This is a genomic window from Paenibacillus sp. VTT E-133291, assembly GCF_002264395.1.
GTDB lineage: Bacteria > Bacillota > Bacilli > Paenibacillales > Paenibacillaceae > Paenibacillus_AQ > Paenibacillus_AQ nitricinens.
Genome location: NZ_NFVA01000034.1, coordinates 1 through 57671, shown reverse-complemented (window position 1 = coordinate 57671; position 57671 = coordinate 1). Strand labels below are relative to the sequence as shown.

General features: G+C 40.6%; 45 protein-coding genes and 2 pseudogenes (1 of these 47 running past the window's edge). 38 read left to right on the top strand and 9 right to left on the bottom strand.

What is annotated here, in order from left to right:
* Nucleotides 1–2057, top strand: partial view of a DUF4855 domain-containing protein gene (locus CA598_RS15225; RefSeq protein ID WP_143812416.1) — the 3' portion only. It extends 964 nt beyond the left edge of the window; only the last 2057 of its 3021 coding nucleotides appear in the window; its start codon lies beyond the left edge, outside the window; it ends in the stop codon at nt 2055–2057.
* A 303-nt stretch (nt 2058–2360) separates the two neighbouring features.
* Nucleotides 2361–2930 (top strand): SF0329 family protein, encoded by a 570-nt coding sequence (locus CA598_RS15220; protein WP_094877061.1) that lies wholly within the window; start codon nt 2361–2363, stop codon nt 2928–2930.
* A gap of 713 nt (nt 2931–3643) precedes the next feature.
* Here CA598_RS15220 and CA598_RS15215 read toward each other — a convergent pair.
* The 3 genes from CA598_RS15215 to CA598_RS15205 all read right to left on the bottom strand — a co-directional run bounded on the left by CA598_RS15215 (nt 3644) and on the right by CA598_RS15205 (nt 6809).
* The gene (locus CA598_RS15215; protein WP_094877060.1) at nt 3644–4186 is read right to left on the bottom strand and encodes a hypothetical protein; all 543 of its coding nucleotides are present in this window, start codon (nt 4184–4186) and stop codon (nt 3644–3646) included.
* An 856-nt stretch (nt 4187–5042) separates the two neighbouring features.
* On the bottom strand, nt 5043–5858 hold the full coding sequence (locus CA598_RS15210) for an HNH endonuclease signature motif containing protein (RefSeq protein WP_094877059.1): 816 nt from the start codon (nt 5856–5858) through the stop codon (nt 5043–5045).
* A gap of 189 nt (nt 5859–6047) precedes the next feature.
* The gene (locus CA598_RS15205; protein WP_094877058.1) at nt 6048–6809 is read right to left on the bottom strand and encodes a hypothetical protein; all 762 of its coding nucleotides are present in this window, start codon (nt 6807–6809) and stop codon (nt 6048–6050) included.
* A 538-nt stretch (nt 6810–7347) separates the two neighbouring features.
* Between CA598_RS15205 and scfA the strand changes: the two genes are divergently transcribed.
* The 12 genes and pseudogenes from scfA (at nt 7348) to CA598_RS15150 (ending at nt 24376) form a co-directional block, all read left to right on the top strand.
* Nucleotides 7348–7497 carry a six-cysteine ranthipeptide SCIFF gene (gene scfA / locus CA598_RS15200; protein WP_076098734.1) on the top strand — a complete coding sequence of 50 codons (150 nt, stop codon included), beginning with the start codon at nt 7348–7350 and terminating at the stop codon, nt 7495–7497.
* Nucleotides 7498–7619: 122 nt separating this feature from the next.
* Nucleotides 7620–9014, top strand: coding sequence for a thioether cross-link-forming SCIFF peptide maturase (gene scfB / locus CA598_RS15195; RefSeq protein WP_094877057.1), 1395 nt, complete (start codon nt 7620–7622; stop codon nt 9012–9014).
* A 586-nt stretch (nt 9015–9600) separates the two neighbouring features.
* Entirely contained in the window at nt 9601–11166 is a 1566-nt protein-coding gene (locus CA598_RS15190) for a limonene hydroxylase (RefSeq protein WP_094877056.1), read from the top strand.
* Nucleotides 11167–11230: 64 nt separating this feature from the next.
* A pseudogene (locus tag CA598_RS33565) lies at nt 11231–11395 on the top strand (hypothetical protein); the annotation flags it as partial.
* 135 nt (nt 11396–11530) lie between these two features.
* Nucleotides 11531–11860 carry a MazG-like family protein gene (locus CA598_RS15185; RefSeq protein WP_094877055.1) on the top strand — a complete coding sequence of 110 codons (330 nt, stop codon included), beginning with the start codon at nt 11531–11533 and terminating at the stop codon, nt 11858–11860.
* 19 nt (nt 11861–11879) lie between these two features.
* The gene (locus CA598_RS15180; protein WP_094877054.1) at nt 11880–12407 is read left to right on the top strand and encodes a hypothetical protein; all 528 of its coding nucleotides are present in this window, start codon (nt 11880–11882) and stop codon (nt 12405–12407) included.
* Nucleotides 12408–12477: 70 nt separating this feature from the next.
* Complete coding sequence (locus CA598_RS15175) at nt 12478–13845, top strand: hypothetical protein (protein ID WP_094877053.1); 1368 nt, start codon at nt 12478–12480, stop codon at nt 13843–13845.
* Between the two features lie 190 nt (nt 13846–14035).
* Entirely contained in the window at nt 14036–16141 is a 2106-nt protein-coding gene (locus tag CA598_RS32720) for an AAA family ATPase (protein WP_218832601.1), read from the top strand.
* Complete coding sequence (locus CA598_RS15165; protein ID WP_094877052.1) at nt 16128–17171, top strand: 5-methylcytosine restriction system specificity protein McrC; 1044 nt, start codon at nt 16128–16130, stop codon at nt 17169–17171. The genes CA598_RS32720 and CA598_RS15165 overlap by 14 nt, the downstream gene beginning before the upstream one ends.
* Nucleotides 17172–17435: 264 nt before the next feature.
* Entirely contained in the window at nt 17436–20000 is a 2565-nt protein-coding gene (locus CA598_RS15160; RefSeq protein WP_094877051.1) for a type I restriction-modification system subunit M, read from the top strand.
* Nucleotides 19997–21277 carry a restriction endonuclease subunit S gene (locus tag CA598_RS15155; RefSeq protein WP_256990514.1) on the top strand — a complete coding sequence of 427 codons (1281 nt, stop codon included), beginning with the start codon at nt 19997–19999 and terminating at the stop codon, nt 21275–21277. The genes CA598_RS15160 and CA598_RS15155 overlap by 4 nt, the downstream gene beginning before the upstream one ends.
* Nucleotides 21278–21292: 15 nt before the next feature.
* Nucleotides 21293–24376, top strand: a complete 3084-nt coding sequence (locus CA598_RS15150) for a type I restriction endonuclease subunit R, EcoR124 family (RefSeq protein WP_094877050.1) — start codon at nt 21293–21295, stop codon at nt 24374–24376.
* Between the two features lie 91 nt (nt 24377–24467).
* Here the strand turns inward: CA598_RS15150 and CA598_RS15145 are convergent, their stop codons facing one another.
* The gene (locus CA598_RS15145; RefSeq protein ID WP_094877049.1) at nt 24468–24716 is read right to left on the bottom strand and encodes a helix-turn-helix domain-containing protein; all 249 of its coding nucleotides are present in this window, start codon (nt 24714–24716) and stop codon (nt 24468–24470) included.
* A 152-nt stretch (nt 24717–24868) separates the two neighbouring features.
* On the opposite strand from CA598_RS15145, the gene CA598_RS15140 reads away from it, so the two are divergent.
* From CA598_RS15140 to CA598_RS15085, 12 genes are all read left to right on the top strand, one after another.
* Nucleotides 24869–25366: a hypothetical protein gene (locus CA598_RS15140; protein WP_094877048.1), complete on the top strand. Its 498-nt coding sequence runs from the start codon at nt 24869–24871 to the stop codon at nt 25364–25366.
* A 140-nt stretch (nt 25367–25506) separates the two neighbouring features.
* Entirely contained in the window at nt 25507–26193 is a 687-nt protein-coding gene (locus tag CA598_RS15135) for a nuclease-related domain-containing protein (RefSeq protein WP_094877047.1), read from the top strand.
* Nucleotides 26194–26198: 5 nt separating this feature from the next.
* Nucleotides 26199–26522, top strand: coding sequence for a nucleoside triphosphate pyrophosphohydrolase (locus CA598_RS15130; RefSeq protein WP_094877046.1), 324 nt, complete (start codon nt 26199–26201; stop codon nt 26520–26522).
* Between the two features lie 50 nt (nt 26523–26572).
* Nucleotides 26573–28828 carry an McrB family protein gene (locus CA598_RS15125; protein ID WP_094877045.1) on the top strand — a complete coding sequence of 752 codons (2256 nt, stop codon included), beginning with the start codon at nt 26573–26575 and terminating at the stop codon, nt 28826–28828.
* A complete protein-coding gene (locus tag CA598_RS15120) occupies nt 28800–31214 on the top strand; it encodes a restriction endonuclease-like protein (RefSeq protein ID WP_094877044.1) in 2415 nt (804 codons plus the stop codon). The genes CA598_RS15125 and CA598_RS15120 overlap by 29 nt, the downstream gene beginning before the upstream one ends.
* A gap of 557 nt (nt 31215–31771) precedes the next feature.
* Complete coding sequence (locus CA598_RS15115; RefSeq protein ID WP_094877043.1) at nt 31772–32350, top strand: sigma-70 family RNA polymerase sigma factor; 579 nt, start codon at nt 31772–31774, stop codon at nt 32348–32350.
* Entirely contained in the window at nt 32343–33194 is an 852-nt protein-coding gene (locus tag CA598_RS15110; RefSeq protein WP_179283676.1) for a hypothetical protein, read from the top strand. The genes CA598_RS15115 and CA598_RS15110 overlap by 8 nt, the downstream gene beginning before the upstream one ends.
* Nucleotides 33195–33415: 221 nt before the next feature.
* A complete protein-coding gene (locus tag CA598_RS15105; RefSeq protein ID WP_094877042.1) occupies nt 33416–34528 on the top strand; it encodes a helix-turn-helix domain-containing protein in 1113 nt (370 codons plus the stop codon).
* 112 nt (nt 34529–34640) lie between these two features.
* On the top strand, nt 34641–35657 hold the full coding sequence (locus CA598_RS15100; RefSeq protein ID WP_094877041.1) for an ABC transporter substrate-binding protein: 1017 nt from the start codon (nt 34641–34643) through the stop codon (nt 35655–35657).
* On the top strand, nt 35654–36475 hold the full coding sequence (locus CA598_RS15095; RefSeq protein ID WP_094877040.1) for an alpha/beta hydrolase: 822 nt from the start codon (nt 35654–35656) through the stop codon (nt 36473–36475). Before CA598_RS15100 ends, CA598_RS15095 begins: the two co-directional genes overlap by 4 nt.
* Nucleotides 36476–36543: 68 nt before the next feature.
* Nucleotides 36544–37590, top strand: coding sequence for a FecCD family ABC transporter permease (locus CA598_RS15090; protein ID WP_094877039.1), 1047 nt, complete (start codon nt 36544–36546; stop codon nt 37588–37590).
* Complete coding sequence (locus CA598_RS15085; protein WP_179283675.1) at nt 37590–38576, top strand: FecCD family ABC transporter permease; 987 nt, start codon at nt 37590–37592, stop codon at nt 38574–38576. The genes CA598_RS15090 and CA598_RS15085 overlap by 1 nt, the downstream gene beginning before the upstream one ends.
* Nucleotides 38577–38655: 79 nt before the next feature.
* On the opposite strand, the gene CA598_RS15080 is transcribed toward CA598_RS15085, so the two are convergent.
* Together CA598_RS15080 and CA598_RS15075 are read right to left on the bottom strand one after the other, a co-directional pair.
* Nucleotides 38656–39195, bottom strand: a complete 540-nt coding sequence (locus CA598_RS15080) for a PadR family transcriptional regulator (protein WP_094877037.1) — start codon at nt 39193–39195, stop codon at nt 38656–38658.
* 46 nt (nt 39196–39241) lie between these two features.
* Nucleotides 39242–40429: a YhgE/Pip domain-containing protein gene (locus CA598_RS15075; protein WP_094877036.1), complete on the bottom strand. Its 1188-nt coding sequence runs from the start codon at nt 40427–40429 to the stop codon at nt 39242–39244.
* A gap of 169 nt (nt 40430–40598) precedes the next feature.
* On the opposite strand from CA598_RS15075, the gene CA598_RS15070 reads away from it, so the two are divergent.
* Nucleotides 40599–41720 (top strand): NAD(P)/FAD-dependent oxidoreductase, encoded by a 1122-nt coding sequence (locus CA598_RS15070; RefSeq protein ID WP_094877035.1) that lies wholly within the window; start codon nt 40599–40601, stop codon nt 41718–41720.
* Nucleotides 41721–41837: 117 nt separating this feature from the next.
* Entirely contained in the window at nt 41838–43004 is a 1167-nt protein-coding gene (locus CA598_RS15065; protein WP_094877034.1) for a DUF4317 domain-containing protein, read from the top strand.
* A 248-nt stretch (nt 43005–43252) separates the two neighbouring features.
* Here the strand turns inward: CA598_RS15065 and CA598_RS32960 are convergent, their stop codons facing one another.
* Complete coding sequence (locus CA598_RS32960) at nt 43253–43378, bottom strand: NAD(P)H-dependent oxidoreductase (RefSeq protein ID WP_256990513.1); 126 nt, start codon at nt 43376–43378, stop codon at nt 43253–43255.
* A gap of 281 nt (nt 43379–43659) precedes the next feature.
* Complete coding sequence (locus tag CA598_RS15055) at nt 43660–44601, bottom strand: AraC family transcriptional regulator (RefSeq protein WP_094877033.1); 942 nt, start codon at nt 44599–44601, stop codon at nt 43660–43662.
* A gap of 455 nt (nt 44602–45056) precedes the next feature.
* Between CA598_RS15055 and CA598_RS15050 the strand changes: the two genes are divergently transcribed.
* The 10 genes from CA598_RS15050 to yaaA all read left to right on the top strand — a co-directional run bounded on the left by CA598_RS15050 (nt 45057) and on the right by yaaA (nt 57349).
* Complete coding sequence (locus tag CA598_RS15050; protein ID WP_094877032.1) at nt 45057–46076, top strand: glycoside hydrolase family 88/105 protein; 1020 nt, start codon at nt 45057–45059, stop codon at nt 46074–46076.
* A gap of 12 nt (nt 46077–46088) precedes the next feature.
* A complete protein-coding gene (gnpA, locus tag CA598_RS15045) occupies nt 46089–48251 on the top strand; it encodes a 1,3-beta-galactosyl-N-acetylhexosamine phosphorylase (RefSeq protein ID WP_094877031.1) in 2163 nt (720 codons plus the stop codon).
* A gap of 244 nt (nt 48252–48495) precedes the next feature.
* Nucleotides 48496–50106: a Na/Pi cotransporter family protein gene (locus CA598_RS15040; RefSeq protein WP_094877030.1), complete on the top strand. Its 1611-nt coding sequence runs from the start codon at nt 48496–48498 to the stop codon at nt 50104–50106.
* Nucleotides 50107–50246: 140 nt separating this feature from the next.
* Nucleotides 50247–50546 carry a hypothetical protein gene (locus tag CA598_RS15035; RefSeq protein ID WP_094877029.1) on the top strand — a complete coding sequence of 100 codons (300 nt, stop codon included), beginning with the start codon at nt 50247–50249 and terminating at the stop codon, nt 50544–50546.
* A gap of 235 nt (nt 50547–50781) precedes the next feature.
* Nucleotides 50782–51510, top strand: coding sequence for a LytR/AlgR family response regulator transcription factor (locus CA598_RS15030; RefSeq protein WP_094877028.1), 729 nt, complete (start codon nt 50782–50784; stop codon nt 51508–51510).
* On the top strand, nt 51507–52784 hold the full coding sequence (locus CA598_RS15025; RefSeq protein WP_094877027.1) for a sensor histidine kinase: 1278 nt from the start codon (nt 51507–51509) through the stop codon (nt 52782–52784). The genes CA598_RS15030 and CA598_RS15025 overlap by 4 nt, the downstream gene beginning before the upstream one ends.
* Nucleotides 52785–53571: 787 nt before the next feature.
* Nucleotides 53572–54444, top strand: coding sequence for an aminoglycoside phosphotransferase family protein (locus tag CA598_RS15015; RefSeq protein WP_094877025.1), 873 nt, complete (start codon nt 53572–53574; stop codon nt 54442–54444).
* Between the two features lie 191 nt (nt 54445–54635).
* Nucleotides 54636–56192: a glycosyltransferase family 39 protein gene (locus CA598_RS15005; protein ID WP_094877023.1), complete on the top strand. Its 1557-nt coding sequence runs from the start codon at nt 54636–54638 to the stop codon at nt 56190–56192.
* 32 nt (nt 56193–56224) lie between these two features.
* Nucleotides 56225–56494 carry a hypothetical protein gene (locus CA598_RS15000; protein ID WP_094877022.1) on the top strand — a complete coding sequence of 90 codons (270 nt, stop codon included), beginning with the start codon at nt 56225–56227 and terminating at the stop codon, nt 56492–56494.
* A gap of 102 nt (nt 56495–56596) precedes the next feature.
* On the top strand, nt 56597–57349 hold the full coding sequence (gene yaaA / locus CA598_RS14995; protein ID WP_094877021.1) for a peroxide stress protein YaaA: 753 nt from the start codon (nt 56597–56599) through the stop codon (nt 57347–57349).
* 48 nt (nt 57350–57397) lie between these two features.
* Here yaaA and CA598_RS14990 read toward each other — a convergent pair.
* Nucleotides 57398–57671 (bottom strand): annotated as a pseudogene (locus CA598_RS14990) (transposase); the annotation flags it as partial.

Below are 57671 nucleotides of genomic sequence, written 5' to 3'. Positions count from 1 at the left end.
TCGGCGGGCGGGCTTATCTGGAAGATTGGAAATGGTATCTGGATAAAACCTTTGCGGCAGGCGGCGATATGGATGCGTTAAACGCAGCGGCTAAGGAAGTATCCGATGCGCTGAACGAGTCTGGCGTAAAGGAAAAGGTTGTCCTCATGATTCCGGATCCAGGTGAATCGATCACTAATTTCGGAGCTGTTGAACAAGGTGGAGAATCGCTGAGCTTCAATGATTCCGTTGGCAAAGAGAAAGCCCTTGCGAACCGTGAAAAAGCAGTTCAATGGTGGCTGCAGCAAGTCAAATCGAGATGGGAAGCAAGAGGTTACGCTAACCTCGAGCTTGTAGGTATGTACTGGTTCGAAGAGCAAATCAGCACAAGCCAATCCGGACCGGATCTGATCCGTTCGGTGAGCAGCACCCTGCATGACATGCAAATTAGCGGCAAGGACCTGAAGTTCTTCTGGATTCCGCATTTCTTCGCTTATAAAGCGTTCATGTGGAAGGATGTCGGCTTCGATGCGGTAACGATCCAACCGAACTACTTCTTCGAGCCGACGGATATCGAGCGCTTGGAGGATTCTGCGAATCTGGCGAAGCAGTATGGCATGTCCAATGAACTCGAGTTCGATGATCGGATGCTGACGGACGGCGTGTTCCGCGAGCGGTATATCGATTACTTGAACAGTGGTGCGAAGACAGGGCTCATGAAGGATGGCTTCAAATCGTATTATCAAGGCAACAATGCAGTCTATAACACCGCGGTAAGTAAAGATCCAGCGACACGCGTTCTTTACGACTGGCTGTATCAATTTGTTAAAGGAACGTATCAGGTCAACGAGGCTCCGCCTTCCGAGGTAGACGTGCAGATGAACGGCAAGCCGTTCCAGAGCGGGATGAAGCTGCCCGATTCAGAATCCGTATCCTTTACATGGAAGCTTAGAACGGATGATGGTCTGACGAAAGTGACGGCGACGTATGACGGCAAGCCTTATACAGCGGGTACCGTTATTCCGCTTGCAGGCAAGCTTGGCAAGCATGAGCTTAACATTACCGTTACCGCGGGGCGTATGGTGACAAAGTCATATGTTATCGAAGCAATGACGAATGCATCTGGCATGAAAGCGCTAGTCGACCGCTTCGAAACAGCGAAGCAATTTACGAATTCTGCAACGGTGCGTTCTTTGAACAATTATTTGGAAATGATGAAGCGCTATGAAGAGAAAGATGCAGCGCAAGTCACCAAGTATCTCCAAGGCTTTAATGCAAAGCTGGATGAATTCAAGAAGGCGGGTACGATAAAAGATGAGGCGTACAATACGCTGAAGGAAAGCGTCTATTACCTAATAGGCAATTTGGCGCAGAATAAAACGGTAGAAGCTTCGTCGATCGAAGGCAATAATTCGAATTATGCACCGGCTAAAGCCGTCGATGGATTCCCTGCTTCAAGATGGGCGAGCGAATACGTGGACAATACTTGGTTCCTGGTCGATCTCGATGAAGTGAAGGAAATGGATACGGTTCGAATCGATTGGGAATATGCTCGTGCCGATAAATACAAACTTCTTGTGTCGAACGATAAGCAGAACTGGATCAATGTCATGCCAAATGACGGAATTATTACCGCGCATGATGGCAAAGAAACGATTCAGTTCAACCCGGTCAAGGCAAGATACATGAAGTTACAAGGCATAAAAAGAGCAACCGATTACGGATATTCCATCTACGAGTTTGGTGTCTATAACCTCTCGGGCGCTGTAGACGTGAAAAGCATTGAGGGCATACAAGTAAAGGTTGACGAGGAAGCGAAAAAAGTAACGATTGATGGATTGCTGATGAATGGCGTCCTTACAAATGTGAAGTTGATGGTGCTTGATCCGAAAGGCAAGGTTCAACTCGAAGATGAGACGAAGAGTACAGTCGCGGGAAGCTTCCAATTCACATTCAAACTTACGGGTAATTTAAAGGGAACCCATGAGGCGTATCTATCGACTGGCTATATGAGCGAGCCTGTAAAAGTGACCTTTGAATACTCAAAAGAAAACCCGGGTAAAGGTCACGATAAGTAATGGATAAATAATTCATCCAAGCAGCAATACACCCGCGCTGAAACTTTCTGTACCGGTTATCGAATGATCTGTCCGAGTAAGACTAATAACCGAAGTAAACACGGTTGAGGCGTAACATAACAAGCCGATTAGGTGCCAGACCACGGGGTCTATACCTAATCGGCTTGTTTCTATGTAGACGTGACAAATAGAGGATTAGATTATATCAAGATATTATTCAGGTTTTAGTGGGATTGTATTATGTATTGTATAATAGAACGACTGCCTGAGCAGGTATTTATAACATAAAACATAGGAGGATACATGTCCTGGAGCAAATTGAAGCAACAACTGGAGAGTTTTCTCTGTCCTGCGTTATACGGCAGGGTTGAATATCGCGCAAGCAGCTACCGTTATTTACCTGATAAATCAGGGGATTGTTATATTTCGGTAGATAAAAAGAACGTACTTAATATGAATGATAGAAATAGCTCAATTAGATGGTATCAGACGGAGCAGGAGATTAAGAATGATTCAGATCTTCTAATTCCTATCAACCATGAAGACATTGAAGCGGTTAGAAAAGATAGTAAGGGGATCATCCCGGAGGATCGTCTAATAGTCATTGCAAGAAGCAGAAAAATATCAGAAGTTGCAAAGGAGCTTTTGTCAGCACAGGCAGCATTAAGTAAATCGAATTTTATTGTTATAGCTACTAAGTATTTATCTATTTCCATAGAGGAGAGCTTAGAAAGCGATGATATCTTATTGAATATTCTAGCTTTAGTGGACAGACGAGTTGGGAAAAAGCGAATTTTAAACATGAGCGAGAAGATGAAGTTAAAGCATCCAATTGTGCAATATTTTTATGAACTAAGGCGTAGTACATTATAAAAATAAATAACTTCATTGAATATTCATGAGCAGACAAACTGTCCGCATATGGTACAGATTAAAAATCTTGATGGTACAGATGGATGAGATCTGACTTGATGTAAAATTGGTGTGAAAACCCACCGAATATCAGCCTAAATGAACAGAAGACACCAGGAAACTCCTGAGCGTCTTCTTTCTTGTGTTTGTGCGGAATCAGATGCAAATATCGATTTGAGTGTAACTAAAGAAAATAAAGTACTAGACTAGGCTCAATATAACAATCGACAGCAGTCTTGAATTGGAGAAATGAAGTCCTAGACAACCATTGGTTTATTGAACTAGCACGTTCCTTTGGTTCAATGTAAATTTTACTTGTTATCAAACTTTTTAATTACTTTAATGATTCTCAACCACTCATCGGGCAAGCGAGTCTGTGTACAGATTTACGAAAAAAAATTTTTCGCATTTCATGAAGTCGGGATCCTCAAGTCTGTCTTGCCAAAATAAAATTTGTCATTCAATAGTGAGGGATTCATATCATGTATCAATCTTATGATATATTTCTTCAAGTGAAATCCCCTGTGGTTATTGATTCTTTGAATTTATCTACAATAATCGATCTTCGTCCCTTTCAGATAATGTTTCTGTATTCATGACATCCGGTGAATTCGGGTGTGTTTGCTGAAATACCTCTTCGAAATTTATCCAGCAGATCAAGGCTCAAGAGGTATCTAATCTTTGATTCTTTGACCATCTTTATACCATATTACTCCAGGTTCTTCAGGATTCTTTCTACCAGTTTCGAATTCAATAAATAATCCCCAAGCATAGCAAAGGTTATTGTAGCGTGAACTATCTGTGTAACATTTCAATTTTTGTAAATCAAAACATCTATCTATTCTGTTTGTGGATTTCTTGATCTCTATAATTAACAGGTTGCTACTATTCTCTCCTCTTTTATGAATTACGATATCTGGAAAAGTTGATAGCCCCATGTATTCTATGTCATCTACTACAGTAATGTCTTTATTGAATTCCTTCTTAATTTTTTGACATTCTTGCTCTAAAATATAAATCATTTTCTTTTTGCTTTCTTCATCAACATTTTTGTTATACTCACAATCGACATTATATTCATTAAATTCTTCTTGAAGATATACTGCTAACTTATGGGCAATTGTTCTTTCATTCAAATCATGACTTAGTAAATATTGATCACATTCAAGCAACTTTGAAATTGCTATATCAACCTTTGGTTTTATGTAATTTCTCATTTTCCATCTCCCATTTTTTCATATTTAGGGCATTACAAATAACGGTTCTGTATTCGCGACGTACCACAACCTAAGGACCTTTGGGGCCGGCCGCGATATGCTAGGGGGGCGGATGAGCCGCATTTGCCACTCGGTCGGATCTGCCGACACATGCGGCTTGACCGCGTATACGTGAACATTTTGTTAAATAAAGTATTTTCCATTTCAATTAGCGTTCATTTTGAACTTTTACATCTTTATTATTGTTTCGTATTGACAAAAAACTGATCCGAAACATTATTTGAATCCCGCCCACAATTTCGGAAGAAACAATTCCCATAGTTACCAATTCCGAGGAAAAGAAATAAACCCTCCAGTATTAGCACTATAGCGAGCATACAATATAAATTCTGATCCAGATATTACAGAAAAAAATATCCATAAAAATAATGCTACAGATCCAATAATATTCGCTAAAGCACTATTTATTCTTAATATTAGTAATAGGAAAATATATAACGAAAATAAAACTGTTAAATTTCAAGGGACTACTGTCAAAAACGTTACTGAAAATAGTATAAATAGTAACTGTTAAATAGCATCAAAGTATCCCCTCAAAATATCTTTCCTTCCGTATTTTTGATAGTAAGAAGTGTTTTACATTCATACATGTATTTCATCTAACGTTTGTGTGTCACGAGTCTTAACTGGCTTAAGTGATAGCAAGCGAACGGGGCCGACGGACTTAGCGCCGGTGCAGAGTTGACTGTTGAGTCCACTCTTTGAAAAACCTCTGCGGATTAAGGGCTGTTAGGCCGGCAGCGTGAATACGGTTTTATCCGATGCTACTAGCTTCAAAGAAATACCTTTAAGGTTATTAACCTATATGTAAGAGTTCATTGCCCTGACTTACAATATTCAACGACCCTGAAGGCCCTATTGTTCTGTCAGAAAGAGATGCTTTATCGAAACCATACTTACGGAAATCAAGAATAATCTGTTTTTCTTGAATTGCTAAATCAAACAAACGATTTGTTACTTTTGCCTTCAAAGTTATAAATGGAATCTTACCTTGCTGAAGATTATATTCATTAGTTAAAAACTCTCCTAGTTTTCGTACCTTTTCTCGCTTTATCGTAAATTCAAGGTAAGTTTGGTTTTCTTTTGATTCAATTCTGATTTTATTTCCTGAAGCATTACAAACAAAGTCATCAACTTTATTGGGGGCAACTATTATGTCATTATCAATAATTTGAATAATCACTTCTCCAAATTGATTCCATAATAGTGCATTCAAAGTTATTTGACCATTTTCATTCTCACTCAGACCAAATATTTCGTTTTTCAAAACCCTTAATGAAAATCGATCCTTAATTATTATAAAATTACTACCTGCATTTACTATGCTATCTCTTAAATTCCAATGTAGCTTCCCCTTGACTGACTTTATCTCATTTTCTATCTTTAGCATTTTCAATTCTTCTCTTGTCCAAGTTTCTCGATCTGCCATGCTGTGATGGCTGGGGCAAAGAGCAATCATTCCTTCTGTATTATGTGTATGTCCTTCATGCCATGGCGGATCAAAATGATGGTATTCAAGAAAAGGCGACATACATCCCTTAATTGGACATCCAAAACCAACTTCTTTTCTTAGTTTCCTTCGTATTTCTGTTGGAGGAATTCTGTTATTCATCTTTAAACATCTCCTAGAAAATTATCATTACAGCAAATTTGGATAACATTCTTGTATTCACGACGTCCGACGAAGTCGGATGTGTCCGGCTGCTTATGCCTATGCTTCCCCAAAATCCTTCTGCCGGACCGAGAGCGTATGCCCGATATGCGAATATTATGTTATGTGTCATCGGCTTCTTGATATACCTTATACCTCTTCAGCAATAAATATTGGATATGCTAATAAATCGTTAACTCTTGCTTCTTTATTATTGAAAATAAAACATTGCTCATTCGTAATGTAGCGTTTTCTATACAGGCAAGTGATCTTTTTAGTAGCATTTACCTTTGCTCCTAAACTGACTAGTTTATCTATCGGGTGTCGCATATCGTTACGCCCGAACTTCTCTTGTCCGGCATGTAGTATAGTATTTAGGATTGGTCTTCCTTCCAAAAAGTTTACAATAGATTGAAGTGCAGAACATCCTGAGTACATATGCGAATATCTTCCATTATCTAGCCACATCTGTGTTATATATAAGAAGGTTCCTGTGTAGTTATATATTAAGTTATCTTGCTGTACATCGTCTGTATCAGGATTAGATATCCAAAGAGTAAAGTAATCAAGGTTAGGTAAATCTATTAATGCTTCCTTTGGAAAAAATAGTTGAGTTGCTTTTGTGGTCTCAAGTACAAAGTCTCTTCTATTTGGGTTAAAACCATCCTGCATATCTCTAGGTCTACTTAAGTCTAGTTTTTTATTCTCTTTTAAATATTTAACTAAGAGATCGATTTTTTGGCTTTTATTCATTTCAAGCATAATATCTTCTTCACTAATATTAGCTTTAATTCCTGTGATGCCAAAAGATAATGCTTTTTTTCTTCTATAATTTTTCGGGAAATATTTTTTAGGGATTTGCTCTATATATCCATTTAACAACTCTTCATTAACAAAGGTATAATGTCTCATGTCTTATGCTTTACCTCATTTCGATAATTTCACATAACGTCTTATTTATGAACTTCGTAAACAACTCCATATGTAGAGTATTCGTGAAATTATTTAGCTATCCTGCCCGTTCGTATTATGAGAACAATCAGTTCCCAGTTCTTTCTGGTTGATCTCATAATACGATGGACAGTTTAGCGAAGTGTAGATTTATTCTTCTAGTAATAGAATAGTGAGAGATTTCAAATGGATTGCTGTGCACCATCAAATAATACCGACTTCAGTGGGAGCCATTCGCAAACGTTTGTGAAGAACGAGCTAAAGGTGCCTGTGTGTTACTGCTTTGATTGGACGAGAGAGGGGCTTCTTCAAGTCGTTGGTACCGACCAAAAAACCTGTTGACCTAAAATCAAAGCTCATGTTCAGGAGGGGCGATGTGGATGTGACCCCTCTCTGCTAGGTGACGGGAATCATAGACGTACTTACGTGATGTTGCTACGATGTTCCATGGAAATTAAGTGAAAGTGAACACAAGAAATTACAGAAGGAGTCATTTATCGTGAAAAGAATTGTAACACTAAGCACCCGAAAACTGATGGATACCGCAAAACACGGCGGATGCGGCGCATGCCAGACCTCTTGCCAGTCCGCTTGTAAAACTTCCTGCGGCGTTGCAAACCAGAAGTGTGAAAATGCAATGAACAGATAGGATTCGGAATGTTACCGCCCATTGCTCTGCTGATGGGCGGCTATTTTTAAGAAACGGACGCTAACTCTAAAGGAAGGCAAAGCCGTTTCTACTTGTGTGCAAAAGGAGCTTGATTAGCAAGTATGATTCATCAATATAAACTAAACGGATACAATATCGTTCTCGACACTTACAGTGGATCGGTACATGTTGTGGATGACCTAGCATATGAAATTATAGCGATTTATGAGGAAAATTCTGTCGAAAAAATCGTGACAATGATGTTGGAAAGATATAAACAGGATTCCAGCATTTTCGAGAACGACATTCGAGAAACCATCGTGGATATCGAGGAGCTTATAAATGATGGTCAGCTCTTTACAAAAGATGAGTATGAGAACCTCTCGCTTGATTTAAAAAAACGAAAAACTTATGTTAAGGCGCTCTGCCTCAATGTTGCGCATACCTGTAATTTATCATGCGACTATTGCTTCGCCAGCCAAGGGAAATACAACGGAGATAGAGCAATCATGAGCTATGAGGTTGGACAAAAAGCTATCGATTACCTGCTTGAAAATTCGGGTCATCATCGCAATCTGGACATCGACTTTTTCGGTGGGGAGCCTCTTTTGGCCTGGAAAGTAGTTAAACAGATCGTAGCTTATGCAAGAAGCAAAGAACAAGAATTCAAAAAGAAGTTCCGCTTCACCTTCACGACGAACGGGATGCTGCTAAATGATGAAGTCACCGAGTTTTTAAATCAGGAAATGTACAATGTCGTATTAAGCCTGGATGGTAGAAAAGAGGTTCATGACCGGCTTCGTAAGACGGTTAACGGAAAAGGCAGCTACGATCACATTCTTCCGAAGTTCCAAGAATTCGTTCGTAAGCGCGGAGACCAAGAGTACTATGTACGAGGAACCTACACTCGAAATAACGTCGATTTCACCAATGATATTTTTCATATCGCAGATCTTGGATTTGACAAGCTCTCGATGGAACCGGTCATCTGTGATCCAAAGGAACCTTATGCACTTACCGAGGAGGACCTCCCGGAGATATACAACCAGTACGAAATTCTCGCCAAGGAAATGATCGGTCGCGGTGAACAAGACAAGGGGTTTACCTTTTATCACTACATGCTTGACCTCTCAGAAGGGCCTTGCATCCAGAAGAGAATTACTGGCTGTGGTTCAGGAACCGAATATCTTGCGGTCACCCCCTGGGGAGAGCTTTTTCCTTGCCACCAGTTCGTCGGGGATGAAGAATACAGCATGGGAAACGTCTGGGATGGAATCACAAAACCTGAGCTGCAATGTCAATTTAAAGAGAGCAACTGCTACTCGAAGCCGGAATGCAAGAATTGCTGGGCGAAACTTTACTGCAGCGGCGGTTGTCCCGCCAATGCGCTGCACGCGACGGGTTCCCTGGTGGGAACCTATGACTTCAGCTGTGACGTCTTCCGCAAAAGAGTCGAATGTTCCATGATGGTGAAGGTGGATGAATCTATTCGAGCGATGGAAGGGCAATCTAGCTAGTTAACATAACGGATGAATAAAATATAACCGAGAAATAGACACTTTTAAATGAAGTGCTCTTTCTCGGTTTTTTTGTATGAATTTAGAGAAGGAGGACCGTAAAATAAGAGGGGCGATCGGTTTCTGTAAAGTGCAGATCACTGATCGTTTTTTATCTGAATCTATGGAATAAATTCTGTGCATTGCTCGATAAATTTGGAAGCAAGGAGCAAGACGGGGCGGAGGAACGTGGAGATTAGGCTGCCAAGTTTAAATAGAATAAAGACGTGAAGAGATTAAGGATCGGATGTATGGAGAAGGGCAGACCCGGAGCCAATAAGCCTGTCCTCTGTTTTGTTATTGAAGGCGGAATTACATGTTCTAGAGCAAATTGCAGCAACAACTGGAGGGCTTTCCAGTCCAACGCTAGAGGAATTGGATAAAATGTGAAAAATATGTGCCCATTTGTAATACTTTCGCCATGTTCATTACTCCCAAAATAAGCAAATATAGATACAGAAGCTGATAAGATAATGCAGCCGTTAAAAAATTCATCGAGCTGTTCTGATTGTTATTGAAGGAATTATAGGAAGAGGTGTTGTGAACGATGGTTATTTTCTTCGATAGAGCTAAACGGCCACTTTGGGAGGGCAGACCCTCCATTTACTCCCATATTCAGGGACAAGGGGAATCCGTGGACGGATCGCTGCCGGATGACGAAGAATTCTGGTCCGGTGATAAAATCAGATGGGTAGCGGGCGGTATGGATGGAGCATTCGGACATCATGCCGAAGCTGCTAAGATGACGGATGAGGCACGAGAGCTGGTTCACCTGCTGGCGAAGCAATCCAGAAAGCCTAAGAATTCAACAAGAAAGGCCCTATATGCTAAGCTTGTGAAGACAGATATAGGAGGAATGATGGATGTCGTTCTGGATGAGGTACGCAAGCAGCCCGGGATACAGCCGGACTCCGTATTCCATGAAGCGAAATGGTTAGCGGAGAATGCGGCGCACCGAAATGTCGTCAAATTCGGGATTGCCTTACTGGGCCTTTTTCAAAACGGGCAAGTTAAGGATTTGCTTCTAACGTTGGGGAGACATGAGGAATTTACGCTTTATGCCGTGGTTGCGATTCATAATGGAATGGAAGACAGCAATCAAGTTCTATTTGAATTGGCTCAACAGGTTCATGGATGGGGGAAAATACATATTGTCGAGAGACTTGACCCTGCTAGTCAGGAGATAAAAGATTGGCTGCTGCGGCAAGGATGCCACAACAACGTCATGAACGAATATTTAGCCTGTATTTGTGCTAGAAATGGTGGCTTGAGGGAGGCACTTTCTGCTGACCAGGTAGATAGTGCATTATTGGATGGGGCAGCCGATATCATTGAAGCGCTATTGAATGGCGGGCCTGCTGAGGACATAGATGATTATGAGCATGCTCCACAGGTGTTATTTGATTACGTGAGGCTCACTGGGAAGATAGGGGGAACTGCAAAGCATCTGTCAGCTATATTTAGCATTTACGATTTCCTGGCTGAGGATGAGGAGAAATGGACCGTACGGATGTCTGCAGGCTGGAGCGAGCAGTTAAGAAGCGATATCAGAGATGCTTGCCAATCGATTATGGCTAACATCAAGTGGATGAGTATCGTTATGGATGCTGTTAACAGCGGTGATTCACCGGACCGTTACTATGGCGTAGCTTGTGCTGAAAAGCTTGGCATTGATATTTGGGACACTCTCTACAAACAGCTTGCAGCCAACCCGCTACAGGATTTCTATTACTATCAGCTCATGAAATCGAATGATCCAGACCGAATTCATAGGTTCGTACAATTCGCCATCGAACACCTTCCCTTGCAGCAGATCGCCACTGGCCCCGGAAATGAAATGGGATTCGGTGAAGAATATGCAGCACATAGGAAGCTGGGCGCAATCTTGCAAAGCTTGGACCGGTTCGAGGGGATAGGGACAGAGTTGATTTTCACTGGTCTGAACAGTCCAGTGACCTCCAACCGGAACATGGCGATTAAGACATTGGAGAGCTGGGACGTTTCATCCTGGGGGGAGGAGCTGGTTCACGCGGTCACTCATTCATCAGTAGTCGAGCCTGAAGCTTCGGTAAAAGAACGGCTAGACCAACTCCGTGAGGCAAAGGGGTTGTAAGTATGAGAAATATTCATGATGGAGGAGTTGAATGGTTGTATGGCTTATATAAAAAGAACGTACTATTGTATTGAATATTCTGGCTTTGGTGATCAGAAGAGTTGGTGAGAAGCGGATTTTGAGCATGGCTGAGAAGATAGTGTTGAAGCATCCGAGGCGCGGTATTTTTTATGAGTTGCGGCGGGGATATTGTGGGGTTCAAAGCCATAATTGCTATATGATTCAATAAGGGCTTCTAATTAACAGGAGTCCTTTTCTGTGTAATTTTAGGAATTACGTGGATTTACATTGAGGATTGGGCTATCATTATTTTGTGCAGAGCAAGTGTTAGAGATTGAATATGAACAACATGACGGAGGTACGTATGGACGAATTAATCGAGAAAATCATCCAATTCCGCGACGAAAGGGACTGGAAGCAATTCCACGATCCCAAAGATTTGGCTCTTTCGATCTCGCTAGAGTCGAGCGAACTGTTGGAACTCTTTCAATGGAAGAACAGCCAGCAAGCCATAGAGCAAAATTATTCCGACATGCAGGACGAAATTGCTGACATTCTCATCTACACGCTAACGCTCGTTCATGATTTAAATATTGACGTAAAGGATGCCATCCTTCAGAAAATAAACAAAAACGCAGAGAAATATCCGGTATCCAGTTCTAAGGGAAGTTCGAAAAAAAGTACGCGGCAGTGAATGAATAGGGGAGAACTCCATGATTATCTATGAATCGACCAAGCAGCAATTTATGAATGATGTGGCCGAAGACAGCATTGCGGTAAAGATTCATAACCAGTACGTCCAAAAAGTCGGCAGAGTTTCCATGGGCGAAATCAACGCATGGAACAATTCCATGAACTACCTTTATAAAGTATTAAACACATCGACCATTCCAGATGACGTAGGAATCGCGATTGAATATAAAATTCCAGCGACCTCGAGAAGAGTCGACTTCATGATTACGGGCTTGAACGAAAAGGATCAATATTCCGTTGTCATCATTGAGCTTAAACAATGGACAGAAGTTGAAACGGTTGAGGACGCGGATGGTCTTGTTAAAACCTACTTTAATCGAACAAAGACTAGAACGCCGCATCCTTCTTTTCAAGCATGGTCTTACGCTAGGTTGATTAGCGAATATAACGAAACCGTGCAGAATGAAGCGGTCCAACTCTATCCTTGTGCGTATCTACATAACTATATTCGGAAAGATAATGATCCCTTATTGCATCCTGTCAAGTAGATCGTGACCCAAGGTAAACTATTGAGGTAGACAATACATTCGTTTACATTTATTTGAGTAGAGTTAAATAATGTACTTGCAATTAACGAAAGGTGCTAAAATGCGTAGAAAAAATAATATAAAACAATTTTTGTCCGAAAACAAGCCTTTAATTATTGAATGGCTGTTTATTCTGACTTTCTTATTAGTTCTTTTGGGAATTATCTTGTATCGTACACCAGTGGGTTTTGGACAATTAGTCAACAGTTGGAATCATAAATGGGCATCAAATTGGTTGGGGTTATTCGCAATATACTGGATGGAAATTGTACTCCTTATGTTCATATGGGACTTGTTTTGGTTTCGCCTTGTTGGATTGGTAGAAACTATCTATGACGAATTAACGCATTTATGGATTAAGAAAAAATGGTTGCTAATTAAGCTGATTCGATTTAAATATGGTTTCGACAAACTGCGTTTTCGCATGAGAATTGCTTTTTTCTTTGGTGGAGGTAAAAGTCGTCAAGAATTGATAGACTACTTAGGTTATCCTACAATCGTTGAGTTATTGAAAAGCTTGTTTTATATAATAATAAGTAGAACTTCAATTCTCGCAGGAATAATTACCGTGTTAACTTTTAATAGTTCATCGTTTGATGTAGTAAAGAATGAAGCAATAAATTTATGGAATGAAAGCGCCGTATTTATATGGGATAATTTCACTAAACTTTCTGCGGTTGTCGTACTTGTGCTTCTTGTATTCCTGGGGTATTTTGTAAGCAGGCATGGGGTTATTCGCCGAGCTATTGCACAAGCAAACCGCAAAAAACTTGAAGAGATCGTTCAGATGCATCGCAAACTGTCAAATATCATTATAGAAATAGTTCTTACAGGATCAAAAAATGTTGAATATGCAATTAATTGTTATGATCTGCTTGTTGAATTTTGGGCTCATAAGATTCAACCCGACACACCTGTTGCCTCTCGAAGAAAGTGGGTGCACCAGCATTACAGGGATTCAAAAGATTTTCGTTTCAAAGATATTTCCGAAATAGAGCTTTTCTTGGGAGAGTTAGAAAAGTTAAAGTCTGCTGATAATGCGGATATCTCGCGTTGGTTTTGGAGATCAAAGTATGAGCTTATTTCATTATTCGTAAGTTCAACTTCATTAAAGATTGAGCGAATCGATCGATTGTTATTTACGAAAAAGGGATTTGAAGACATGAACAAAATTCCTAAAAAACATTTCGTGTCTTCTGATGATGTTGAAGAGTTTGATGCTGATATCATTCAGGCCGAGGTAGATAAATATAAAAAATACACTCTAGAAAGTTATATCATTGAGGGGCTCGAACTTATCTTCATACTATATCGATATTTAAAAGTAATTGAAACTATGCTCCATATAGACTCTGATAAACCTGGGCGTGGACTCAGGGCGTTCACAAACAAAGAATAGTATCAGTAGAGGAGTATAGCCAGATTTTATTACCAAGATTACATAAATAAAACACGGGTCCTTAATGTCTACGAGGTATATGGTCATACCATATATAGAATATCTCTTCGTATATCATAAGTTGGGCGAAACACCTATTTTTCAGAGCTCTTAGTGAAAGTCATTTTATCTTCAATTTCGGAGGTACACTATGAATGATCTTGTAAATACTCAAAAAGAAAAATATAACGCTTGGGTTACGGAAAACTTGGGTGAAAAAACAGGTGGATGGTACACGCCATATCTTGAGAAACTTGGACAATTGTTAGAAAAGTTTGCTTTAGGTAGCGGTTATAAGGGGAATTTCTTTGATTATCAATCATATTCAGAATATAAAAATATTTATCAGCAAATAACAGAACAAAGTGATCAGGATATTGAGAAGTTAGTAAGTGGTAAAGGTACGCCGCGATATCCAGATAAGTTTGGTGCGAAAAAAAATCAGTTTATAAAAAAATATGTGGAAGATGAATACAAGCGAGGCTTAAGAGGTAAGCCTAATAGTACAGCTGGAATACCTGACTGGGGCGTTTTAATGCGATCATATCTAATATTTTTATATTATGATGAGAATCCTACTTTAACTTATCCTAAAAAAGAGAAGAAAATTGCAAATCAAGAAGGTGAAATGGATAGCAGCATTAATTATTGGTTAATTTCACCGGGTGAATATTCGAGATTATGGGATCAGTTCCAGGATGAAAATATGATTGCACTTGGTTGGGACTATTTAGGGGATCTAAAAAACTATGATTCAAAGGAAGATGTTGAACGAAAGATAGCCGAGCAAAGAGCGGATGGGGTGCGCCCTGTAAATGATACAAAGGCTGTATGGGATTTTTATAGTGAAATTCAAGCTGGTGACGTTATATATGTAAAAGAAGGAATTAAGAAAGTCCTCGCCCGCGGAGTTGTTACGGGAAATTATTATTTCGATAATGAAGCATCAGAATATAAACATAGAAGAAAAGTTGACTGGCTTCAAGTTGGAAAGTGGGAATTAAATCAGACTTTTGCTCAGAAAACGTTGACATGTCTAAATTCTTATCCAAGTTACATTCAACAAATTGATCAAGTAATGAATGAAGACTTTATTGATCCAAAAATGGCTGAAGTGAATGAATTTCGAAATTGGTTATCTAATCAAGTTACGGATACAGGAGTTAGCTTAAATGATAAAACAGTTACGCAAAAAGTAAGTGCGTTAAAGGATATAGAGCGCCATTTTGATACTTTAATTTTTGGTGAAACAGATATTGAGCAACTAAAACAGTTAAAAGATATTGTTGTATCAGATAAATCCTACACAAAATATAAAGGTGTATCGGGCAGTTCAATTGACTACTACATTCGTTTTATTGAATCAAAACCTACTGTTCAGGAAAATGAATCCTTTACAATGGAGGATTTTCTTTCGGATGTTTTTATCGAAAAAAAGGAAGTTGTACGTCTAATTTCTCTACTTGAAAATAAGAAGAATCTTATATTGAAAGGTGCACCAGGAGTAGGCAAGACGTTTATTTCCAAACGTTTAGCGTATGTAATGATGGAAGAAAAAGATGAAACGCGTATTCATATGGTTCAGTTCCACCAAAGCTATAGTTATGAGGACTTTATTGAAGGGTTACGTCCTAAAGCTGAAGGGGATGGATTTGAACTGAAACAAGGTCCGTTTGTGAAGTTTGCTAGAAAAGCAGCGCGAGATCCGGAACGAGACTACTTCTTTATTATTGATGAAATTAATCGTGGGAATATGAGTAAAATACTTGGGGAATTAATGATGCTTATCGAAGCGGATAAGCGAGGCGAGCAGATCAATCTTCTCTATTCTAATGATAAGTTTTCTGTCCCATCGAATCTATACATCATTGGAATGATGAATACGGCGGATAGAAGCTTAGCTTTATTAGATTATGCACTTAGAAGAAGATTTTCGTTTTATGAAATTAAACCAGCTTTCCAAAATGATACTTTTAAGTCCTATATAAATGATTTGAATAATCCACAATGTTTAAATCGTGTCATTGATGAAATTAAAAGATTAAATAATCAAGTTGTTAAAGAGCTAGGATCAGGATTTCAAATTGGGCACAGCTACTTTACAGGCGATGCTTATAAAGTAGATACCGCAAAGCGTGTAGAGGAAGTAATTGAATATGAAATTATTTCACAGCTATTCGAGTATTGGTTTGATGATGAACAGAAGGCTGACGATTGGGCTGAACGACTAAGAGGCTGTTACGATGGAGAGAAATAATAATATTCCAATTCGTAATATATACTATATGCTTTCTTATGCATATCAAACGTTACATCTTTCCGAGTACAAACAAATTGGAACAGAAAAGTTTGAGAATGTTGAAGAGCTGTATTCAGAAATTTTGGCTATTGGGATACCCGTTTTGATTCGAGGAGGATTAGTGAAAGATTATATAAGTATCGAAGAGGATTCCAATGTTATTAAAGGGAAAATTGATATCAATTCTACGATAAATAAAAATGCATTGATAATTAAGAAAGTTTCAGTAGTTTATGATGATTTCTCTGAAAATATATTGTTGAATCAAATTATAAAAGCGACACTTGTATACCTATCACGCTCAAATAAAATAAATAGAAAGACACGTAGAATTTTTTACGGTTTACTGCCTTATTTCACAGAAGTATCAGATGTAGAGCTGAACTTAAATCTATGGAAAAACCTTAGATATAACCGCCAAAATATTCGCTACCATTTTATAGTAGATGTGTGCAAATATCTTTATGAGCAGTTATTATTCGATGAAAGCTCAACATCCCAAAGGATGAAAGAGGTTCAAGAAGAACAAAGATTATGGTCTTTATATGAAAAATTTATCTATGCATTTTTTAAACGTGAAACGGAATATAACGTATCTCATCCTCAAATTCAGTGGATTGTTGATGATGAATTTACAGATGCATTACCGATTATGAAAACAGATCTCGTAATTCAAAAAGATAAAAAAACATTGATTGTGGATGCAAAGTTTTATTCTGAGAATATGGCAGTAAGGTTTGAAGGTGGAGTTCCAAAGCAAATATCTTCTAACCTGTATCAAATGTTTACGTATTTAAATAACTGGAAAAAACAGAGTGATGAGACTGTGGCAGGCATGATACTTTACGCTAAAACAACCGCTTTAAATCAACCTAACCATATTTACCGTATTAAAGGTAATCAAATTTCAGTTGTATCTCTTGATTTACAACAAGATTTTAACGGCATAAAGGAAAACTTAAAGGCGTATGCCAAACAATTTTTTTGAATAGCTTTATTTGGAGATAAAGAAACCAGGCAGCAGAGCTAACTCTGTCGGTATTTTATTGCTTACGGTGTATTGGAAGTTTTTCTTTCCCTACTATAATAAATATAGGGATTATTCACTATGAGAAGCCTAGCTGTCAATCAATTGACAACTAGGTTTCATTCTATGATAAAGTGAACTTAAAAATGAATAGGCTTTTTAATAACTTGAAAAGTTATTGATTAAATTTTTGAATAGTAAAAATATTTCAATGGGGGATATATAGTGATTACATCAGAAGAAATTAAACGTAGACTATGGGACGGAGCAACTGAACTACGTGGTTCAATGGATGCCAGCCGTTATAAAGATTATATGCTTGGGTTGATGTTCTACAAATTTTTGAGTGATAAGACTTTAGAAGCATTCAAAGTGACCAGCGGTTTGGGGAATTTGACTGAGTCCGAATTGGTTGAGGAATACACTGAGGCAAAAGCGGAATACGGTGAACAGCTTGATAAAATGATTCAGAATGTACTTGGTTATTATGTTTCCCCTGAGTATCTCTACCAGACTTGGTTAAAGGACATCAATTCAGGAGAATTTGAAGTTCAAAAAGTAACGGATAGCTTGAATAACTTCGAGCGTACGATTGCCGTGTCCGGTGATACGAATGACTTCAGGGGATTATTCTCAAGTTCTACACTTGATTTAACGGATACTGCTTTAGGCAGCAACCTAAATGAACGTAGCAAAAGTGTTAAGGCGCTGATTTTGCTGTTTGCAGACTTGAACATGGTTGCATTACAGAAGGGCGACGTACTGGGTGATGCTTATGAGTACCTAATTGGTCAGTTTGCGATGGAGTCAGGGAAGAAAGCAGGCGAGTTCTACACCCCACGACAAGTCAGTGAAGTCATGGCTCAAATTGCAGCAAAAACACCAGGCATTAAGACAATCTACGACCCCACTGTCGGTTCGGGATCTCTTCTTCTAACGGTTAGAAAACATTTGGATGAAGATACCCAAAAGAGTCTGAGCTATTACGGGCAAGAGAAGAATACAGCCACTTATAACTTGACTCGCATGAACTTGTTGCTTCATGGTGTTCGCCCTGAAAAAATGACCATTAAAAACGGCGACACCCTTTCTCAAGACTGGCCAGAAGATCCAGAACATGCAAACGAAGGTGTGCTGTTTGATGCAGTAGTTATGAATCCACCCTATTCTATGAAGAATTGGAACAGAGCAGGGTTAAAGGTCAGCGATCCCCGTTTTGAAGTGGCTGGGGTATTGCCACCCGACTCCAAAGGAGATTTTGCGTTTCTTTTACACGGATTGTTTCACTTAGGTCAAAGTGGTACGATGGCGATTGTGTTGCCTCACGGAGTTCTATTTCGCGGTTCATCTGAGGGGGGAATTCGTGAACGATTGCTTAAGAAAAACTATATGGATACCATCATCGGCTTGCCAAGTAGTTTGTTTTCCAATACAGGCATCCCGGTCGTTGTCATCATTCTGAAGAAGAACCGGAAGATCGATGAACCTGTCTTAATCATTGATGCTTCTAACAGCTATATTAAAGTCGGAAAACAAAACGTCCTGCAAGAAAAAGACATTGCAAAGATCGTGGATACATATGTAGAACGTCGAGAAGAGAACGGGTACAGTCATCTAGCGACTCAGGAGGAAATACAGAACAATCAGTATAACATGAATATTCCTCGTTATATTGAGGCGGTTGACGGCGAAATTCCTCACGATGTGGATGCTCATCTCCTTGGTGGAATTCCCCGAAAGAACATTAACGGGTTGAAAGTTTTGCAGTCTACTGTGCCGGATATTATGGAACAATCTTTGAAAGAAATCCGCAGCGGCTATGCTGAGCTTGTGAAACCTGTAGATGAAATTTCTTCTGATATATTGAGTGACTCTCGCATTATTGAACAAATTAAAAAACTCGAAAGCAAAACCAAATCTTATGTTGATAAGCACTGGGGTATTTTCAAAAATGGAAAGGTAGACATTGATTCAATTCCATTGATGGAAGAAGAAATGCTTGTTGAAATCAAGGGAATCTTGTCAGAGTTCCAATATATTGATGTTTATGATGGATATCAAATTGTGGCTGAAATTTGGAAGAATGCCCTGACACATGATACGGAAATCATCGCGTTAAGTGATTTCTATACGGCAGGACGTACCCGCGAACCCAATATGATTACTAAAGGAACCGGTGATAAGAAACGTGAAGAGCAGGATGGTTGGGTCGGCAGTATCGTACCGAATAAGTTGATTGCGGAACAATTATATAGTGATGAATTAGCAGAAATTGAATCCAAGAATATTCGCATTCAAGAAATTGAAACGGAACTATCCGACTTGGTTGAGGCTGCAAAGGTGGAAGACAGTGATGAAGCCAATGCGTTAAACGGAGTTTTGAATGAAGCTGGTGAAGCTTTTGAAAACAAATTGTTCAAAGCCGAATTGAAGAAGGCGATTAAAGGAACAGTTGAATATAATCTACTGAGTAAAGTTGAGAAGTTACTTGCAGATAAACTAGCGCTTAGCAAGGCGGTAAAAGAGGATGAAAAGGCGCTTAAAGAAGCCGTGCAAGAACGCATCTTAACGTTAACCAACGAAGAAATCGACAACTTGATGTATGAAAAATGGTTCGGTAACACCGTGAATGCTATGGTTTCTTTAGTACAGCAGTCGTTAAAAACGGAGTTGAACACTCTGCAAATGTTACACAATCGTTATGCGGTTACTCTGTCAGCAATGGATAATGAGAGTCGAGACTTGGAATCAGCGTTTGAAGCCTTGTTGAACGAATTGGTGGTTGAATGATGATGAAACAAACAAACTTAGTGCCAAAAAGACGATTTAGGGAGTTTCAAGATAATGACGCTTGGGAACAGCGTAAGTTGGGAGAGATAGCAGAAAAAGTTTCTGTTGGTATAGCAACATCTTCAAGTGAATACTTTACTGATAGGAAAAAAGGTGTTCCTTTCATCAAGAATCAAAACATCAAACAAAATAGAATTGATGATAGTGATTTGGAGTTTATTTCAAAAGACTTTGACCAAGCTAATTCTACAAAAAGAGTAAAGACTGGAGATATTTTAACAGTAAGAACAGGATATCCTGGACTAAGTGCTGTTGTACCAGCACATCTGAATGGTGCACAGACCTTCACAACATTAATTACAAGGCTTAAGGAAAAACAAACACTACCTGAGTTTGTTTCAACATTTATTAACTCAAATGCAGGTATGAGGCAAATAACTGGTATGGAAGCAGGGGGGGCACAAAAAAACGTTAATGCGGGTACTCTACAAAATTTATTCATTCCGATACCATCATTTGACGAACAGAAGATGGTTACGAAATTTTTCAAATGTGTTGATGATCTCATCACCCTTCATCAGTGTAAGCTAGATAAGACGAAAGCGTTAAAATCTGCTTATCTATCTGAAATGTTTCCCGCTGAAGGTGAAAGTGTGCCAAAACGGAGATTTGCAGGATTTATTGACGCTTGGGAACAGCGTGAGGTTGGTGAATTCTACGATTTCAAGAATGGGTTGAATAAAGGCAAAGAGTATTTCGGTAAAGGAACTCCCATAGTAAACTTCACCGATGTGTTCCACAATCGGGGGATTGATTCGACACAATTAAGAGGAAAAGTCGAATTAACTGATAAAGAAATTAGAAATTTCGAGGTTAGACAAGGAGATATTTTCTTTACAAGGACATCAGAAACGATTGAAGAAATTGGATACCCTTCTGTGATGCTGGATGCCCCTAAAGATACGGTTTTCAGCGGTTTTGTGTTAAGAGGAAGAGCAAAAGATAATGACCCATTAACGAATATTTTCAAGAGATATGTTTTTTTTACGGATGTTTTTCGTAATGAAATGCAAAAGAAAAGTTCTATGACGACGAGGGCTTTAACATCTGGAACGGCAATCAAGGAAATGTGCTTCAGTTTTCCGGTATCAAAAGAGGAGCAAGACAAAATTGGACAGTTCTTTGCTAACCTCGACAACCTCATCACCCTTCATCAGCGTAAGCTGGAAAAATTACAAAATATAAAAAAAGCATATCTAAATGAAATGTTTGTATAGAGGGGAGTGAAAGCTATGAGCATTGCACCAAAAAATGCGGCAGAAAAAACTTTTCAAGAGAATTTTGTTAAGGAGTTAGAAAAGTATAAATGGAAAGCGCCCGACTTCTTAAATGGAAATATTAAAAAAGTAACTGTTGATGACTTGATTACCAACTGGCGTAGCGAACTCAACCGTATCAATGCCGACCAGCTGGAGGGTGTGGAGCTGACAGATAACGAGTTCAAACAAGTTATGGCCAAAGTCAATCGGATTAGCAACAGCTACGAGGCAGCCAAGCTTTTAGCTATTGAAGAATCTAAAGGAAAAATAGATGGTATTTACCGTGATGACAATCCTAAGATTACACGAAAGCAAATTACCTTGACCATCTTCAAAAAAGCCGAAGTGCGCGGCGGCGATTCAAGTTATAGAATTGCTAGGGAAGTGCAGACACCGAACAACAACCGCTTTGATATTGTCTTACTAATTAATGGCCTGCCACTAATCAATATCGAGCAAAAACGTACAGACAAAACCCTGGACGAGGCATTCGGGCAGTTCATGCGCTACTACCGTGATGGCGAATACAGTAATAACTTCATGGCTTTTTCGCAGATGATGGTAATCACCTCTGAAATTGCTACCCGTTATTTTGCTACTCCTAAAACAATAACAGATTTCAACCCTAGTTTTGTTTTCCATTGGTCGGATAAAAAAAATAAACCGATTAACAACTGGCAAAAAGTAGTGGAGAATTTTCTTATGATACCCATGGCCCATCAAATGGTGGGGGATTATTTGGTGATAGACGAAGCTAAGGACGAAGAAAATAGGCGTCATATGTTAATGCGACCTTATCAAGTGTATGCTTTACAATCTGTCGAAAGTGCTGCGTTTGGTTGGGATAATGATGATAAAGTTCCTCACGGCGGATTTGTTTGGCACACAACGGGCTCAGGAAAAACCATTACCAGTTTTAAGACGGCTTTATTTTTATCGACTAGAGCAGGATTTGATAAGGTAATCTTCCTTGTTGATCGTCGTGAGTTAGACAATCGAACCAGTGAAAACTTTAAAGCATACGCTGCATACGAGGCTGTCTCGGTTGATGATACCAAGCATACCTACCAGCTTAAAAAAATACTTAAGTCAGTTAAAAATGGAATTATAGTAACGACAACATTTAAACTAAATTCTTTAGTGAAGGAAATGGAAGAAGCTCACGATAACAGTTTAGCAGATAAAAAAATCATTTTTATCATCGATGAAGCGCACCGCACAACAATGGGGCAGATGATGGGAAGCATTACGAAGTTTTTTAAGAAAAACGGACTTTTCTATGGGTTTACCGGAACGCCTTTATTTAATGAAAATAAAGTTAAGGGAAAGGTCAATGAAAATAGTGAGGTCATCAATACAACCGAAAAACTATTTGGGCCCAAGTTACATCAATATACGATTGACGAGGCCATTGCGGATAAAAACGTATTGGGTTTTCACGTTGATTACATTAATACTGGAGAGTTCAAGAGTTATGAAGATTTAAGAGAGCAACTGATTGAGCAGATGAAGGAAGAACGCCCTGAACTAACGGATAGAGAAATTGAACGTAAAGTTCAAGAAATGTCAGAAGCTCAACTTGAGAAACAGGCTGAAATACGAGGATTGCTGATATATCAGGATGAAACGCATATTCCACGCGTAGTTGAAGAAATTCTGAGTAACTGGGAATCCCAATCACAGGGTAGGGAATTTAATGCTATCTTAACAGTGGCTTATAAAAATAGGGTGATTGCCTATTATGATGAGTTCAAGAAGCAATTGACAGCCAATGGAGCGAAGCTGAACGTGGCAATGACTTTTAGCTTCAGCAATGAAAATGATTCTAAGCCATTAGACCCTAAAATTGTAAAAGGTATGTTTAAGGATTACGCCGAATTTACGGGCATTGAATTTATCGCTGGGGATAAAAAACGCGGTGAGGACGCTTACTTTGAAGATCTCGTAGAACGTGCCACTCGAGGCGGCAGCGGACGCAATCCGAAGAATATAGATCTCGTGATTGTAGCAGCCCAACTGTTGACAGGGTATGACTCTAAGCGGCTTAACACGCTTTATGTTGACCGTTCCCTTGAACTTCAAAGTTTGATTCAAGCGTATTCTCGAACTAATCGTGTATTTGGTTCCAAAAAAGAGTTCGGAACAATTATCAACTTCCAATATCCACGACTTACGGAGCAAATCGTAGAAGACGCTCTGAAGCTGTATGGAAGTGGTGGTAAGAGCAGTAAGGCCATTGTGGATAACTATGATACTGCTGTAAAAAAACTAGCCATAAAAAATACTGAAATGATTTCGACATTACTTGATCCGACGGAATGGCAGGTCATTAAAGATGATAATGAGAAAAAAGAAGCGTTTCTCCTGTCCTTTAAAGATACTGCTGAGCAATTGAATTTATTGGAACAATACTATGAATTCAAGTGGGACGATGTTGCTTTTGGTATGGATGAGCATACTTGGCTGCAATATGTCGGTGCATATAAAAACTTAACTTGGAAGCCAGGGGAAGCGCCAACGCCAACGCCGATTAATCCTCTTTCTGGAAGAACGAAGTTAGCGGGAACACAGGTCATTGATGCCAACCATATTCTTAGCTTGATTGGTTCGAAAGTCACCGCTCCGAACGGTATACAAACGGTGGATGATGAAACACTCCGCATTATTTATGAACAAATTCAAGAGCTGAGTAACATGGGGGAATATGAGCAAGCACAGTTACTAAAAGAATTTGTGGACACTGAGCTTATGCAAGGTAACCTATCGAGCAGTCTGGACTTTGATGAGGCATTTGAAGCTTGGAAAGCAAGTAAGTTGGCAAACGTGGTTATTGCCTTTTCTTTAGAGTGGGGGCTTGACAGTAAGCTGCTAGGAAAATCAGTGGATTCATATTCAATTTCACAGCCTGATGTTGTTCCATACATTAATGAACTCATTAGTAGTATTGATTATAACAAGGCAACAAACCAAACGGCTGGAAATCTGTTAAGGCACAATATGAAGCTAACTTCCAAGCTTCCAGCGTGGATTGCTGAAGTTAAGCAAAAATATAGTTAAATCGATGTTGGTAAAAAAATATATTTTATGAGCCAAGGAGAAGTATTCCTTGGCTTTTACATTTATTTAAAGATGGCCGAACAACTGTCCTTCAATTTTTCTCCCCCAACAACTCCCCAACAGAAACCTCCAGCGCCTTCGCAATAGCAACAACCTCATAATCTTGCACAAGTCTATATTGACCTTCCAATCTTGATAAACTGGTCGGGCTGATGTCTAATCCGAAGGTTTGCAACCTCGCAAGGAAATCCTTTTGCTTCATTTTCTTAGCCTTGCGAATTGCTACGACTCGAGTCCCGATGATGTTTTTATCACCTGGAGGCTCTTTGCGATGTCTCATTTCCGTGTCACCTCACAATATTAACCAAATTGTATGCGAGGTAGGAGTTGTTTTAATGCGGATATCGAATTAAAATAAAATAAACCGATAAACGCATTAAAATCTCCATACATCGTCTACAACCATAGCTTTGCCAGAAAGGTGAGGGTGCAATGCAGAATCTAATTCACAAGTATGAGGAGGAGAAGCGCAGGCTGAATCAACTCGGGCAGAGGTTACTGGAAGAAGGGGTTCCGTTAAGCACTAATGAGGCACTCCAGGCTCAGAGTCGCAGGGTGGATGAACTTATTAATCAGATGTATCAGGAAAGGAACGGATATTCTGAGGCTTTGCGTTTAAACTTCTGGCTTGGGGGAGATGTGGTGAGCTTTCCAGCGTGGTTTATACAAACAATTCAAGGTCGATTGAATGAGGTGACAGCACAAATAGAATATAAATCGGAGCCAAGACAAGCTTTTGAAGAGGAAAGCGAGGCTTTTCAGGCGTTGTTCGACTCCTTAGATATTGCACGTATGCCGAAATTTGAGGATTGGGAGAATAAACTCCAGGTAAAGCAATCCGTTCTTTATGAACGCCTATATCTTCAAGGACTCAAGGATGGAAAGCAGCTTGCCAATGCTTTTAATGCTCCTTCTGTTCTCTCAGAATAAGATAAGATAAAACATAAGCTTACTCATGTTTGGGCTGTCCACGCGACAGTCCTTTTCTTATGCTCTTTTTGGAAGGAAATCCTTCCCATATTGTCGAATAAGCATACATATTGTAAATCTAGAGGATATGAGGTTGGGTTATGTTTGAAGCACTAAGGGCACTCTTCCGAAAATCAGATTCTAAGCCGCCACAGGCTTTACAAAAGGCACACGCTCCAAAGGCTAAGCCCAAGGTTGCTCCCACCCGAATTGGTGAACTAGGCGAGCATAAAATTAACATTCAGCTTGACCAGCTTCCTAAGGATTGTAAATCACTAAGTGATCTGCTGCTACCTAATCCCAAGTCTAGAACAGGTTATGCTCAGATTGATCATGTTGTTATTTCCCCGTATTGCATATTTGTTATTGAGACGAAAAACTACAATGGAGAAATTAAAGGTGGGCGGGCGGATCAGCAATGGTCGGTGAGTAACCGTTACAAGATGTACAATCCTCTGAAGCAGAATTATGGGCATATCGAGGCCATTGAAAGTCTTGTAAAGGACGTAGCCACTGTAAAATACATCTCTATGATTTCATTCACGATGAGATGTAGGTTCAGTATTGATCCGGAGCTGCGGAAGATTCAATCGGATGAACTGGTTGTCTATGACGTAGAATTAAGCGAGTTTATCTCCAGGAAGCTGATTAGTTTAAAAGCGGGAACTCCTGGATCTCTTATTACTACAGCACAGGTCCAAACCATATACAATCATTTGGTTCAGACTAATATTACTGATGCCGAGATTCGTAAGCGTCATGTGGACAAAATCAAGAATAGGAGTTGATTTGAATGCCAATCTATAACAAGCTTGTTCGTGACAAAATCCCTGATATTATCCGAAGCTCGGGTAAGGACTGCGATTGCATAAAGTTAGAGGAAGAATCTTATGTTTCTGAACTAAAAAGGAAGCTTCGAGAAGAGGTAGAAGAGTATATCCGAGCTGGCGATGATACAGAGGGGGTTGAAGAACTGGCCGATATTCTTGAAGTGGTCCGTGCTCTTGCTCAAATTCATAAAGTCCTTCCAGAAGATGTAGAGAAGGTGCGTGCTAAGAAAGTCGAGGAGCGCGGAGGATTTAAAGATCGCATTTTTTTGATTGAAGTAACGGAGTAAACATGTATTAAGAAATTACTGTACTCATTCATTCCTATTGGGGGATCAACATGTCATTACCAGAATCTATTACTCAAATTTTTAGAAGAAAACAAAAATCATACAAGATGGTGCTAATCTTATCTTTAATTGAAGAGCTGAAGACTACTGATCAAGAGAGAGTTTCTTATGATAAAGTGAAGAATCGATTTCTTAATTACTATATGCAGCAACAAGATCTTGGGCATAGAGTAGATGAGACACCTACTCGCTATCACGCCCGATGGAATGAGATAACGAAAGGGCAGCTGAATTCTATATTAACGACACCAGTTAAAATTCTTTCAGAGGTTATATTTGTTGATACAGAAGATAATTCAATTGGTTTTTACCCGGAGGTAAAGTATCAACTCGGCGAGTCTGGCCTACACCAGTTGGAGAACCTAGCAAAAGAAGAAATACATAAGTATAATACTGCAATGCAACATTTTTCGCTGAAAAATCACCTGGAGAATATTATGGCCCAATATGGTCAGGCCAAAAGAGAACCCTTTAAAGATCATTTATTGGGCACTTTATTGAGAAAGACGATTCCTGCTGAATTAAGGGCTTTGCCTTTCCTGAATGAGGAGTACTATAAGATTCAAGGCTCCATTGGACAGGGGAAATGGGCCGATGTGCCTTGGTTTTCTATATTAGATAAACGCATTACTAGAACCACTCAAAGCGGTGAATATGTCGTCTATCTTTTTGCCGAAAATATGAGTGCCGTGTATCTAACACTTGCCCAAGGAGTAACAACTGCTCCGAAGGAGAAGGGTAGCAAGGATAAGTATGCCTATCTACGCAATAAAACCCAAGAAATACGTGAGCTCATTCCTCTCGCAAATATGAATAAGGACGAAAACATTCAGCTCCTGGGCCACGGTCGAGGGAATGATTATCAGGCATCTACAGTCGCTTATATAAAATATGAACGTGGTAAAGTGCCGTCGGATGAGAAATTGATACAGGATCTACAGAACGTAATGGAAGATTATCGAATCTATGTTGAAAATCACATACTTAATGAAACGGCAAGCACCTTGGAGGTAGAGCCAGTGACAGAGTATATGGAATCGGTACCTGAGCCAATTGACGACGCCGAAATCCCCTCTATCCTCCACCAAATCCAATCCTACATCCGCCGCAAAGGCTTCTTCTTCCCTGAGCACCTTATCGAGAACTTTTACCTCTCGCTAAAGACTAAGCCTTTTGTCATCCTAGCGGGGATATCGGGCACGGGGAAGACTCGGTTGGTGAAGCTGTTTGCAGAGGCTCTTGGTGCAACAGGGAATAATGGCCAGTTTACCTTGATCCCAGTGCGCCCGGATTGGAGTGATCCTGCGGATCTGCTGGGGTACAAGGATCTTTCGGGCAGGTTCAAACCGGGTCCGCTTACGGAAGTGTTAGTAGAGGCGCGGAAACCGGAGAATCAGCATAAGCCTTATTTTATCTGCCTAGATGAGATGAATCTGGCTCGGGTAGAGCATTATTTCAGTGATCTGCTAAGTGTGCTGGAAACACAGGACTGGCAGGAGGGGAAGATCCAGACACAGGATCTCATATCTTCTACCATGCTGGATACGTCTGAGGATCAAGTGAAGTTTGGCAGCCTTGGTATTCCCGAGAATGTGTTCTTAATCGGGACTGTGAATATGGATGAAACGACACATCCTTTTAGCAAAAAGGTACTGGACCGAGCTAACACATTAGAATTTAATTACATTAATCTGCAACAGTATCCGGATTTGGGTGAGCAGGTAGAGACCAATGATAACTCTGACGCTGCCGAACTGAATCATCTTTTTCTGCGCTCCGATTATTTGCAGCTAGTGGATGCCTATGATACCAACAAAGAGCTTATTGTACGGACGACAGAGAGATTGGTTAAGATCAATGCTTTGCTTGAGGATATTCACGCTCATGTGGGTTTTCGGGTGCGGGATGCGATTTGCTTCTATATGATCTATAACGAACGGTACAAGCTGATGAGTGAGGAAGAAGCTTTTGACTGGCAACTGCTGCAAAAGATACTGCCGCGCATTCAAGGGAGCCATTCTTCGGTTCGCCGGGTATTATTGAACTTGATGAAAGGGGCTCTTGGTACCGGATCTGGTGTTACAGTGGACTTGCCAGCTTTTATGGATGAGGCTACTCCGCTGTATATGAGATGGGCTGCTGGCCAAACTCCACCTACGGCTAAACATCCACAAAGTGCGCGTAAATTGGCTTTTATGCTTAGGAGGCTGGAGGAAGATGGATTCACCTCATACTGGCTCTCTTAATCAGACGGTAGAATTGCTCCGTGTAGAAACGGAGCTTTTTACGCTTTTTCTTCAAGGAAGGCCATATCATCCTACTGTGGAGACCTTGCAGCTTCATCGTTCTTCTAGTCAGGAGTGGGTGAATGCTCAGCTTGGGATTACATGCTCCGAACGGCTTGGTAATGTTCAGATTAAAGTGTTTTCCCCTGAAGCTCACGGGATGGTGGACTGGCAGCCGGGGGAGTCTGTTTTCCCTTGTTTTTATGAGACACAATCGTACGAGCTGGTGATTCAGAGGAAGACCGCTGCTAACCTCTCTTTTTATCATGACAATGTGCTGCTTCGGCAGGCAATTAAGCCCCTAGGTGAGTCTATTCTTGCGGGTATGCTGAACTTTGGGAATGAGGTCGGTTTGACGGAATGGGAGATCCGCAGTTCGGGACAGGCTTTGCTGCGGGTAGAAATGGAGATCTTCCCCTCTAAAATGGATTACAAGCTGGATTACCAGAATATTTTGAATGAAGTGAATGAGCAGATTTATAATTTGGCTTTTGATTTTTTGCGCAAAACCTACCAACTAACAGGTTTGCGGGAGACGCAGCATCAGAGCCTGACGGAGTTTTTTACCATTCTACAGCATGTGTTTAGACAGCTCTTGGATGCCGTTGAGCGGATTAACAAGAATCCCCATTACGCTCTGCTTCAGGACCGCCGACTAGTCGACGCCAATCGGGTCAAAAAGGCCGGAAGAGAGAACATCCGCGAGCTCGCGAAGCATCCCGAACGATTAAGAGAAGACATGAACCATGGATTCTTGACCATCGGCAGCCGAAATTACACAGCCACACATTTAATGGAGACACGAAGACGCCTCGCCTATGATACTAATGAGAACAGGTTCATCCGCTGGATGCTGGAACGCATTCATGGAAAGCTGAAAGAGCTCAAGGGTCGCTGGAAGATTAAAAACCGAACCCCAGATCCATTACTTATAAAAAGGTTAGATACCATGCTCACTCAGCTAGAGCGGGTGCTCAAGATGGATTTCTTGCGTGAGGCTGGAGTGTTGAAGCAGATGTCCGTTACGCTGGTGCTGCAGATGGCCCCAGGATACCGCGAAGTCTATCGCTGTTATCTAATGCTGCTTAAAGGCCTGTCGATCCAAGGTGACCTGCTTCGCTTATCCATGAAGGATGTTGCTCAGCTCTATGAGTACTGGTGTTTCTTAAAGCTGAATCAGCTCCTGGGGCAGAAGTATAAACTGGTGAAGCAGGATATTATTAAGGTGAATCGGAACGGTATTTTTGTTACACTTGACCGCTCGCAGAGCGCTAAGATGGTGTACGAGAATCCAGTTAACGGAGAGCAGTTCATCCTGTATTATAATGCGATTCCTAGCTCGGATAAGACACCGACGCTCAATCAGCGTCCGGATAATGTACTGACACTTAAGAAGAAGGATGCTGGCAAAATCAAAGAGTATAAGTATGTTTTTGATGCCAAATACCGGTTAAATCCGGCTTATGAAGGCACTTCCTATCATGGGACTTATAGACAGCCTGGGCCTGAAGAGGATGACATTAACACGATGCACCGCTACCGGGACGCCATTGTGTATCAGGAGAAAGGCTCGGGAGAATATGAGCGAAGTATGTTTGGCGCCTATGTGTTATTTCCCTATCCGGATGAGGAGCGGTATAAGACCCACCAATTCTACAAAAGCATTGAGTTATTGAATATTGGTGCTTTGCCATTCCTACCGAATTCTACAAGCCTGGTGGAGCAATTCTTAGATGAGATTATTCAGGATAGTCCGGAAAAAGCTTATGAACGATCTACTCGTCCACGCGGTACGAAAGAATACTATGCCAACCAACTCGCTGGTAAAAATGTGCTTGTTGGTTCTGTCCGGGGACCTGAGCAGGTGGAGGTGGCGAGACAGCATTCTTTTTACCATGTACCTTTAAAGAACCTTTCGGACGTAAAAATCCTCACCCAGATCGAGTATGTAGCGATGTGCCAATCCCGCAAAAAGTTCATTGATTCTGCAAAAACGGGGATTCACTGGGTAGGGAAAGTAGCGGATTGGAAGGTGCTGCGGCGTAATGAGATTAAAGAGATTCCTTATCGCCCGGGTACTGAAGAAGAGCTGTATGTACGTTTTACGGTTGAGGAATGGAAGAGTTTAACCGCTCCCATCACACTAGGAGGACAAGGGATCTACACGGTGCTTTATACGAGCAAGTACATCCTGGACCGGGCCTTAGAAATCGCAGAGCTCCGTCTAGAAACGGAGGAAGAGCTTCGTGAATGGCGTGAGAAGCGCCGAAAGGGCAGAGTAAAGGTGAAGGTGGATCATGAGGAGTATGTGGACTTAGGTAAGGTTGTGGAAGTTCGGAATATTTAAAGTTAGTGAAAATGAAGTAAGGTTATTTCCCTGCCAATCTATCAAGCTTCCCGCTGGGTAATGGCAGGATTTTTTATATTGGTCAGATACAAAACATCTGGCTAATAGACAATGCTTATAATGAACATGTTATGATAACAGTTATATAGAAAGAGATCATCTAGAAGGAGATCATCTAGAAAAGCTTACGGACGCACCGGATGTACAAGTTGTTTTGTATTGATTCTGAAAGTCTTGAAGTACATAAATTATGAAATCATTGAATTGAAACGTTGAAATTCCCCCTTCACACACATATATTCACCCCGCAACTCAAGTATCGCCGCTCAGTTCAGTCCCTTATCCCGCAAATTCAGCTCGTAGTTGTTTCAATCAATTTTGAAAGAATGTTGAACGAACGCCTCTGTTTCACTCCACTTTTCATCTCCCCCCCACAATCATCAAAACATTTGTTAATGGTTTGGGCTTTTCTACGTATTAACTTATGTAAGTTTCTTCACAACAAATTGCGCAATTTGTTTAGCTATTGATGAAGGGGAGGTGGAAGGAGGGTGGAGATGGAGGTTATCCAGGGTACTGTGGACCGTTATAAGAATTTAGAAAGATCACGCGATGCCATCATGTCAAAAGAGGAATTTACTCGGATGTATGATACGTATTACAAACGTGTTTACAAATATATTAGCTATCGTATTAATAACCACCACGTGTCGGAGGACATTTGCAGTCAGGTGTTTGAGACGGTGATGTGTAAGTATTATAGCTTTTCAGAAGAAAAATCGAATTTTGAGGTTTGGTTGTTTGCCATTGTAAGGAACGCTGTGACGGATTACTTCCGGGGGCAGAAGAAAAGAAGCTACACCTCACTAGATTCTTTGCTGGAGCTCATATTTCCCAAGCCGTCTCCGGAGGAATTGGCGATTCGTGAGGATAATAATCAAGCACTGTTTAAGGCGCTCTCCAAGCTGCGTGAGAAGGAACGTAATATCATTGCCATGAAATATGGGGCTGGACTGAAAAATTCCGAAGTCGCACAGATCATGGGTGTCAGTGAGTCTAATATTGGCGTCGTTTTGCATAGAAGTCTGAAAAAACTGCATATTTCCTTAAAAGCAGGAGGATTCAACCATGAATAAGAAAAATGATCTCAACGAATTCAGCAAGACCATAGAGCTGTTTGAGAATGTTGAACAGGATAACACTGCCGCCAAAGAAAGAATTTATAACCGTTTAGTATACAAGTTGGACCATGGAGCTCTTGAACCCAAATCAGAGAAAAAGGACGGGATAACGATGAAAAAAAGTAGCTGGAGAAATGCAATAGTGATTGGCAGTGCAGTAATTTGTGTGGGTGGCGCATTCTCTGCAACCTCCTATGCACAGGATATGTTCCAGTCGATCATGGCAAAGTTTGAAGTGGGAAATCTCGAAATCACGCAATATGATAAGGAGATTCCCCAAGCTGGACAGTCAATGACTTCATCTGAAGAGGGGAAAGGCGGGGAGAATGTTGCCATTGAATTGCCGGTTGCGGCCAAGTTGACCCTGGATGAAGCACGTGCAGAGCTTGGAATGAACTTTCCGGCACCAACCTGGATGGCAGACTATGAGTTTGTGAATGTTGTTCTTCAGGGAACCAGCATGGCTGAAGTGCAGTATAACTCCGGGGATAAAGCTGTTAATTTTCTAATCTCCAAGGGCGGCGACAATGGGATCAGCACTACGGAAGAAGTGAAAACAGAAGTAATCAACGGAACTAAGGTCTATTTTGCTAATGGAATTGTGATTTGGGAACAAGAGGGCTTTACTGTAGAACTGTATGCTCAAGAAGACTTTGACCAAGCCACACTTGGGAAGATCATCGACAGTTTCAGCATCGGTGCTCCTGTGAAGACCTTAGGGACTGAAGAAGTGAAAGAGAACTTGCAGAAGAATGAAGGCGTAGTTGCGGCTCCAGCTCCAGCTGTAGATTCCAAATAAATGGCCTACTTAGGGTAGTAGATGCCCATAGATACACATAAAGAAGGCGCGAGGGGATTTCCCTTAGCGTCTTTTTTTACGAGGCTATACACATCCCAACCATTGCTAGCTTCCCAAAACAAAAGTATAATTGAGAATAATTATCAATTGGTGCGTCAACCAGCGTATGAATAAGCGTATGAATCAAACTGTATTTATATAAGCAGTAAAGAGGTGACAGCATGCAAAGGCAATCTCAAAAAACAGATTTAAGCGAGGTTAAAAAATACATAGAAGAGAATTTCACGAAGCCTTTGTCATTATCCCATTTAGCTGATCTTACTGGCCTTAGCTCCAGTTATTTTTCCTCAGCGTTCAAACAGGAATACATACAAAGTCCAATGGAGTTTGTTACGCAGCTACGGATTCAAAAGGCTAAACAATTATTGCAGCAAGATGACGTTCGTTTGAAGTTTGTAGCAGAGGCTGTTGGATATAGTGATGAGTTTTATTTTAGTCGAGTGTTCAAAAAGGTTGAAGGGATATCTCCAACGATGTATACCAGCCAGCAAAAATCTCATATCGGTGTTGTAACTGGGAATATGATGGGGTATCTATATGCGGCGGGAATTATCCCTTTTGCGGCGCCCCTAAGCGCCAAATGGACACCTTATTACTATAATTTGTGGTCGCAAGACATCGAACATAAGGTAATCTTGACCCAAAATAAAAATTATTGCAGCCCAAATGAGCTATTGCATTTGCCACTCGATCTTCTTATTTCTCCAAAAGATTTATCGTCAGAGCTGGTAAAACAGATAGAGGATCATTTCCCCATCTATTGGCTGGATGATAAACAAGATTGCTTAATAGCATTAACTGAACTTGCTGCCCGATTAAATAAACAAGAAGAAGCGAAGCAGTGGATCACACAATATAGATCAAGATTGGAAGAGGTTCGTCGCGGATTAGCCTGGACCTCTACACCACCTAAAGTGCTAGTTATACGTATCTATCAGCAGCAAATCTTTGCTTATTGCAATACAGGTATACAGCATCTTTTATTTCAGGATTTGGGAGCGGTATCAAGTTATGAACAGCCTGGTGTATATAATGCCGAGATTTCTTTTGAAGAGCTAGGTACTTTGAAGGTAGATAAGCTGTTTACGATTATATGCCCTGATGATGAGTCACGAGCAACATGGCATCATTTGCAGAGAGATTCAGGATTCAAGCTGTTAGAGGCTATAGAGCGGCAACAAATCTATGTTATTCATTCCGATCCTTGGTTTGAATATTCCCCTGTCGCTTTAAAGCGAATGCTAGAGGAAGTCGCAGTGATGATGATACCTTGAAAATGTACATGTGGAATCATAAGATGTTACATGGTCAACCGATCCTATCTCTTATAAACTCAATACTGAGAATGATTATTATTGAGAACATAGGAAAGAGGGAAGGTCAATCATGAAGGGGTTTAAGACAAAAATAATAAGTTATGTTGTAATGGTTGGTTTATTATCCATTCTACTAACAGCTTGTGGCAGTAATAATGCGGCTAATTCACAAGCAACAGATACTCCAGCAACAACTAGTGAAGCGAGCGCAACTGCAACGGATGCACCGGCTGTACAAGAAACGGAAGTCGCAGCTAGAGAAGCGTTTGTGGTGACTGACCAAGTAGGCAATACAGTAAACATTCCCGGAACGGTACAGAAGGTGTATGCACCTGGATTAGAGGATTACCTAGTTACGCTTGGCGTAACCCCAGTAGCGCAATGGTCCACGGGTGAAAGACCGCAGCAATATCTACAGGATACGTTAAGTGGTGTAGAAGAAATCAGCTTCGCTAATGGTATTCCCTCTCCAGAATCTGTAGTGGATTTGGAGCCGGAATTAATTATATTCCCAACGGCCTTTTATGCACAAAATGGTGTCTATGAAAACTATTCGCAAATTGCTCCAACTTACGTGTTTAAGAATGCACTGGGTAACGTAGTGGAAGCCACAGAAACGATTGCCAAACTGCTAGGATTAGAAGATAAGGCTACAGATGCTATTGCTGCTTATAATAAAAAGTTAGAAGAGACTAAAGCACAGTTAGCTAGCGTTTCTGCCGGTAAAAAAGCGATTTATATTAATGCGAATGCCCGGGCAATCTTTCTGGTGGGTAACTTCCATTACGGGGGTTATGTGCTGAGTGAGCTGGGATTTGCTCAAAGTTCTCTTGTAGAAGGTGAAATGTCTGCTGATATTTCGCTGGAAATGCTGTCTGATTTAGATGCTGATTATATCTTTATTAATGATAATGATGGTCTCGGAGATGCCTTCCTGGCAGACATTAAAGCTAGTCCCTTATGGAAGGCACTGCCTGCAGTTCAAGCGGGTAAAGTATTCGAGGTGGATGGCGATCACTGGAGATCCAGCGGATTAATTGCTTATCAAAAGACGATGGACGATATCGTGGCGTTCCTGAAGCCATGATCATCAAACCGTACGTAAAGCCCAACTATGAAACGATGCTGATTACGAGTGAAGCTAATCATAAGGACTATGAGATTTTTATTGCACTACCTTTGGATGAACCTGCGCAGGGTGGCTATGGTGTTATTTATGTGCTAGATGGTAATGGACTATTTGAGACCGCTGCTGAAATCACTCGGTTGCTGACGCGTAAGCCTAAAGGCTATCCACCCGCGATTGTTGTAGGCATTGGTTATCCTGGTGGTGAGGCCTTTGATACGGTGCGGCGAACCTATGATTTAACGATGCCAGCCGAGCTTGCGAATTTACCGAAGCGTCCGAACGGGGAGCCTTGGCCAGAGTTTGGCGGGGCAGATGAGCTGCTTGCTTTTTTTGAACAAGAGTTAATGCCAGCCATTGCCCAGCGGTTCGATATCCATAAGCACAAGCAAGCGTTGTTTGGTCATTCCTTTGGCGGATTATTCGTTCTGCATGCTTTGTTTACACAATCCACCTTGTTTTCACATTATATTGCAAGCAGTGCTTCCATCTGGTGGAATGATTACGGACTGTTACATGAGTATGAGAAATTTAAAGCTGAGTTGCACAGCAATACGTTAAATCAACTACCTAAAACGCTAATGATAGTCGGTGGAGATGAGCTTGATTATATGGTCAAGGATAGCTTGGATTTATGTAACAGCATGATGTCGTTAGACATTCCAAGCTTCGAAGTAAGCTGGGCATTGCTTGAGCAAGAGGAGCATGTAAGTGTAATCTCTGCTGCGATTAGTCGAGCCGTTAAATTTATGCTTACAACAACCTCTGACTTGCGTTAGACAATCATATTCGTTTGCATCTGAGCTAGCCCCTTGGCTGGCTCTTTTTGTAAAGGGAAGGGAAAGGGATGGAAACATTGTCTTTGAACTCGAATGTTCAGAAATCATCACTACCAGTAGAAAAAAAGCTTTCCTTTTTTGTGTTGCTGATCTTCATGCTAGTTCTATTAATAGGCGTATTAGTACTTGCTATGGCACTAGGAGCGAAAAAAATACCCTTTGCAGATGTATTCCTATCGATTTTTGCTTTTGATGATACAGCTTCTACGCATCAGGTGATCCAGTCCATTCGTTTACCCCGGGTACTTGCCGCTATGGCTACAGGTGCTGGATTTGCCGTAAGTGGAGCAATTATTCAAGGGGTTAGCCGGAACCCTTTAGCGGATTCAGGTATTCTTGGATTAAATGCTGGGGCAGGTGTCACGTTAGTTATTGCAATGGTATTCCTGCCTACCCTTACATTTACAGGCACACTTTGGCTCTGTATCATAGGTGCGGGATTGGGAGCGGGTTTAGTATTTAGTGTGGGCCTATTAAGTAAACGAGGGTTGACGCCTATTCGACTTGTATTAGCGGGTGCTGCCATATCTGCTATGCTCACTGCTTTAAGTGAAGGAATAAGTATCTTTTTCTCAGTGGCACAGCAGGTGGCTTTTTGGTATGGAGGCGGTTTAAGTGGCATTAGTATGGCTCATTTGCAGCAGATGCTGCCTTGGATGCTTCTTGCTCTACTTCTTGCCATCGTGATTTCGAAGTCGATTACAATACTATCTGTAGGGGATGAGACAGCGGAAGGTTTAGGCGTTAATATTAAACTTATCAAGAATCTCGCGCTTTTATCAGCCTTTATGCTAGCTGGGATTTCATGTGCTTTAGCTGGATCTGTAAGCTTTGTTGGGTTAATGGCTCCTCATTTGGTTCGTTACTTCGTTGGTGTCGATTATCGTTATATTATTCCTCTATCCGCCGTTCTAGGGGCAATCCTTGTTGTACTTGCTGATTTAGTGGCACGGATTGTAAATGCCCCTTATGAAATTCCTGTTGGTGCTGTAATTGCTGTTATCGGTGTCCCGTTCTTTCTATTTTTGGCACGTAAAGAAAGGCGGGAGCTATAGTGAAGCTAAGCTGGAAATTTATAATCATAGCCATACTTTTACTTCTAGGTTTTATCTATAGTGTATCTACCGGTCAAAGCAGCTTAAGCTTACAAGAGTTATGGCAAACCCTATTAGGCAAGGGAACAACGAGGCAGGAGCTTGTACTTTTTCAGTTTCGTATTCCTCGAATGATCTTGGGTTTTCTAGTGGGTGGCGCGTTGGCGATAGCAGGAATGCTGCTACAAGCTATAAGTCGAAATGCATTAGCAGACCCAGGTATACTAGGGATAAATGCTGGTGCTGGATTATCCATGATGTTATTTTTACTTTTACAAAATAGCTCTACCGGTCTACATACTTATGTTCAGCCATTGTATGCTTTATTGGGCGGATTTATCGTTGTGGCCCTCTTATTTTTGCTGTCCTATGATCGCAATCAAGGCATTATTCCCATACGATTAATTTATACAGGCATTGCTATTGCGGCTGCCATTAGTGCCTTTATGATTGTGTTAACCTTCGTACTAGATCCTTCACAATATCAAATGATCAAGGTGTGGCTGGCAGGAAACATTGGGAATAGCAATTGGAATCATGTGTATGCTATGCTACCTTGGTTACTTATTATTGTGCCTTTATTAATTCGGAAACATCTTATATTGGATGTGTTAAGGCTTAACGATCCCGTAGTCATCAGCTTAGGGGTGTCTTTAAATAAATATCGTGTTTTGTTTCTAGTGTGTAGTGTCTTGTTGGCAGCACCAGCGGTTGCTGTGAGTGGTAGTATTGGATTTGTAGGACTGGTAGTTCCACATTTAGTTAGACGACTCTTTCGTGGCCATAAAATAATGATACCCGCATGCTTATTAATCGGAGGCGGATTAGTGGTTATTGCAGATGCGCTTGGTAAAATGGTCGTAGCCCATACGGAAATACCAGCAGGAGTGATCGTGGCTTTAATCGGCGCTCCTTACTTCTTATATTTATTAATTAAAAGTGAATAACTAAAAAAAAGCTATTGTGATTGATGCTGGAAATAAAAAAGGAATGCCTTGATTATGCTATAATCCAAGGCATTCTTTTTTATATCGTTTTCGTTTTCAGTTTTTCTAAAAGATCTTTCCACCAGTGAATAGATTGCTCTAGTTGAGAATCGTAGTAGCTTTCCATGAAATCTACGATTTCACGGGTGGAGCTATCTACCTCTATTTGATGGTAAATTTGATTTAATTGATCTTTTTTTATCAGTGACTGTTCTATCTTCTTCTCTATAATTGGGATCACTTTATCAGTGTCTACAAAACGAAGATTCACAAGAGCGACAATCATCTCTGAAATAGATTCTGCATTTTCTATTACCTTATAAATTTTAAGCGGGAGCTGCTTGCGCCCTTTATCAGTAATGGAAAACACCTGCTTGTCTGGGCGATGTTCTTCTTTGATAATCTCTACCTGTTCAACTAAGCCCTGTTTCGAAAGGGATTCAAAATGATAATATAGTTTGCTTTCAGATAGGTTTAGCAATTTATCAAAAGGAATAGGGGTGGAGAGTTCTTTTTTTAATTTATAAGGATAATTATTTTCATCCATTAACTTACTTAAGATATAAATTTGAATTGACATCACAGAACCCACTCCTAATTGTTGGCTAAACTCTATCTTACCAAACCTAAGCGGTTATTTCAGCTGTATTTTGAACTTCAACGGGCCGTATAGCTTCTTTAGTCACAGGGACAGGTTTATGAACAAACCGGACGATTACAATGTTAATCAACATAGCCCCGGCAAAGACGCCCGCTAATCCCCATAAGAAGGGTGCTGGACTAATTGAACCAAACATTTGTGCCAAATAAGCTTGTACAGAATAATACATCGGTGTGATGCGGCCGAACCAATCGTATGGTGTATACATCATATCACGAGGCATGGTAGCGCCATTGGCGATGGTTTGCATGAGCAGGATTGGAATATTAAAGATCATACCGCCTTCGCCAACGAGGAAGACCATAATTGCACACACGTTAAATGCAGCCATATACATTAGAATTTGCTGAGCAGCAACGGGTAACAGTAAGGATAGGTCTACATCAGCAATAGAGAAGGCAATGGCTAAAGCAGCGACTGTTGATAATACAGCGATTAATAAAGCTGTGAATTGAACGAAAATAAACAGCTTCGTCTTGCTTGCTTTCCCGCGGTTCGCTTTAAAAGAAGCAACTAATTGCATGGAGGCAATCATAGCCCCAACATAACCAGCCATAGTTAAGAACATAGGCAGCATGTTGTTGTGCATGCCGTCTGGAACATCATTGATGACAACATAATTCCCGACATAACTTTTTTCAATTTGTGTAGCCATTGCGGTTGCTTGTTCTTCTGGTACGTTAAAGTTCATTAACACACCTTTTGCGGTTTGCTCTGAGAAGTTCTCGCTTAATTGTTTGTTAATTTCTCCTACAACGGAAGACATAGCTGAAGATACCATGGTAGCAGAAGCTTCGTTGACTGTGAAATCAATACTTGCGGATACCTTACCGCTTTGAACGTTGGCGGAAAATTCTTCTGGAATATGGACAACTAGAGCTAATTTATTATGCTCTAATTCATCCATTGCCTCTTTATTCGATACATCAGTTTTTATCGTTTTGAATGGTAAGCTCTCCGAAAACTGACTCGAAATCTGAGCTCCATATTGACCTGCATCCTCATTGATGATAGCGATTTTTAAATCATCCATGTTCCCTGGAAGTGCTGTATACCCTGGTAAGAAAATACCAAGCATCGCAATGGCATAGAACACACCCATAAAAATAGAACCAATGGCCCCTTTGGACTTCAAAAACTGTGAAAACTTCAACTGTATACCTTCTTTCTACTGAATAACACTTTTATTTTAGTACTTCAATTAAAGTACTTTTAACTGAGTGAAATTTATAGTACGATAATTCATTAATAATGTCAAATTTAAGATACAATGGGGAAGTAGTGAGTGATTAAAAAAATGAATAACTGAAGGGACTTCGGACATGAACAAGGTTATTGTAATTGGTGCAGGGATATTAGGGGCTTCAGCAGCTTATCAGCTAATTAAGTTAGGTGCTGAGGTCATCATTATAGATCGTAAAGATGTTGGACAAGCAACGGATGCAGCCGCAGGGATTATTTGTCCATGGTTGTCTCAACGCAGAAACAAAGCATGGTATCGTCTTGCTAAAGCTGGAGCAAGCTTCTATCCAGCATTTATTCAGGAGCTTCAAGCGGCTGGAGAAGCCGAGACCGGATACGCAAAAGTAGGAGCGATATGTATTCATGAGGATTTGAAAAAATTACTCGCGATGAAAGAAAGAGCGGAGCTGCGCAGAGAGGATGCCCCTGAAATAGGGGAACTCACGATGCTGACGGATATTGAAGCACAAGAGAAGTTTCCCTTATTGTCGGAAGGTTATCATGCGCTTCATGTATCGGGTGCAGCAAGAGTGGATGGACGTGAATTGCGTGATGCTTTGCTAAGAGCGGCGCAGCGTAACGGTGCACAGATGATCGAGGGAGATGCTATCTTAGTGCATGATGATCATGAGATCAAAGGAGTTAGTGTAGGCGATCAGACCTTCACTGCGGATGAAGTGATAGTGTGCGCTGGGGCCTGGTCCAATGCTTTGCTTCATCCGCTGGGGATTATGCTCCAGGTGCGTTATCAAAAGGCTCAAATTATGCACTTGAAGCTTGCTCAACAAGCGGGTACAGAGCAATGGCCTGTGGTAATGCCGCCTACAGATCAATATATCCTTGCGTTTGCGGATCAAAATATCGTGGTAGGGGCTACTCACGAAAATGATGTCGCAGGTTATGATACCTCTGTAACCGCAGGTGGAATGCAAGAAATCCTAAATAAAGGTCTTCAAACCGCTTCCGGTCTTGCAGGTTGTAGCCTAAAGGAGATCAGAGTAGGGTTCCGTCCTTTTACTGCAGATTTTCTTCCCGTGCTTGGCAGGGTTCAAGGCTGGAATAAACTAATTGTTGCTAATGGACTAGGGGCATCCGGATTAACGATGGGACCTTTTCTTGGTGAGCAGCTAGCCAAGCTAGCCCTGAATCAGCAGGTGGATATTCAGCTTGAAGACTATGCATTAGAGCACGCGATAAATTGATTAGTCACGCACTTCCCTTAATAGAAACTTCTTAAGTTCAACTAATATAGCGAAGGTTTTTTTTATCCTTTATACTGAAGAGACCAATTTATCTTCCTAGGAGTTGTCTAACGAATCATGATGAAGAAAGAAGTCGCGCATATTCGCAAGCAATTTAAGCTCGATCACGATTTAATGAATATTTACGATATTCTCAATGTGTATATTATGAAGGAAAGCAACGAGATCTATCATTGGGAGCGCCTGCCGTTTGGAATGGTGGACAGAGAGAAGCAGGAGCTGTATATGGGTAATTTCAAAAAACTCTTGACCGGTGAACTGGATCAGAAATTGTTCGAGTTGAAGTTTCAGGCGGAAGCGGAGGAGCCAGCCCAGGTCATGCTTCACCAAGCTTTGGTGACAGGGGATCCAGATGAATGGCAGGACCTGATGCTGCTGTTGGTGGACAGAATGATGGCGGATACTCATTATGAACGCGATACGGTGATCACTTTCGTTCGCGGACAGTATTACCGCCCAACTAAAGATAGAAACGATGAAGCCGAGGAAAGTGAGAAAAACGAACTATTCGCGCATCCGTTTATTCTATGCAGCGTGAATTCCACGGAGAAGCAACGGAAGGCGCTCTTATTTGATTATGTGGAGCGGGAATTCAAGTACAATGTCATTGTGGATCCGATTGTTAAGTTAAGTACACCGGAGCAGGGTTTCTTTTACCCGAGTGTGACGGATAATTATTCCGATGTGAACCGCATTCTATATTGTACCGGAAAATCGAACTTTCCAGATCCGCATTTCATTGGGGATGTCTTAAATGCCGAAAGATCCGTGACGGCACTGGAAGAGAGAGCTATATTCGAAGACATCGTGAAGGAAGTGGCGGGTGAACAACTTGACGCGACCACCATAGCTCAGCTGTACGAGGAAATTAACCAAGTCATCGAAACCAACGACGATAAGGAAGAACCTCCGAAGCTCGATTATAGAGATGTGGAACGCGTGCTGAAGGTAAGTGGCATAGAAGATGTGACCGTGGAAAAAGTAGAACGGGCGTTTGAAACGATCGTTGACGATAAGCATTATGAGATGAAAGCGAGTAGCGTAATGCCGAAATTCACTACAAAATCGATTAAGATCGATACAAAGGTAGCTACGATTTCGGTCAGCCCGCAGGATTTAAAGTATGTGAAACAGGTGAATTATCATGGGAAACGCTGTATCTTGATTGAGGTTGACGAAGATGCGGTGATCGAAGGATTTACACTCACTACAGAAACGCTTTAGACTCTTTTAACAACGGGCTATCCTGAAAGTCTTTGATTAAGACTAGGGATAGCCCATTTTGTATTTATATCAGCTATACATTGAATGGAGTTGCCGTTGGTACTTAAAGATATAGTGGATATATTCTTTTGCACTAGTATTAATCTCTTTATCGCTGGCTTGAAATGAAGCTCCAAAGAAAGCATGATATGGTAGCGCTTCAGCGCCAACATGTTTGGCACTGGCTTTAAAGGGTGCCATTACTTCGTCTACTTTTTCCCGTTAAGCTTGTCACCGTTTAATCCATAAGCCCATCCGTAAGCGAGCACATCGTCGAACCATTTTTTCAATAGAGGCGGATAACTGTACCAGTACAACGGGAATTGAAAGATCACATGGTATCATTATCTTGCAGGTTTTTAAAAAAGAAAATACACACAATAAAATAAGATGGTTACTTCGAAGTACGAACTAGACTCACGAAAAAATATATGTAAAAATGAAGTTTCGGGTAAGTTTAATTAGATCAGCATGAACGAGGAGAAGAGATCGTCTTGTTGGAGGATAAGAGTAATTGCAAGAAGTTGAAAAATATCAGAGCTGCAAGCGAGTTGGAAAAAAGCAAATTTTAAACATGAGCGAGAAGATGAAGCTAAAGCATTCAAACTCCCTTTCCCTATACCCACCCCGTAAACTCCAATATAGATGCCTTTGCGGATTGCGCTTCGGTATGTGCGCCTTTGCGCCATTGCTTGGGCGATTCACCCATTAGCTTGGAGAAACATCGGTTGAAGCTGGAGATGGACTGAAAACCGACTTGTTCAGAGATGGAGAGGATGGAAGCATCCGTACTTTTTAAATGCTTGCAGGCCTCTTCAATGCGGGTGCTGTTTAGAAAATCAAGAGGTGCGCTTCCCATGATTTCATGGAATTTTCTACGGAAATGAGTGGTGCTTAGATGGCATAGATCAGCCAGATCATGGATGGACATAGGTATCATATAGTTTTTGGTGATGTATTCCAGAACCGGAGCGATGACAAAATCACCTTTTAGATTATGTTCTGTTTCTTGCTCGGCCAAGAGTTCATTCCGGGAATGGATTCTAAGCAGTTCTATATAAAGAGATAACAATAAGCCGTAGGCGCTTTCCTGATAGTAAGGATTTTTGTGCTTCAATTCCTCTACGACCGATGTCGCAAGGGTATAAACCTTGGGATGTTCCTCCTTGTTCACAATACAATTCATTCCCTTGATCGCCCACAAATTTGGCTCGAAGTCACTATAAGCGCTTTTGAATGAATGTTGAAAGAGTTCCTCAGGTGAAAAAAAGATATATGACCAAAGACTGGCTTCATTTGGCGAACTATACGTTGTATGAGGCAGATACCTAGGGATGAAGGTCACATCTCCGGCTTTAAAAGGCACAGCTTCTCCCTTGATCTCCATGATCCCGCTATCCGAATGACAGATGCCAATCTCTAAATGGTTATGAAAATGGAGATGTTCACTTTTAATATCGGAAATCTTCCAACGTTCACCGCTTAACAGTAGAATAGGGAAGTTTATCGGCAAGCTGTAGTGGCGGTATTCAATGACGGGCTTCTTTTTTCTGGGCATATTCTCAATACTCCCATTCTTATTACGTAGGTTGAGTAGATTATAGGTTAACGTTATACCAAATTCAACTATATAAAGAGAACTTGATATTATACAATTTGGGAAAAAAGTGGCGGAGGAGAAGTTTGGAACTGTAGGAGCGGTAGCGTCCGCCTGAAAGCTTTCCATAGGAAAGCTCACTTCGGAAGCATAAGCAGTCTCCGGATTTCAACCACTAATAGTGGTACAAATCAAGAAATTCTTACGACAACAGCGGCCGGAAGTCCAAACATTCACCGGAATTGCGACTCATCCTGTCCTTGTACCATAAATGGTTGAAATTGCACAGTTTAGTTATGAATATGCTTAGAATCAGACCATTTTACTCCTTACAATAGAATTAGTAAAGCGTTTACAATAGGACGGACAGCTCTCAAGCGCCAATGGGGGCGTGTGCGAAAGAGAGGAGAATCAAGATGCTTCAATTAACTTATGACAGAGAAGAGATTCTAAGCGTTATCGGCAAAGTCGTTAGAAAAACAATGACGATGGATTTAACATGGGATTGGCCTTGTGGTGTGGCTTATTATGGGGTAACCAGAGCCTATCAGACCACCGGAAATAAAGAGTATTTGGATATGCTTGTCCAGTGGGCAGACGAATACATCGAGCTGGGCCTGCCGGACTGGACGGTAAACACTTGTGCCATGGGTCATATGCTGATCACCTTGTATGAAGAAACAGGCAACCAGAAATATTGGGATATTGTGATGAGTAAGGTGGATTATCTTCAGCACCATGCCCTTAGATTCGGTGATCATGTTCTTCAGCATACCGTATCCGTCTCGAATGATTTTCCAGAACAGGCATGGGCAGATACCTTGTTTATGGCGGCATTTTTTCTGCTACGTGTAGGAAGTAAATTAAACGATCAGGAAATGATCCAGGATGCCCTGAATCAATATTACTGGCATATCAAATACCTGCAAGACCCTAGCAGCGGCCTCTGGTACCATGGCTACAATAATGTGAAGCTGGATCATATGTCCGGACTATATTGGGGCAGAGCAAATGCTTGGGGCGCATATACCATGTCGCAAGTCAAAAAGCTTTTGAAAGACTGGTATTTGTATCCGCAATGTATGGATGTGGAGTGCTCGCTTCGCGATCAACTGGCCGCACTCAAGCTTGTGCAAACGGAGAATGGCCTGTGGCGGACCGTACTGGATGACGAAGAGTCTTATGAAGAAGTATCTGCTTCTTGCGGGATAGCGGCTGCAATGATCAATAACGGCAATCCGCTGCATACCAAATATGTGCAAAAGGCCCTGAAGGGTGTTCTAAGTAATATCAGCGAGGATGGACGTGTACTGGGAGTATCCGGCGGAACAGCGGTTATGAAGGACCGGGAAGGCTATCGCAATATTCCAAAAGACTGGATTCAAGGCTGGGGGCAAGGCTTAGCACTCTCTTTTCTGTCCGATATGCTTAAATAGGAGGAATCCAAGTTGTCCAAGCAAACAATGGGTGCCTTTACACTACCGGGCGAATCCGGTTATGAGGCACTGACCTTAGCGTTAGCTGAACGGTGGGGTGCCGATGTCATCCGTGACAGTGACGGTACACAGTTATCCGATGAGATTATCAACGCAGGATACGGCATTTATTCTACAATCTGTATCATCAGAGATCATAATGAATGGGCAACTCAAAACTCTGATAAGCTACAGCAGAGCTTTTTAATTACCAATCCGAAGGTAGCGGTCGAAGATTATTTATCCATCTATTTGATGGAGGACTTTTTCGCTGAGCAATTCCGAGTAAATGACTCCAAAGAGGCATTTAAGTACTGGCAGGTTTATGACCGAACTACAGGTGAAGAGATTCCAAGAGATCAGTGGAATTATGAGCGGGAATCAGGAAATGTAGTCGTTACTGGTATTTCGCCTTGGCATAAGTATACGGTTAGCTTCATGGTCTACCGGATTTGGGAAGAGATCTCCATGTACAACCACACCACGAATCACTGGGAAAAAGAGCATCTGATGCAGATTGATCCCATCTATGTTGAAACGCAGAACTATTTGCTCCATTGGATCGAAGATTGGTGTCATAAGCATCAGGAAACAACAGTTGTCCGGTTTACATCCCTATTTTATAATTTCGCCTGGATTTGGGGCAGCAATGAGCGCAATCGCCATTTGTTCTCAGACTGGGGTTCATACGATTTTACGGTAAGCTCAAGAGCGCTTGATCTGTTTGCTCGGAAATATGGGTATTCGCTCACGGCCGAGGATTTTGTGAATGGTGGAAAATATCGCGTCAGTCATATCCCGGCGCAGCAGCGCAAGCTGGACTGGATGGCATTTATCAATGATTTTGTCATCGGATTTAGTAAGCAGTTAATTGATATAGTGCATAAGCACGACAAGCTGGCGTATGTTTTCTATGATGATAGTTGGGTTGGTATGGAGCCTTACAATGATCGCTTTGAAGAGTTTGGCTTCGACGGAATGATTAAATGTGTGTTCTCAGGGTTCGAGGCAAGAATGTGTTCAAGTGTAAAAGTAGATACCCATGAGATTCGGCTGCATCCCTACTTATTTCCGGTTGGATTGGGAGGGCTTCCTACTTTTATGGAGGGAGGTAACCCTACACTAGACGCCAAAAAATATTGGATCAATATCCGGCGTGCTCTACTCAGAGAGCCTATAGATCGAATTGGATTGGGCGGATACTTGCATCTTGTAGAGCCTTACCCGGATTTTTGTGATTACATCGAAAAGATTGCAGGTGAGTTCAGAGAAATAAAAGAGCTGCATCATAAAGGCAAACCGTATCATATGAAGACGAAGGTAGCCATTCTACATGCTTGGGGAAAATTGAGATCGTGGACCTTGTCCGGGCATTTCCATGAAACGTATATGCATGATCTGATTCATATCAATGAGGCTTTATCTGGATTGCCGATTGAAGTACAATTTATTGATTTTGAGGATATCCGTCAGGGAATTTTAAAGGATTATGATGTAGTGATCAACGCCGGCTCTGCTGGTTCAGCATGGAGTGGTGGAGAACACTGGAGGGACAGCAAGTGCGTGGACTTACTGACAGAGTGGGTGTATGAAGGTGGTACTTTTATAGGCGTGAATCAGCCTTCGGCGCTTGAAGGGTATGACAGCTTTTTCAGAATGGCACATGTTCTCGGTCTGGATGAGGATACAGGCTCCAGAGTAGCGCATGGAAAATGGACATATGACGTTAAAGATGAGCTTGGTTTAGTGCCTGATAGGGCTAACATTACACCCAAAAACAACATTTATCTTACCGATGGATCAGCAGCAGTTGTGACTGAAACGGATGGGCTGATAACCTTATCCACGCATGACTTCGGTAAAGGAAAAGGGATCTACCTGCCTTCTTTCACCTTCAGCTTTGAGAATACAAGATTGCTGCTGAATTTGATTCGTTTTGCGGGTAATGAGTTCACGGAGACCAAGTACATTACGGATAACTTATATACAGAATGTGCTTATTATCCAGAAAGTAAAATCCTCGTAGTCATTAACAATAGCGATCTGGTTCAAAGCACTACGATTTATACGGAATATGGACAACAAACCCTGGAATTAGATCCGTATGACACGATTATTAGAACTATTGGGGACTAGTAATACCGAAGAAGCTCAAGCCTGCGGCTAACTTGTCGAAGCTTGAGCTTTTTTGCTGCGATATTTTTGAAAATGATCTCACTATATATAAATTGGGTTAGGCATCCTGAAATTAGATCATGCTATGTGTTGTAGCCAACATTGAGATTCGTAACCTATGTCTATATTTAGATAATTCATAATCTTTATATGATATGCTAAAATAAAACGGGTTTAAAACAACAACTAGAGGAGGATTTACCTATTGGATTGGCAGGATTTAATATTTAAGTTTGTTGGTGGACTTGGCATTTTTCTATTCGGTATCAAATACATGTCGGACGGGCTTCAAAAATCCGCAGGGGATAAAATGCGCGGTTTGCTCGAGAAGTATACATCCAATCCGATTTTGGGTGTTCTTGTCGGGATTAGCGTAACTGTATTGATACAATCGTCAACAGGGACAACTGTTATGGCAATCGGACTTGTTAGCGCGGGGCTTATGACTTTGCGGCAAGCCATTGGTGTGGTCATGGGCGCCAATATCGGAACAACAATGACTGCATTTATTGTAGGAATCAAAATTGAAGAGTATGCCCTTCCCATTATTGCGGTCGGTGCTTTCTTCTTGTTTTTCATTAACAAAAAACGTTACCAGTATATTGGACAGATTATATTTGGATTTGGAACTTTGTTTCTCGGCTTAGCTACGATGGGAGGGGGACTTAAACCACTTCGGGAGTTGCCGGCATTTACAGATTTTATGATTGATCTGTCTCACCAACCATTCTTAGGTTTGTTTGTGGGTACGTTATTTACAATGATTGTACAGAGTTCTAGTGCAACGATTGGTATATTGCAGACAATTGCTGACGAGGGCATGATTAGTCTACGGGGAGCTTTACCGATTTTGTTCGGTGACAATATCGGTACGACAATAACGGCGGTACTTGCATCGATCGGTGCGTCGGTGGCTGCTAAAAGGACGGCTCTCGTACATGTTATTTTTAATATTGTTGGGGCGATTATTTTTACGATTCTACTACCAGTCGTTTATAACATTGTCCTCTGGGTTGGAGAAGGTGTGAATATCCGTATGCAGATTGCCTATGCTCATGGGTTTTTCAATGTTACGAATACACTTATCTTCCTGCCCCTAATTCCAGTACTGGCTTGGATCGTAACTAAGGCCATTCCGGGCACAAAGGAAGAGATTCAGTTCAAAGCCATTTATCTCGACGAACGTCTTCTCGCAACACCTGCTATGGCTCTTGGTCAAGCACAGCATGAGATTGTACGGATGGGACAATATGCATCTGAATCACTTCAGGATGCAACAGGGTTCTTTTTCAATAAGGACACTAAATCCGCAGAGCAGGCTCTTCAGAAGGAAGAGCTAGTGAATGAGCTGAACCGTAAAATTACCGATTATATCGTGAAAATTCACCAGAAGGGTCTTTCTCCGAAAGAATCTGAGAATGCCACAGGCTGGTTCCAGACGGTAAGTGACTTGGAACGAATCGGTGATCACGCTGAGAATATTGTGGAGCTGGGCGAATTCAGAATGACGAATAAGCTGGAGTTATCGGCCGAGGCAGCTGCTGAGCTTAAGGAAATGATGGAGGTTGCGAATCAGGCTGTGAACAAAGCGCTGGTTGCCCTTGAACATAATGACAAGGATGTAGCCAAAGATGTGCTTCAACTTGAATTAAAGTTGGATGAGCTAGAAATAGAGTATCGTAAGAATCACATTCAGCGGCTGCATAAAAATTTATGCTCCGTCGGAACGGGATCAATTTACCTCGACCTGCTAACCAATCTGGAGCGAATTGGTGATCATAGTAAGAATATTGCGCAGTTTGTTTTGCACGAATAATAAACAACACCTTTAGAATAAACATTGGATAATCCCTATCTGATAAATTCTAGGAGGTGTTTTTTTTATTATGAAAAGGACAAAGATCATGCTCTCAAGGATTAGGTAAGATTGATTTAATTTCTTTGGTGGATGATTGTATGGTTCTGATCGAATTTAAAATTAAAGAAAATAGAGAAACCCTCTTAAGATGTGTTTTTGAAATCGCTACATATTATCAGGTGCTGTCAAAGTCTAAGTTTTTGGATAGTTATTCAAATGAATTTGGATCACCTAAACGAATAAAGAAAGCGATTTTGATCGTATCGAATTCTTTACAACATAAGGAGATGCTAGAACTTCGTAATGGGGAAAGAAGACACTTGGAAAAGCTTATGGATGAACTGGAAGTCCAAGTGTTCTGTATGGATCCTGTTAGCTTCGAAGTGCAGACTCTATAAACTAATATGGATACTGTTCTGAACTGCAAAAGCTATTAGGCTATAAACTCAGATCGGTTATGAATTTTACGGTTCAAGAATTACTGTTGGCTATGAAATAGTTTAATAAGCATTTACTAGACGACTTCGGTCGTCTTTTTTATTTACAAGGACTTCTGATCTTCTTTATTGAATTGTTACTAATAAGGTAATGTTTTCAAAACAATGCGTTTATAAAAAAAGGGAGTTTAGAGGAATGATAAGAATATGTATTTGTGATGATGAACAATTACATAGTTCCAAATTAGAGAAGATTATAATGGATAGTGCAGGCTTGTATCAAAATATAGAGTTTGATATTGACATTTATGAGTCCGGAAAATCATTATTGAAAGCTTTAAATGCAAGAAACGAAGAGTACCAAATATTATTCTTAGATATTGAAATGGGGATTTTAAATGGAATCGAGGTCGCTCGGGAAATTAGAAAAATAGACAAAAACATGATTATCATTTATGTTACCAGCTATGACAATTACGCCATGGAAAGCTTTGAAGTTTCGCCTTTTCGATACCTACTAAAACCTTTAAAAGAAGAGCAAATAAGTAAAGTATTACTTCACGCCATTGATGAGGTTAGAAGAAATAACCAGTATTTATTCTTCAAAACTCAAAATCTTAACTATCAAATCAAAAGTGAGACGATTCTATCCATTTCATCTGAGAAAGGAAGGATTATACATGTTGTAACCGTTGATGATGAATTTTCATTCTATGGCACAATAAAAGAGATTAAAGAAATGCTTGATCCATTATCCTTTGTAAAAGTAAATCAAGGCACCATTTTAAATTTAAATTACATACATATTGTTTCTGGAACCGATATTATTCTCACCAATAAAGAAAATTTCGCAATTAGTAGAGGGCAGAGGAAAATAGTTAAAGATGCCTATAACCAGTTCATAAAAAGGAGGATTGGCTTTTGAGAAATATTGAGGTTATTAGCATTGCGATTCTAGCTATTCTCTATACGCTTGTTCAGGTCACATCAATTTCTATTTATTTTAATGGATTTCTTAACCTCAGAATTTCAAAGTATAAATTTTATTCCTTAACATTTCTCGCTATGGGAGTAATAAAATTATTGTCTAGTGATACAAACTCTATGGTTAAGTTGTTTTTATTTGTTGTTCTTTTGAGTATCTGTATACTGTATTCGTTCTACGGATCAATGGCTCAAAGGATCTACCACATTATCTTTTTTACGCTGATCACTACACTTGCAGACTTGGCGTTGTCTATTATTACATATAATTATGATCAAAAATTTGAAGGCCAGTTATTCATTATGCTAGTCGTATATTTTAGTGCAAACTTTTTATCGTTGTTAATTGTGATGTTGTCGGCAAAGCTGTTACTCTATTTTAGATCTGATAATGAGATCGGATTAAGTAATAAGGAATGTTTGTTATTAAGTATAGTGCCTTGTCTATCCTTATTGAGTATATATTGGATTTTTCAATATAAAGATATTAATCAATTTGTTCCATGCATTTTTTTATTAATTGTCAATGTGTGCATTATGCTGATTTACAATAGTTTAGAAGGAAAAAATTTTCTTATACATAAGTACTCCATAATGGAGACACAAAATAAATATTACGAAGAGAGCTTAGAGAATCAAAGGGAAATATCTAAGCTAAAACATGATCTGAAAAATATTTTATTAAATATAGCCTATGGATTGGAAAGGAAAAAAACAGACGAGGTAAAGGAGGAGTTACAGGAGTTATTGAAAACCACTGTATTCTCATATAGATTATTAACCGGTTGTATACCCATCGATGCCATTCTTAATAGTAAGCTGGAACAAACCAAGAAACATAATATAGAATGCACCTTAGACCTCCAAGTTCCTCATGACTTATTTATAGAACATACTATTGATCTAGCAGCCATTTTAGGGAATCTTTTAGATAATGCCGTGGAAGCCGTACTTAGATTAACAGAAGAAATAAAAAAGGAAATTGAAATCAAAATAAAGTTTAGTGAGGGTAAATTATTCATAATCATTGTAAATTCGTCGAATCATGTGAATGTGGACTTTTCCTATGGGCGATTAATCTCTGAAAAAGGGAAAAATAGGTACGGTATTGGAATCAGCAGTATCAATGAACGAGTCAAAAAGTTAAAAGGATACTCAGACTTTTCGTACGATGAGGGCTATTTCAATTCAATCGTGGTTTTACCCATTCCATAAAATAAAAAGGCGACTTTCCATTCAAAAATTGACTGAGAAATCGCCTTTTTATTTTGCAGATTACAACGAGTATTCTGCGGATTACAACGAGCGTCAAAAAACAAAAAAATAATGGTTTATGATTTCAATATAGGTTATCAAGGTCTAAATCAAATAGGAAAGGAGGGAGAACGTTATGATTCCATTAGTTGTATTAGTTGTTGTATTTGCTTTATTGACTATAACGCTGTCATGTTTATGGCTCTACAACGATTGTTTGTATCGAGGGATAAATCCTTGGATTTGGGTATTCTTAATGATTGCGACCACTCCCATATTGGGATTCATTTTATATTCTCTTATTGGAAAAAGGGGAATATCAATTACGGGTAAGCCTAGGAAGAATAAGTATATAGGATCTGCGGTTTTTATTACCATATTGTTGCTTATTTGTTCAAGTATCGGATTGGCATTTTATTCAGTGATATAGGTAGAAAAGTTAGATTCAAGCCAACAAGTGCTCTGTAGAACTTCTACAGGGCTTTTTATTGTTGCACAGTTCATTTCATTATTTTACCTCCTATGCTACTATATCTACGATCATAAAAGGAACAATTTAGAAGAGTAGGTGGGTTTCATGGGAATTGGTGCTGTCACTTTGATTGTAAAAAACATGGAAAAGATGGCCACATTCTATCGGGACATCATGAAAATTCCTATGGGCTGCGTGAAGCTGTTGTGGCTGACCCCGAAGGGAACTTGATTGAGATCGTAGCTATATACAATTACTCGAAAGGAAGAACTACTCTTGAGAACCCCTATAACTAACGTAAACTGGATAGAACACAAAGAAATCATGGATGACTTACTTATTCAAGAAGCCAACTTAACCATACATCTAATGGATGAGGGCTTTGAAGCAGAGGTTCTAAAGATCAGGTCTGATGAGGGGAGCTATGTCTTGAAAACGTGGAGTAAGAGCTCCAAACCAGATGTTCAGTTTCAATACCGTTTATTGGAGGTACTGTCCGAGCGAGGAATAGCCGTCTCCAAACCAGTGGGCTGGGGGATCAACCCGAACGGGGATAAGGTGTTGTTAACAAGCTTTGATGGAACGCCAATTCATAAAGTGAATAATAAGGTAATGAAGGAGCTCGCGAGCATTTTAGCCAGAATTCATCAAATAGATATCGCTGAGCTTGAACATATACAACTACCTAAGTACGATTTCATCGATTACTTTTTTCCTGAAGCGAATGAGCACGCAGATCTTAATCTTGCACTTATTTCACTAGTGGAGCAAACTCCTATGAAACAAAATCGTATCATTCATGGAGATTTTCATTTAGGAAATATAGTAGAAGAACAACAGCGGTTTACCGTCATCGATTGGACGAACGGCCAGTTAGGAGATCCTAGATATGATTTTGCATGGTCACTTATTCTGCTGAAAATCCATATCTCCGAGCGTTACGCTGATATGTTCCGTTCTGCTTATCTATTGGAGAATTTTATGGAGCAGGATGAGCTTGAGGTCTTCGAAGCCTGGGCTTGTCTTAGATGGATCTTGCTGAATAGACGAGGCAGTACACCTAAAGGACCTAAGGTAACGAAGAGAGTAAGGAGCATACTAGGAAGTAATGGCTTTCTGAAAGATTTGGATTTCCAAGGGTTTAAATGAACTTCATCTTAAAAAGAATTACATTATAGACCGCAACCCTTTGCATGGAGGGCGGTCTATTTACGTTTGTTTGCTGCGAGCTCCCGGCACACTCAATTTTCATTGAATATTCAGTTTGGGTATTTATAATTCTTTTTATAAATCGGGAGATGTACTTGTATAGGACTTCGACTGTGAAAAGGAGGTTTTCCATGGTAAGGGCGATTCAAAAAGCATTGTATCTCATACTGGCATTCTTCATTGGACTGTTTATAGCTTCCTCCTTTTTTATCCGGGCGAAATATAATTATTTCGTATATGGGGACACACCTGTCTTGGAGAAGCAGCAACTCGGCCTTTTTATTCTAGGGATTGTAGTGGTTTTGGCGTTAAGCGTTATTTTGTATAAAATATGCCTGAAGCTTTATCAGTACAGTTGGAAAATCGTCGTTCCAGCTACATTGCTGTGTTCTTTTGCCATTCAAATCGCGATCATTTTTCTGTTTCCTCGCTTGCCGACGGATGATTCGCAGACGGTGCTTTCATTGGCACTTGATATGCTGTACAGGAATGATTATTCATCTTTTGACACGACGGGTTATTTGCATATGTTCCCGTTTAATTTCTCGATTGTTGTGTACTTAAAAACGCTGCTACAGTTATTTCCGGATAATTACTTGGTGATTAAAGTATTCAATATTCTTTTTACACTCTTAACCTCATTAATGATTTACATGCTGTATAAAGAGCTCAATGACAAGTCTAAGGATCATGATTATGGCATTCTTGTGTTTGCCGCTACCTATATCCCCTCTTTGTTTATGAGTAATTTAATATATAACGATGTGATCGCTACCGCCTTTCTGACAAGCGCCTTATATTTTGCTGTGAAATTTATAAAAAGAAAGTCCATAAAGGATATTGTCATCGCAGCCATCTTCCTGGCAGTCGGCAATTATTTCCGAAGCATCGGTGTTATATTTCTGATTGCTGTGGTAGTCAGTCTATTGTTCAGCATGCGTGCAATCGGGGTGAAAAAAGCGCTAAGCGCTTTGTTTATTACGGCTTTATTGTTTAATGTTCCAGGTTGGACGCAAAATGCTGTGCTGCAGGGGATGAATGTTGTAGATGAACCGATTAACGAAAATTCCGCACCAGTCTACATGTGGCTGAATATGGGGATCAATTTGGAGACGTTTGGGTTCTGGGACAACCGGGAGAGCTACGCAATCTATCAGCAGGATGCCAATTATGATAAGGCAGAAAGTACGGAGTTATTTAAAGAGGAGATCAGTAATAAATTCTCCGAGGCCAGCCTAAGCGACTTAGTGAAAATGTATTATAAAAAGCTCGTTTGGACCTGGACAGAAGGAACATACCAGATGGAACGATATGGGCTTGGGAATGACGGATCATCCAGCAACGGTGGGAGAATGGGCTTTGTCATGGACCGTTATAGCTACACTAACGCTGCTACGGATTTGTTTAAGGCGGACTCCAATTATAGAAGCGGAATGTTGTGGTTGCTGTATGTTCTGAATTTTCTGATGTATGTGAGTATATTCGTTCGCTTAATCGGTGGAATAAGAGTTAAAAGATTTGAAGAGACCTCTTTGATTCTTGTGGTGCTGGGCTTTATCGGATTCTATTTATTGTGGGAGATTAAGTCGCGATATATTTACCCCGTGTATCCGCTGCTGATCGTGTTGTCCTACATGGGCTTTAAAGATGTATACGATTATATGGTAAAAAGATATGTTCTCCGTTAACTATTTTCGCTCGGAAAGAAGGGGGTTCAAAGATGCGGACCAAGCGAGTTCTCGCTTTACTCATAGCAGTGCTTGGTTGTTCCATAGTACTCGTCTCCTGTGAGGCCATTACCGCGCAGAAGATATCGAGTACCGACTCCGGGTCAAAGGCGAACGGGGGACAGGGTTTTAATGGTGGTCGGGACAAAAATGGAGGTAGCTTTCCGGGCATGAATGGCGGAACGAGAGGAAACGGTAGCCAGGGTAAGGATGACGGTAGCGGTGATGGTGGCGGCGATGGCGGACGAAGCGGGCGGCAGTGAACAAATTTCATGAACTTGCCTCAAGCCTACGAAGATTAAGTATGATAGGATAAGATTATATATAAATTCCCCGCAGGGGTAAGAAAAGAGAAATGGAGCATCATGAGAATCATTATATCGCCTGCCAAGAAGATGAAGATGGATACGGATTTCATGGATTGCCGGCAGATACCGCAATTCATAAGCGAGTCACAGACGCTTCTGGCCTTATTACAAAAGTTAAATTATGAAGAAGCAAAATCCCTATGGAAATGCAATGATGCCATCGCCACACTGAATGTGGAGCGGATTCGTGATATGGATGTAACACGGAATCTTACACCGGCTATCTTTTCCTATGAGGGTATCCAGTATCAATACATGGCACCTGGGGTACTTCAAATGGAGGAGCTGGAATATCTCCAGCAGCATTTACGGATATTGTCCGGGTTCTATGGCATCGTCCGGCCATTTGACGGCGTTGTTCCGTACAGGCTGGAAATGCAGGCCAAGCTTAACGGACCTGGTTTTAGCTCTATCTACGAGTTCTGGAACAGAAAGCTGGCGGATCAGCTATTCTCGGAGAGTGACATCATTCTGAATCTGGCCTCCAAGGAATATAGCAAGTGCATCTCCCCGTATGTTGGTGGAAACGTTCGAATGATTAGCTGTGTATTCGGGCAGGAAATCGGCGGTAAGATCGTGGAGAGAGCGACCCTGGTCAAGATGGCCAGAGGTGAAATGGTACGCTTCATGGCTGAGCGGCAAATCACCAATGTAGAAGGGATTAAAGGCTTCGACGGGTTTGATTTCAGCTTTGCTGAGGAGCTGTCGGATGAGAATACGTACGTGTTTATACAACAAAAGAATGAATAGAGTAAGTAGTATTTGGGGTAATTCTGAAGGTGGTTGAACAACCAGTCTCAGGATTGCCTTTATTTTTTTGACGTTAACAGTGAATATGGCCATTGCCCCTTGCATCTGCATGCCAACGAGACCCGAGGTAGAGGCTACCTCATACCCGTGTCTGTGTTTTAATTCACTATTCTTTGCTTCAATTTTATAGCGTTTTGTTGCTTTCTCTTTGAAATACTCACTTTCTTGGAATTTTTTTTGCTCGCTATGTTTCATTGATTCAATACATATCGAATAGGTTTTGGATTTCACATATTTGTCGTAGCATATTATCTTTAGGTAC

Bases quoted from the DNA above. Each gene is read 5' to 3' on its own strand.
- CA598_RS15220 (WP_094877061.1), top strand. From the start codon at position 2,361: ATGTCCTGGAGCAAATTGAAGCAACAACTGGAGAGTTTTCTCTGTCCT.
- CA598_RS15215 (WP_094877060.1), bottom strand. From the start codon at position 4,186: ATGAGAAATTACATAAAACCAAAGGTTGATATAGCAATTTCAAAGTTG.
- CA598_RS15210 (WP_094877059.1), bottom strand. From the start codon at position 5,858: ATGAATAACAGAATTCCTCCAACAGAAATACGAAGGAAACTAAGAAAA.
- CA598_RS15205 (WP_094877058.1), bottom strand. From the start codon at position 6,809: ATGAGACATTATACCTTTGTTAATGAAGAGTTGTTAAATGGATATATA.
- scfB (WP_094877057.1), top strand. From the start codon at position 7,620: ATGATTCATCAATATAAACTAAACGGATACAATATCGTTCTCGACACT.
- CA598_RS15190 (WP_094877056.1), top strand. From the start codon at position 9,601: ATGGTTATTTTCTTCGATAGAGCTAAACGGCCACTTTGGGAGGGCAGA.
- CA598_RS15185 (WP_094877055.1), top strand. From the start codon at position 11,531: ATGGACGAATTAATCGAGAAAATCATCCAATTCCGCGACGAAAGGGAC.
- CA598_RS15180 (WP_094877054.1), top strand. From the start codon at position 11,880: ATGATTATCTATGAATCGACCAAGCAGCAATTTATGAATGATGTGGCC.
- CA598_RS15175 (WP_094877053.1), top strand. From the start codon at position 12,478: ATGTACTTGCAATTAACGAAAGGTGCTAAAATGCGTAGAAAAAATAAT.
- CA598_RS32720 (WP_218832601.1), top strand. From the start codon at position 14,036: ATGAATGATCTTGTAAATACTCAAAAAGAAAAATATAACGCTTGGGTT.
- CA598_RS15165 (WP_094877052.1), top strand. From the start codon at position 16,128: ATGGAGAGAAATAATAATATTCCAATTCGTAATATATACTATATGCTT.
- CA598_RS15155 (WP_256990514.1), top strand. From the start codon at position 19,997: ATGATGATGAAACAAACAAACTTAGTGCCAAAAAGACGATTTAGGGAG.
- CA598_RS15150 (WP_094877050.1), top strand. From the start codon at position 21,293: ATGAGCATTGCACCAAAAAATGCGGCAGAAAAAACTTTTCAAGAGAAT.
- CA598_RS15145 (WP_094877049.1), bottom strand. From the start codon at position 24,716: ATGAGACATCGCAAAGAGCCTCCAGGTGATAAAAACATCATCGGGACT.
- CA598_RS15140 (WP_094877048.1), top strand. From the start codon at position 24,869: ATGCAGAATCTAATTCACAAGTATGAGGAGGAGAAGCGCAGGCTGAAT.
- CA598_RS15135 (WP_094877047.1), top strand. From the start codon at position 25,507: ATGTTTGAAGCACTAAGGGCACTCTTCCGAAAATCAGATTCTAAGCCG.
- CA598_RS15130 (WP_094877046.1), top strand. From the start codon at position 26,199: ATGCCAATCTATAACAAGCTTGTTCGTGACAAAATCCCTGATATTATC.
- CA598_RS15125 (WP_094877045.1), top strand. From the start codon at position 26,573: ATGTCATTACCAGAATCTATTACTCAAATTTTTAGAAGAAAACAAAAA.
- CA598_RS15120 (WP_094877044.1), top strand. From the start codon at position 28,800: ATGGATTCACCTCATACTGGCTCTCTTAATCAGACGGTAGAATTGCTC.
- CA598_RS15115 (WP_094877043.1), top strand. From the start codon at position 31,772: ATGGAGGTTATCCAGGGTACTGTGGACCGTTATAAGAATTTAGAAAGA.
- CA598_RS15110 (WP_179283676.1), top strand. From the start codon at position 32,343: ATGAATAAGAAAAATGATCTCAACGAATTCAGCAAGACCATAGAGCTG.
- CA598_RS15105 (WP_094877042.1), top strand. From the start codon at position 33,416: ATGCAAAGGCAATCTCAAAAAACAGATTTAAGCGAGGTTAAAAAATAC.
- CA598_RS15100 (WP_094877041.1), top strand. From the start codon at position 34,641: ATGAAGGGGTTTAAGACAAAAATAATAAGTTATGTTGTAATGGTTGGT.
- CA598_RS15095 (WP_094877040.1), top strand. From the start codon at position 35,654: ATGATCATCAAACCGTACGTAAAGCCCAACTATGAAACGATGCTGATT.
- CA598_RS15090 (WP_094877039.1), top strand. From the start codon at position 36,544: ATGGAAACATTGTCTTTGAACTCGAATGTTCAGAAATCATCACTACCA.
- CA598_RS15080 (WP_094877037.1), bottom strand. From the start codon at position 39,195: ATGTCAATTCAAATTTATATCTTAAGTAAGTTAATGGATGAAAATAAT.
- CA598_RS15070 (WP_094877035.1), top strand. From the start codon at position 40,599: ATGAACAAGGTTATTGTAATTGGTGCAGGGATATTAGGGGCTTCAGCA.
- CA598_RS15065 (WP_094877034.1), top strand. From the start codon at position 41,838: ATGATGAAGAAAGAAGTCGCGCATATTCGCAAGCAATTTAAGCTCGAT.
- CA598_RS15055 (WP_094877033.1), bottom strand. From the start codon at position 44,601: ATGCCCAGAAAAAAGAAGCCCGTCATTGAATACCGCCACTACAGCTTG.
- CA598_RS15050 (WP_094877032.1), top strand. From the start codon at position 45,057: ATGCTTCAATTAACTTATGACAGAGAAGAGATTCTAAGCGTTATCGGC.
- CA598_RS15035 (WP_094877029.1), top strand. From the start codon at position 50,247: ATGGTTCTGATCGAATTTAAAATTAAAGAAAATAGAGAAACCCTCTTA.
- CA598_RS15030 (WP_094877028.1), top strand. From the start codon at position 50,782: ATGATAAGAATATGTATTTGTGATGATGAACAATTACATAGTTCCAAA.
- CA598_RS15005 (WP_094877023.1), top strand. From the start codon at position 54,636: ATGGTAAGGGCGATTCAAAAAGCATTGTATCTCATACTGGCATTCTTC.
- CA598_RS15000 (WP_094877022.1), top strand. From the start codon at position 56,225: ATGCGGACCAAGCGAGTTCTCGCTTTACTCATAGCAGTGCTTGGTTGT.
- yaaA (WP_094877021.1), top strand. From the start codon at position 56,597: ATGAGAATCATTATATCGCCTGCCAAGAAGATGAAGATGGATACGGAT.